The sequence below is a fragment of the Streptomyces sp. NPDC032472 genome, from assembly GCF_040636955.1.
Classification (GTDB): Bacteria; Actinomycetota; Actinomycetes; order Streptomycetales; family Streptomycetaceae; genus Streptomyces.
On record NZ_JBEZVK010000011.1, the window covers coordinates 1 to 57,671 of the forward strand.

Consider the following 57,671-nt stretch of genomic DNA (forward strand, 5'->3'; position numbering starts at 1 on the left):
ACGCCCGGTTACATTCCGAACCCGGAAGCTAAGCCTTTCAGCGCCGATGGTACTGCAGGGGGGACCCTGTGGGAGAGTAGGACGCCGCCGAACAACCCGCCCTTTTAGCTCAGTCGGTAGAGCGTCTCCATGGTAAGGAGAAGGTCAACGGTTCGATTCCGTTAAAGGGCTCCAAAGAAAAAGGCCCCCGCCACATGGCGGGGGCCTTTTTTGTTGCCCTTTTTGATTCCGGTTCCGTACCGGCTGGGGTGGGGGCCGCCGGGCGGCCCCCACGACGTCAGTGGCCTGTGCGCTGGTGCGGGACGCGGAAGGCCAGGATGGCCATGTCGTCCGAGGCCGGCTCGGCCGCGAAGCGTTCCACCGCGCGCAGGACCCGGGCGGCGACCGCGCCGGCCGTCAGGCCCGTACAGGTGGTGAGGACCTCCGTCAGGCCGTCGTCGCCCAGCATGCGGGTGCCCTCGCGGCGTTCCGTCACGCCGTCCGTGACGCACAGCAGGACGTCGCCCGGATCGAGGGTGAGGGTCTGCTCGTACAGCTCAAGGTCGTCCAGCACACCCAGCAGGGGTTGCGGATCCGCGGCCGGGACGACACGGCCGTCCGGACGCAGGCGCAGAGGCAGGGGGTGGCCGGCGCAGACGACCTTCATCAGGGCGCCGCCGTCCGGCTGGGGGTGCAGTTCGCCGTACAGGAGGGTCAGGAAGCGGCTGCGGGCGCCCTCGTCCAGGATCGCCGTGTTGAGCCGTTCGAGGACGGCGGGGCCGCCGAGGCCTTCTCGGGCGAGCAGTCGCAGGGCGTGCCGGGCCAGGCCCGTGACGGCGGCGGCCTCCGGGCCGGTACCGCACACGTCGCCGATGGCGAAGCCGTACGCGCCGTCGCGGATCGGGAAGACGTCGTAGAAGTCGCCGCCGACCTCGTTGCCCTCGCCGGCCGCCCGGTAGATGACCTCGACTTCCATGCCGGGGATCGCGGGGTAGCCGGGCGGGAGGAGGCTCCGCTGCAGGGAGCGGCTGATGGCGGTGCGCTCCGAGTACAGGCGGGCGTTGTCGAGGGCGAGTGCGGCGCGGCGGGAGAGGTCCTCGGCGAGTTCGAGGATCTCCTGGCGGAAGTGTTCCTCGGAGGGCTTGCCCAGGGTGAGCATGCCGATCACGCGGTTGCGGGCGAGCAGCGGCAGGACGACCGTCTCGCCGCCGACGGCCGTGGCCGCCGTGTGCCAGGGGCGGGCGCCGGCCTCACGCACCGGTTCGGGCGGGCTGACGCGGGACAGGAGGGCCTTCAGGCCGTCGATGCGTTCCTCGTCCTCGTGCAGGACGTAGGAGAGGTACGGGTCCGAGGACTGGTCGGCGATCGTGTATACGGCGCACCAAGTGGCCAGGGTGGGGACGGTCATCTGGGCCATGAGGGCCAGGGTCTGGTCCCGGTCGAGGGTGCCCGCCAGCAGGTCGGAGGCCTCGACGAGGAAGGACAGCGAGCCGCGGCGCAGGCGCTCGAGCTCGCCCAGGCGCGCGGACTCGACGGCCAGGGCGATGCGGTCGGCGGCGAACTGCAGGCGCAGGGCCTCGGCGTTGGAGTAGCGGCCGGGGTTCTCGGCGGCGACGCCCAGGGAGCCGGTGAGGCGGCCCTCGACCTTCAGCGGGACGGTGACGACGGAGCGCATCCCGGTGGCGTCCAGCAGCGGGACGGCTCCGGGGACGGCGGTGAGGTCCTCGTGCACGGCGGGCATGCGGGCCGAGCCGTAGCGGTTGGTGCCGGCCTCGACGGGGACGCGGGCGAAGCGCTGGCGGGTGGAGGGCAGGCCGGTCGTGGCGCGGACCTCCAGCTCCGTTTCGTCATCGGTGGCGAGGAGGAGGAAGGCGGCGTCGGCGTCGAGCATGTCGCGGGCGCGTTCGACGGTGCGCTGCAGGAGGCCGTCGAGGTCGTCGGGGGCGGGGGAGCCGATGAAGACCTCGAAGGGGTCGGCGGGGCGGGCCTCCGTGAGGGGCACGGTGTCGGAGGTGGGGACCCGGACCGGGGTCTGGAGCAGGGCGCGCTCGTCGTCGTGGACGAGGAGGCAGACGATGGACGGCTCGCCGTGGGCGTCGCGGACGCGCAGGTGGGAGGCGTACACGGGGATGACGCGGCCGTCGGAGCCGCGGATGCCGTAGCTGCCCTCCCAGCGGGACAGGCGCAGGGCCTCGGCGATGCCGGTGCCGGTGCCGGGGGTCTGCGGCCAGGCGGCCAGCTCGGCGAGGGGGCGGCCCAGGGCCTTGCCGGCGGGGTAGCCGAAGATGTGCTCGGCGTCCTCGTTCCAGGCGGAGATGCAGTCGGCGGCGTCGATCTGGATGACGGCGACGCGGACGCGGCTGTCGGCCAGGGGCAGCAGGCGGTCGGGTACGACGGGCCCGGCGGAGCGCGTACCGACCGGCCGGTCGGGGAGGTCGAGGCGGAACCAGACGTGCTTGTGGGTCGCGGTGTACTCGACGCCCCAGCGGGTGGCGAGGGCGGCGCAGAGCATCAGGCCGCGGCCGCTCTCGCGGTCGGGGTCGGCGTACGGGCGCTCGCCGGGGTGGCGCAGGGGGAGCTCGCGCTCGGGGTAGCGGTCGGCGATCTCGACCCGGACGCCGTCCTCGGTGCGCAGGCACAGGACCTCGGCGCGGGTTCCGGCGTGGACCACGGCGTTGGTGACGAGCTCGCTGGTGAGTACGACGGCGTCGTCGACGATGTCCGCGAAGCCCCAACCCTGGAGGGTGTCGCGGACGAAGACGCGGGCGGCGGCGACCGACCGCCCTTGGGGATCGAAGCTGGCAGCCGCCCGAGCCGTGATCACGAGTCTCCTTCGACGCGGTGGGACATCGGATGCCAGGTTACTTACCTTCGCGGGCGGCTTGGGGCCGTCGTGGGGGATTCCACCCGCAGGGTGCGGCCGGTGTGCGATGGTGCCGAAGTGTTATGGCCGGGTTCCGCAGGGGTGAAACACTGGGCAGGATCCGGTTGCCCGGCACGTGGACGTGCCGGGGTGCCGGTGGAACGGCGGTCGACCCTTTCGGGAGGGACACGGTGGAGTCTGGCGCAGCGGTGCGGCGTACGGGAACGCGCCCGAAAGGCGGGCGGCCCCGCCGGAACGGCACGACGGAGGTCGATACCGCCGCCCTGAACCGGCTGCTCACGGCCCTGGTGTCGATGCGGGACGGGAACTTCCGCAAGCGGCTGACGGTCTCCGGCGACGGGGTGATGGCGGAGATCGCCGCCGTCTACAACGAGGTCGCCGACCGCAACCTGCACCTGACGGGCGAGCTGTCCCGGGTGCGGCGGATGGTGGGCCGCGAGGGCAAGCTCAGCGAACGGCTGGAAACAGGTGCTTGTGAGGGCTCCTGGGCGGCCGCGATCGACGCCTCGAACCAGCTGGTGGACGATCTGGCCCGGCCGGTGTCCGAGGTGGGCCGGGTGCTGTCGGCGGTGGCCGAGGGCGATCTGGACCAGCGGATGGACCTGCGGACGCTGACGGACGACGGGGCCGGGCATCCGCTGCGCGGGGAGTTCCTGAAGGTCGGGCGTACGGTCAACAACCTGGTCGACCAACTGTCCGCGTTCACCGACGAGGTGACGCGGGTGGCGCTGGAGGTCGGCACCGAGGGCAAGCTCGGCGGCCAGGCGCAGGTGCGCGGTATGTCGGGTTCGTGGAAGGACCTGACCGACTCCGTCAACACGATGGCGTACCGGCTCACCGCTCAGGTGCGTGACATCGCGCTGGTGACGACGGCGGTGGCCAAGGGCGATCTGTCGCGCAAGGTCACGGTGCACGTGGCCGGCGAGATGCTCCAGCTGAAGAACACCGTGAACACGATGGTGGACCAGCTGTCCTCCTTCTCCTCCGAGGTGACGAGGGTCGCCCGCGAGGTGGGGACGGAGGGGGAGCTCGGCGGCCAGGCGCAGGTGCCCGGGGTCGCGGGTGTGTGGAAGGACCTGACCGACTCCGTCAACACCATGGCGGGGAACCTGACCGCGCAGGTGCGCGGGATCGCGCAGGTCACGACGGCCGTCGCGAACGGCGACCTGTCGCAGAAGGTACGGGTCAGCGCGCGCGGCGAGGTGGCGCAGCTGGCCGAGACGATCAACCAGATGACGGAGACGCTGCGGACCTTCGCGGACGAGGTCACGCGGGTGGCCAGCGAGGTCGGCGCCAAGGGTCTGCTGGGCGGTCAGGCGCAGGTGCCGGGTGCGGCGGGGACGTGGAAGGACCTCACCGATTCGGTGAACACGGTCTTCCGCAACCTGACCACGCAGGTGCGGGACATCGCGCAGGTGACGACGGCGGTGGCGAACGGCGACCTGTCGCAGAAGGTCACCGTCGATGTGGCCGGCGAGATGCTGGAGTTGAAGAACACCGTCAACACGATGGTGGACCAGCTCCAGTCCTTCGGTGCGGAAGTGACCCGTGTGGCCCGTGAGGTGGGCGTCGAGGGCGAGCTGGGCGGTCAGGCGCAGGTGCCGGGTGCGGCGGGGACGTGGAAGGACCTCACCGATTCGGTGAACACCGCCTTCCGCAACCTGACCGGCCAGGTCCGCAACATCGCGCAGGTGACGACGGCGGTGGCGAACGGCGACCTGTCGCAGAAGGTCACCGTGGACGTCTCCGGCGAGATGCTCCAGCTGAAGAACACCGTGAACACGATGGTGGACCAGCTGTCGTCGTTCGCCGACCAGGTGACGCGGATGGCCCGGGACGTGGGTACGGAGGGCCGCCTCGGCGGTCAGGCCCGCGTCGAGGGGGTCTCGGGCACCTGGAAGGAGCTCACCGACTCGGTCAACTTCATGGCCGGGAACCTGACCTCGCAGGTGCGCCAGATCGCCCAGGTGACGACGGCGGTGGCGCGCGGTGACCTGTCGCAGAAGATCGACGTGGATGCGCGCGGGGAGATCCTGGAGCTGAAGAACACCATCAACACGATGGTGGACCAGCTGTCGGCCTTCGCCGAGCAGGTGACGAGGGTGGCGCGTGACGTGGGCACCGAGGGCCGCCTCGGTGGCCAGGCCCAGGTGCCGGGCGTGGCCGGCGTGTGGCGGGACCTGACCGACTCGGTGAACGGCATGGCGGGGAACCTGACCTCGCAGGTGCGCAACATCGCGCAGGTGGCGACCGCCGTGGCGCGCGGTGACCTGTCGCAGAAGATCGACGTGGATGCGCGCGGGGAGATCCTGGAGCTGAAGAACACCATCAACACGATGGTGGACCAGCTCTCGAACTTCGCCGAGCAGGTGACCCGGGTGGCCCGCGAGGTGGGCACCGAGGGCATCCTCGGCGGCCAGGCGGAGGTGAAGGGTGTCTCCGGCACCTGGAAGGACCTCACGCAGTCCGTCAACTTCATGGCGAACAACCTGACCTCGCAGGTGCGCAACATCGCCGAGGTGACGACGGCGGTCGCGACGGGCGACCTGTCCAAGAAGATCACCGTCGATGCCAAGGGCGAGATCCTTGAGCTGGTCACGACCGTCAACACGATGGTGGACCAACTGTCGTCGTTCGCGGAGCAGGTGACGCGGGTGGCCCGCGAGGTGGGCTCCGAGGGCATCCTCGGCGGCCAGGCCCGGGTGCGCGGGGTGACGGGCATCTGGAAGGACCTCACCGACAACGTCAACCTGATGGCGAACAACCTGACGTCGCAGGTGCGCAACATCTCCCAGGTCTCGGCTGCGGTCGCCAACGGCGATCTGACCAAGAAGGTGACGGTGGAGGCGCGCGGCGAGGTCGCGCAGCTCGCGGACACGGTCAACACGATGGTCAAGACGCTGTCGTCGTTCGCGGACGAGGTCACGCGCGTGGCCCGCGAGGTGGGCACGGAGGGCCGCCTCGGCGGCCAGGCCCACGTTCCGGGCGTGTCGGGTACGTGGAAGGACCTCACGGACTCGGTGAACTTCATGGCCTCCAACCTCACCGGTCAGGTGCGGCAGATCGCCATGGTCACGACCGCCATCGCCAAGGGCGACATGACCAAGAAGATCGACATCGATGCGCGCGGCGAGATCCTGGAGCTGAAGACCACGATCAACACGATGGTGGACCAGCTGTCGTCGTTCGCCGACCAGGTGACGCGGGTGGCCCGCGAGGTGGGCACCGAGGGCATCCTCGGTGGCCAGGCCCGGGTGCGCGACGTCGACGGCACCTGGCGCGACCTCACGGAGTCGGTGAACGAGATGGCCGGGAACCTGACCCGGCAGGTCCGCGCGATCGCCGCGGTGGCCACGGCCGTGACCCGGGGCGATCTGAACCTGAAGATCGACGTGGACGCGGCGGGCGAGATCCAGGTCCTGCAGGACAACATCAACACGATGATCGCGAACCTGCGCGACACCACCCTGGCCAACAAGGAGCAGGACTGGCTCAAGGGCAACCTCGCCCGGATCTCGGCGCTGATGCAGGGCCGCCGGGACCTGGACGACGTGGCCTCCCTCATCATGAGCGAGCTGACGCCGGTGGTCTCGGCGCAGCACGGTGCGTTCTTCCTGGCGATGCCGTCCGGCGGGACCACGGAGATCGGGACCGAGGGCGGTCCGGACGGTGCGTACGAGCTGCGGATGCGCGGGAGTTACGCGTACGCGGGCGGCCAGGTGCCCACGGCCTTCCGGCCGGGGGAGGGGCTGATCGGGACGGTCGCGGAGGAGAAGCGGACGGTCCTGGTCGAGAACACCCCGCCGGGCTACCTGAAGATCTCCTCGGGGCTCGGCGAGGCGCCGCCGGCGCACGTGATCGTGCTGCCGGTGCTGTTCGAGGGCAAGGTGCTCGGTGTGATCGAGCTGGCGTCGTTCCAGCCGTTCACGCAGATCCAGAAGGACTTCCTCAGCCAGATCGCCGAGATGATCGGTACGAGCGTCAACACCATCAGCGTCAACTCCAAGACGGAGATGCTCCTCAAGCAGTCGCAGGAGATGACCGAGCAGCTGCGCGAGCGCTCCGACGAGCTGGAGAACCGGCAGAAGGCGCTCCAGGCGGCCAACGCGGAGCTGGAGGAGAAGGCGGAGCTGCTGGCCCAGCAGAACCGGGACATCGAGGTGAAGAACACCGAGATCGAGGAGGCCCGGCAGGTCCTGGAGGAGCGGGCCGAGCAGCTGGCGGTCTCGATGCGCTACAAGTCCGAGTTCCTGGCGAACATGTCGCACGAGCTGCGCACGCCCCTGAACTCGCTGCTGATCCTGGCGAAGCTGCTGGCGGACAACGCGGAGGGGAACCTCTCGCCGAAGCAGGTGGAGTTCGCCGAGACGATCCACGGGGCGGGCTCGGACCTGCTCCAGCTGATCAACGACATCCTCGACCTGTCGAAGGTGGAGGCGGGGAAGATGGACGTCTCCCCGACGCGGATCGCGCTCGTCCAGCTCGTGGACTACGTGGAGGCCACCTTCCGGCCGCTGACCGCGGAGAAGGGCCTGGACTTCTCGGTACGGGTCTCCCCGGAGCTGCCGGCGACGCTGCACACCGACGAGCAGCGGCTGCTGCAGGTGCTGCGGAACCTGCTCTCGAACGCGGTGAAGTTCACCGACACCGGTGCGGTGGAGCTGGTGATCCGGCCGGCGGGCGCCGATGTGCCGGCCGCGATCCGCGAGCAGCTGCTGGAGGCGGGCTCGCTGCGGGAGGCGGATGCGGACCTGATCGCCTTCTCGGTGACGGACACCGGGATCGGGATCGCGGCGAGCAAGATGCTGGTGATCTTCGAGGCGTTCAAGCAGGCGGACGGGACCACGAGCCGCAAGTACGGCGGCACGGGGTTGGGGCTGTCGATCAGCCGGGAGATCGCCCGGCTGCTGGGCGGGGAGATCCACGCCGCGAGCGAGCCCGGCCGCGGGTCCACCTTCACGCTGTATCTGCCGCTGCACCCCAGCGAGCTGCCGCCGCAGGGGTACGCGCCGCCCACGCCCGGCGGCGGCCGGGCCGAGGGGAACCGCCGGCAGGTCCGGCACGTGGACGGGTCGCGCCCGGCGCTCCCGTCGCTGCCGCCGGCGCCGGTGGGGCCGGTCTCCCTGGCTCCGGTGCAGCCGCAGCCGGTGCGCCAGCCCGTGCAGTCCTTGGACGGGCAGCCCGTGCAGGGGCAGGGCGGGGCGGCGCTGTTCCGGCGGCGCCGCAAGGCGCTGAGCGACCTGGAGCCGCGCACGGCGGTGCCGGGGCAGCCGAACGCGGTGGGCGCCGAGGACGGGTGGCTCGGCCCGGAGGAGGAGCTTCCGGCCGCGCCGCGGACGTACGACTTCCGCGGTGAGAAGGTGCTGATCGTCGACGACGACGTGCGCAACGTGTTCGCGCTGACGAGCGTGCTGGAGCAGCACGGGCTGGCGGTGCTGTATGCGGAGAACGGTCGGGAGGGCATCGAGGTCCTGGAGCAGCACGACGACGTCACGGTCGTGCTGATGGACATCATGATGCCGGAGATGGACGGCTACGCCACGACCGCGGCGATCCGGCGGATGCCGCAGTTCGCGGGGCTGCCGATCATCGCGCTGACGGCGAAGGCGATGAAGGGGGACAAGGAGAAGGCGATCGACTCCGGGGCTTCCGACTATGTGACCAAGCCGGTTGACCCGGACTACCTCCTGTCGGTGATGGAGCAGTGGATGCGCGAGAAGTGATCGACGCGTGAGCGCTGCGGTACCAATTGCTGACTGACTGTGGCGAAACGGGTGTGGGAGGGCACAGGACGGGGAACCTTCTGCTCCCCCACACCGTTTCTGCTTCGTGCACAGTGACATCTTGGTGACAGGGTGTGGCGATCTCGGGACTGGGGCTACGATGACCGGCACAAGGACGGACGGCGCAAGGATGCCGTCCCCTGGGGCGGGGCCCGGCCCACGGGCCGGCGCCAGGAGCCGGGGAGGCCCCATGCCGGGGCGAGGAGGACAGGGCATGGTGCAGAAGGCCAAGATCCTCCTGGTCGACGACCGGCCGGAGAATCTGCTGGCGCTGGAGGCCATCCTCTCCGCGCTCGATCAGACACTGGTCCGGGCGTCGTCGGGGGAGGAAGCGCTCAAGGCGCTGCTGACGGACGATTTCGCGGTCATCCTGCTGGACGTGCAGATGCCGGGCATGGACGGGTTCGAGACCGCCGCGCACATCAAGCGGCGCGAGCGGACCCGGGACATCCCGATCATCTTCCTCACCGCGATCAACCACGGTCCCCACCACACCTTCCGCGGGTACGCGGCGGGCGCGGTGGACTACATCTCCAAGCCCTTCGACCCGTGGGTGCTGCGGGCGAAGGTCTCGGTGTTCGTCGAGCTGTACACCAAGAACTGCCAACTGCGGGAGCAGGCCGCGCTGCTGCGGCTCCAGCTGGAGGGCAGCACGGCCGGCGCCGACGGGGCCAGGGAGACGGCCGGGCTGCTCGCCGAGCTCTCGGCACGGCTCGCGGCGGTCGAGGAGCAGGCCGAGGCGCTGACCAAGCAACTCGGCGAGGAGGCCGCCGATCCGGCGGTCGTGGCGACCGCGGCCCACCTGGAGCGCAAGCTGACCGGACTGCGCCGCGCCCTCGACGCCCTTGAGCCCGGGGCCGGCGGGCCGGCGCCGGTGCTGCCCGCGCAGAACTGACCGCGTCCGCGCGGGGGCTGGGCCCGGGCGGGCGGGCCTGCGTCCGGGACCCGGCCGGGCGATCGTGAGGTCCGGCCGGTCGGCCGTCGGGTCCGGCCCGGTACGCCGTCGGGTCTGGCGGTCCGTCAAAGCGCCGACACCGCGGGCGACACGAACGGGTGAAGGGGTGGGCACGCGTGTCCACCGCCGCGCACACCGGTAACCTCGGCCCCATGGCCTCACGTACGTCCGGCAAGGGTTCCCCGAACACCGCGGGCACCGCGAAGGGCCGCACCGGCCGTACGACGGCGCCCGCGAAGAAGGCGGCTCCAGCGCGCGGGCCCGCCGCCAAGAAGGCGGCGCCCGCCAAGCGCGCCCCCGTCAAGAAGGCGCCGCCCAAGCCCGCGCCCTCCCCGACCGGCGGCGTGCTGCGGCTGCTGCGCGCCCTGTGGCTCGGCTGCGCCCACGCGGTCGGCGCCGTCTTCCGCGGGATCGGCCAGGGCGCCAGGAACCTGGACCCGGCCCACCGCAAGGACGGCGTCGCACTGCTGCTGCTCGCCCTCGCGCTGATCGTGGCCGCGGGCACCTGGTCGAACCTGAGCGGGCCCGTCGGGGACCTGGTCACCATGCTGGTCACCGGTGCCTTCGGGCGGCTGGACCTGCTCGTCCCGATCATCCTCGGCGTGATGGCGGTGCGCTTCATCCGCCATCCCGACCAGCCCGACGCCAACGGGCGGATCGGCATCGGCCTGTCGGCGCTGGTCATCGGGGTGCTCGGCCTCGTGCACATCGCCTGCGGGGCGCCCGGCCGGGACGAGGGCACCACCGCGATGCAGAACGCGGGCGGGCTGGTCGGCTGGGCCGCCTCCAAGCCGCTGATCTTCACCATGGGTGCGCCGCTGGCCGTGCCGATGCTGGTGCTGCTGACGGTGTTCGGGCTGCTCGTGGTCACCGCGACGCCGGTCAACGCGATCCCGCAGCGGCTGCGGCGGCTCGGCATCCGGCTCGGGATCGTCGAACCGAACCAGTACGACGGGCAGCCCGCAGAAGACGAGGAGTACGGGGAGCACGGCGAGGGCCCCGTCGGCCGGCCCGGCCGGCACGACCCCGAGCAGTGGCGCGCCCGCGGTGCGGGCGCCCACGGGGCCGATCCCGCCGGCGCCGCCGAGGAGGAGGCCCTCGCCCGCCGGCGCCGGCCGCGGCGCTCCGCGGCCCGGCCGGCCGGCGAGCGGGAGATGGACGCCGTCGACGTGGCCGCGGCGGCCGCCGCGGCGCTGGACGGCGCCGTGCTGGGCGGGCTGCCGCCCTCGCCGCTGGTCGCCGACCTCACCCAGGGGATCTCCACCCGGAGCGAGGGCACCGAGACCACCGCCCCGGTGCCGCCCGCCCGCGCCGAGCAGCCCCGGACCACTGCCACCCCTGCCGCGCCCGCCGCCCCGGCTGCCGCGCCCGCCGCAGCCGCGGCCGAGGCGCCGCACGGAGCCACCGCCGCGGCCTCCGGCACGCCGGCCGTCCCGGACCTGACCAAGGCGCCGCCGGAGCCCCAGCCGCTGCCGCCCCGCGCCGAGCAGCTCCAGCTGCGCGGGGACATCACGTACGCGCTGCCCTCGCTCGACCTGCTCGAGCGCGGCGGTCCGGGCAAGACCCGAAGCGCCGCCAACGACTCCGTGGTCGCCTCGCTCACCAACGTCTTCGCCGAGTTCAAGGTGGACGCGGCCGTCACCGGCTTCACCCGGGGCCCGACGGTCACCCGGTACGAGGTGGAGCTCGGCCCGGCCGTGAAGGTCGAGAAGATCACGGCGCTGGCCAAGAACATCGCGTACGCGGTCGCCTCCCCGGACGTGCGGATCATCAGCCCGATCCCGGGCAAGTCGGCGGTCGGCATCGAGATCCCGAACACCGACCGCGAGATGGTCAACCTGGGTGACGTGCTGCGCCTGGCGGACGCGGCCGAGGACGACCACCCGATGCTGGTCGCGCTGGGCAAGGACGTCGAGGGCGGCTACGTCATGGCCAACCTCGCGAAGATGCCGCACGTGCTGGTCGCCGGCGCCACCGGCTCCGGCAAGTCCTCCTGCATCAACTGCCTGATCACCTCGATCATGGTGCGGGCCACCCCGGAGGACGTCCGGATGGTGCTCGTGGACCCCAAGCGCGTGGAGCTGACGGCGTACGAGGGCATTCCGCACCTGATCACGCCGATCATCACCAACCCCAAGCGGGCCGCCGAGGCCCTGCAGTGGGTCGTGCGCGAGATGGACCTGCGCTACGACGACCTGGCGGCCTTCGGCTACCGGCACATCGACGACTTCAACCAGGCGATCCGGGACGGCAAGATCAAGCTGCCGCCCGGCAGCGAGCGGGAGCTCAGCCCGTACCCGTACCTGCTGGTGATCGTCGACGAGCTCGCCGACCTGATGATGGTCGCCCCGCGCGACGTGGAGGACTCCATCGTCCGCATCACCCAGCTGGCCCGCGCGGCCGGCATCCACCTGGTGCTCGCCACGCAGCGGCCCTCGGTGGACGTGGTCACCGGCCTGATCAAGGCGAACGTGCCCTCCCGGCTCGCGTTCGCCACCTCCTCGCTCGCCGACAGCCGGGTCATCCTCGACCAGCCGGGCGCCGAGAAGCTCATCGGCAAGGGCGACGGCCTGTTCCTGCCGATGGGGGCCAACAAGCCGGTCCGCCTCCAGGGCGCCTTCGTCACCGAGGAGGAGGTCGCCAAGGTCGTCCAGCACTGCAAGGACCAGATGGCGCCCGTCTTCCGCGACGACGTCACGGTGGGGCAGAAGCAGAAGAAGGAGATCGACGAGGAGATCGGCGACGACCTGGACCTGCTGTGCCAGGCGGCCGAGCTCGTGGTCTCCACCCAGTTCGGGTCGACCTCGATGCTGCAGCGCAAGCTGCGGGTGGGCTTCGCCAAGGCCGGCCGGCTCATGGACCTCATGGAGTCGCGGGGGATCGTCGGACCGAGCGAGGGTTCGAAGGCGCGCGACGTCCTGGTCAAGGCCGACGAGCTGGACGGCGTCCTCGCCGTCATCCGGGGCGAGACCAACTCGTGAAGGAACGGCGGGCAACCGTTTCCCTGGGGTGTGCGTCCAGTTGAGGGAGGTGGTGGAACCCCCGTCCGGCGGCGCGCCGCAGGCGGAGCCGCCGCCGCACCTCCCGCGTCCGCACAGACCATTCGGATGGCGTACGGACGACACCCCTCCGGTTGCTCCACCCTTTCGTCACCGCCCTAGACTGGACGTCCAGCAGGTGGCTACACGCTCGAAAGGCGCCCTCGTGTCCATCGGCAACTCCAACTCCCCCGAAGATGAGCGTCCTTCGACCGACGACCGGTCCGAGGACCGCATCATCGAACGTTCTTCCGACGAGCCGTCCATCGGGGCGGCCCTGAGGAAGGCCCGGATCGCCGCCGGGCTCACCGTCGACGAGGTCAGTTCCACCACGCGCGTGCGCATCCCGATCGTGCACGCCATCGAAGCTGACGATTTCACGCGGTGCGGCGGCGACGTCTACGCCCGCGGGCACATCCGTACGCTGGCGCGTGCCGTCCGCCTCGACCCGGTACCCCTGGTCGAGGCCTACGACGCGGCCCACGGCGGGCGGCCGACCCCCACTCCCGCCGCTCCGATGTTCGACGCGGAACGGATCCGTCCCGAGCGGCAGCGGCCGAACTGGACCGCCGCCATGGTCGCCGCCATCGTCGCCGTGATCGGCTTCGTGGGCTTCACCGCCTTCAGCGGCGGCGACGGGAAGGCCAAGCGGCCGGTGGCGGAAGGTTCCGCCTCCCCGCAGGCCCCCAAGCAGTCCGCCGGCAAGCCGGCCGCGCAGCCCCAGCCCCGGCAGAGCCCGGCGGCGCCCAAGCCGGAGCCCTCCGACAGCGCCATCGCCGCCGCGCCCAAGGACATCGTCACGGTCGTCCTGACGGCCACCGACGGCGAGAGCTGGATCTCCGCGAAGGACCACAGCGGCCGGCTGCTCTACGACGGGACGCTGAACGCGGGCGAGTCCAAGACCTTCACGGACAAGGAATCGATCGACCTCGTCCTCGGCGACGCCGGAGTGGTCAAGCTTTTCGTGAACGGCAAGGAGATCAAGGACGAATTCGAGCCGGGCCAGGTGGAACGCCTCACATACACCAAGGACGACCCGCGTCCGGGGCAGGCCCAGGCAGGCTGAGCAGCGCAGAATCCCAAATTCCGGATCCTCGGGGTGCCGCATTGCACTCCGGGGATCTTGGTTTACCGGGACTTGGGGCGGGGGTCGGCGTTTGGACAAAGTAGTCTTGAGTCCATGCCCGAACGCCGTACCGTCGCCCTTGTCACTCTTGGCTGCGCCCGTAACGAGGTGGACTCGGAGGAGCTCGCAGGCCGCTTGGCGGCGGATGGCTGGGAGCTCGTCGAGGACGCCGCCGACGCGGACGTAGCCGTCGTCAACACCTGTGGCTTCGTCGAAGCCGCCAAGAAGGACTCCGTAGACGCCCTGCTGGAGGCCAACGATCTCAAGGATCACGGCCGCACCCAGGCCGTCGTCGCCGTCGGCTGCATGGCCGAGCGCTACGGCAAGGAGCTCGCCGAGGCCCTCCCCGAGGCCGACGGCGTGCTCGGCTTCGACGACTACGCCGACATCTCCAACCGCCTGCAGGTGATCCTCAGCGGCGGCAGCGTCGAGGCGCACACCCCGCGCGACCGCCGCAAGCTGCTCCCGATCAGCCCCGCCGCCCGCCAGGACGCCACCGAGGTGGCCCTCCCCGGCCACGCCCAGGAGCCCGCCCCGGCCCCCGCCGACCTGCCCGACGGCCTCGCGCCCGCCTCCGGGCCGCGGGCCCCGCTGCGCCGCCGCCTGGACACCAGCCCGGTCGCCTCGGTCAAGCTGGCCTCCGGCTGCGACCGCCGCTGCTCCTTCTGCGCCATCCCGTCCTTCCGCGGGTCCTTCATCTCCCGCCGTCCCTCCGACGTGCTGGGCGAGACGCGCTGGCTCGCCGAGCAGGGCGTCAAGGAGATCATGCTGGTCTCCGAGAACAACACCTCGTACGGCAAGGACCTCGGCGACATCCGCCTGCTGGAGACCCTGCTGCCCGAGCTGGCCGAGGTGGACGGCATCGAGCGCGTCCGCGTCAGCTACCTGCAGCCCGCCGAGATGCGCCCCGGCCTGATCGACGTCCTGACCTCGACCCCCAAGGTCGTTCCGTACTTCGACCTGTCCTTCCAGCACTCGGCCCCCGACGTGCTGCGCGCCATGCGCCGCTTCGGCGACACCGACCGCTTCCTGGAGCTGCTGGACACCATCCGCTCCAAGGCCCCGCAGGCCGGCGTCCGCTCCAACTTCATCGTCGGCTTCCCCGGCGAGACGGAAGCCGACTTCGCCGAGCTGGAGCGCTTCCTCACGCACGCCCGCCTCGACGCCATCGGCGTCTTCGGCTACTCCGACGAGGAGGGCACCGAGGCCGTCACGTACGACCACAAGCTCGACGAGGACACGATCGCCGAGCGGCTCGCCCACATGCAGCGCCTCGCCGAGGAGCTCACCTCGCAGCGCGCGGAGGAGCGGATCGGGGAGACCCTGGAGGTGCTCGTCGAGTCCGTGGAGACGATCGACGGGGCCGACGAGGACGAAGTCGGTGCCTACGGGCGCGCGGCGCACCAGGCCCCGGAGACCGACGGCCAGGTCGTCTTCACCGACAGCACCGGTCTGGTGCCCGGCCGCATGGTGACGGCGAAGGTCGTCGGCACCCTCGGCGTGGACCTGGTGGCCGAGCCCCTGGACCTCGAGGAGGCGGCCGGATGACAGGAGTCCCGGCATCCGCGGCGGGCGGGACCGGCCGCCGGCCCGTCCCCGGCGCGAAGCTGGGGGCCGCGGCGGTCGATCAGGCCAGCCTGTGGAACATCGCCAACATCCTGACGATGATCCGGCTCGTCCTGGTGCCGGGATTCGTCCTGCTGCTCCTCGCCGACGGCGGGTACGACCCGGTGTGGCGGGCGCTGGCCTGGGCCGCGTTCGCCGTCGCCATGATCACGGACATCTTCGACGGGCACCTGGCCCGTACGTACAACCTGGTCACGGACTTCGGGAAGATCGCCGACCCCATCGCCGACAAGGCGATCATGGGGTCGGCTTTGGTGTGTCTCTCCTGGCTGGGCGACCTGCCCTGGTGGGTGACCGGCGTGATCCTCGGGCGGGAGCTCGGGATCACGCTCATGCGGTTCTGGGTGATCCGCTACGGGGTGATCCCCGCCAGCCGCGGCGGCAAGATGAAGACCCTCGCCCAGGGCACGGCGGTCGGCATGTACGTGCTGGCGCTCACCGGGCCGCTCGCGACCCTGCGGTTCTGGGTGATGGCCGTCGCCGTCGTGCTGACCGTGGTCACCGGTTTGGACTACATCCGCCAGGCCGTGCTGCTGCGGCGCAGGGGCCTGGCCGCCGAGCTGGCCGAGAGGTGACATACGCGGTGGGGGAATCCGCAGGGGCCGAAGGGGCGGCCCGCGGAGCCGCGGAGCCGGCCGCGGGGAGCGGGCCGGCCGCCGCGATCGCGGCGCAGGCGCTGCACCTGCTCGCGGAGAGTGACCAGACGCTCGCTGTGGCGGAGTCGCTGACGGGTGGAATGGTCGCCGCCGAGCTGACGGCCGTACCCGGTGCGTCCCGGTCGTTCCGCGGATCGGTCACGGCGTACGCGACCGAGCTCAAGCACCGGCTCCTCGGAGTGGACGCAGGGCTGCTGGCCGCCGAAGGGGCGGTGAATCCGCAGGTCGCCGCCGAGATGGCGACCGGGGTGCGGCGGGCGCTGGGGGCCTCGTGGGGGATCGCGACGACCGGCGTGGCCGGTCCGGATCCGCAGGACGGGCGGCCGGTGGGCACCGTTTTCGTCGCCGTCGCGGGTCCGCAGGGCGAGAAAACCGTCAACCTGAGGTTGAACGGCTCCCGGGAGGAAATCCGTAGGGAGAGTGCACGGACAGTGCTCGAACTTCTCTTGAGCGAACTCCGCGAGAATGTGCGGGGGCAGGATACGGAACAGAACGGGGGGATTTGATGTTTGCAGCCCTGAGTGAACACGACATCGCTCCCCGCACGGCCGCGGCGCGAGGCGGTACGGTGGGGCGTGAAGGATGCGGCTACACGGTCAGAGGAGGGAGCCACCGATGATTCTGCTCCGTCGCCTGCTGGGTGACGTGCTGCGTCGGCAGCGCCAGCGCCAGGGCCGTACTCTGCGCGAAGTCTCCTCGTCCGCCCGAGTTTCTCTCGGCTATCTTTCCGAGGTGGAGCGGGGGCAGAAGGAGGCGTCCTCCGAGCTGCTCTCCGCTATCTGCGACGCGTTGGACGTACGGATGTCCGAGCTGATGCGCGAAGTCAGCGACGAACTGTCGCTGGCCGAGCTGGCACAGTCGGCCGCGGCAAGCGAACCGGTGACGGTGCCGGTACGCCCGATGCTCAATTCGGTCTCCGTGACCTCGGTCGCGGGTGGTCCGGAGCGGGTGACCATCAAGGCACCTGCGGAAGCGGTGAACGTCGTAGCCGCATGAGCGCGAGTGCGCGAGCCGTGAAGGCATGAGCGTGGCCGGAGCCCCGGTCGGTGTGCGAACCACCGGCCGGGGCTCCGCGCCGTTCTGGGTGCGGGCCGGCGGGCCGTACGGGAGGATGGAGCCGGTCCGGATCGCGGCCCTGGTCCCGGGAGGAAGCCGTGCGGCGATTACGAGGCACAGCTCCGCTGCGGGCCCTCGCGCTGGCGATGGGTGTGCTCTGGTGCTGGGCCGTGCTGCGGCTGGCGCTGCAGCCCTCCGGGGCCGGGCCCCTGGAGGGCGCGGTGGCCGTCGGCGGGTGGGGGCTCGGGCTGCTGCCGGTGCACTGCGCGCCGGGGCCGGGCACCGGCAGGGAGGCTACCAGGGCATCGCCACTCCGCCGTTCGGACGCAGGATCTGGCCCGTCATGAAGGACGAGGCGTCCGAGGCCAGGTAGAGCACGGCCCGGGCGATGTCCTCGGGCTCGCCGACGCGGCCCAGCGGGGACAGCCGGGCCATCAATGCCTCGGTCTGCTCCTGCGCCTCGGGGCTGTGGCGGGCGGTCATGGGGGTGCGGATCCACCCCGGGGCGACGGCGTTGACGCGGATGCCGTGCGGGCCGGCCTCCGTGGCGAGGGTCTTGGTGAGCTGGACCACGGCGGCCTTGGCGGCGCTGTAGCAGAGCAGGCCCGGCTGGGCGGCGTCCACGGCGCCGGAGGCCATGGTGACGATCGAGCCGGGACGGCCGGCCGCGATCATGGCGCGGGCGGCTTCCTGGCAGGTGCGCCAGACCCCCTTGAAATTGACGTCCAGGACCCGGTCGAGGTCCTCGTCCGCCGTCTCCAGAACGCTGGACGTGTGCATGATCCCGGCGACGGCCGCGGCGATGTCGAGCGGGCCCGCGGCGGCCACGGCGGCCCGCAGCCCGGCGCGGTCGGTGACGTCGAGGACGTGGACCGCGGCCCGTCCCCCCGCCTTCGTGATCAGCTCCGCCGTCCCGGCGAGGCCGGCCGCGTCGCGGTCCGCGCAGTGCACGGCCGCGCCCGCCTCGGCGAGCAGCACGGCGGTGGCGCGCCCGATGCCTGCGGCGGCGCCGGTGACCAGGGCGGTGCGCCCGGTGAGGTCGTACGCAGTGGGTGTGGGCATGCCCGGACCGTACGGCTGGATCTGACGGGCCGTCAACTAGGGGGTGGGGCCGGATTGGCAGCGCGGGCACCAGTAGGTCGGGCGGCCGTCCTGCTCGGCTTCGCGGATGGCTGCGCCGCAGCGCAGGCACGGGCGGTGGGCCTGCCCGTAGACGAAGAGCGCCCGGGTGGGGCGCAGGCTCCCGGTGGTCGTGCGGATCCGGTTCTCGCCGATGTTGGCGGCGAGCAGCCGCTGTGCGGCCGCGGCAAGGCGGACGGCCGTGACGGCGGGATCGGGCAGGGCGCCGACCGGGGTCCAGGGGGTGACCCGGGCGAGGAAGCAGAGCTCGCTCTTGTAGATGTTGCCGATGCCGGCGAGGTTGCGCTGGTCGAGCAGGGCCTCGCCGAGGGGCCGCTCGGGGGCGGCCAGGAGGTTGGCCGCGGCCCGGTCGGCGTCCCAGTCGGGGCCGAGGAGGTCGGGGCCCAGGTGGCCGACCACCCGGTCCTCGTCTGCGGTGCGCAGCAGCTCGACGACGGGCAGCCGGTAGCCGACGGCGGTGTGCTCCTCGGTGCCGAGGACGGCCCGGATCTCGTGGACCGGGCCGCCGTGCCACTTGCCGCCGGCGGGGAAGACGCGCCAGGCGCCGTCCATGCGCAGGTGGGTGTGGAGGGTGAGGCCGCCTTCGAAGCGGGCGAGGAGGTGCTTGCCGCGCGGCACGACCTCCAGGGTGGTGCGCCCGGTGAGGTCGGTGGTGGCCAGGCGCGGGACGCGCAGGTCCCAGCGGGTGAGCTCGCGGCCGGCCAGGGCGGCGTGCAGCCGGGCCGCCGCGCGCCAGACGCTGTCTCCTTCGGGCATGGCCCCATTGTGGACCGGGAGAACGGGACGAGCTCCTGCGGCGGGGTTCCGCCGCAGGAGCTCGGTGATCAGGAAGGGCGAGGGCCGGTGGGCCGCCTGCCTACTTCCAGACGAGGCCCTTGCCCTTGCTGAGGGAGTTGTACGGGTCGCCCCAGTACTCGGCCGACGCGACCTTGGTCTGGTCGGACGGGGCCAGCGCGATGGCGCAGCCGGTCGCCTGCTGGCCGTTGGTGAAGCCCTTCGGCAGGGACTCGTTCGGGCACTTCTCGAACTTGCCGATGACCGACACGCCCTGCGCCTCGGTGTTGTCCCCGAGCAGGCCCTTCATGTGGCCGACCGTGGTGAAGGACAGGTCGGTGGTGCCGACGTTCTTCACCGAGTAGCGGATGTAGTAGGGGATCTTCCCCTTCACCTGGTCGCCGAGCTTGAGCGCGTCCAGGTCGGCCGGGCTGCCCTTCTCGATCGCGGTGACAGTGAGGGCGATCGTGCCGCCCTTGGTCTTGCCGTAGTCGAACGGCACGGTCGCCGTCTCACCGATCTTGAAGACCTGGCCGGACTTGGCCGTGGCGCCCGCGGCACCGCCGGCGGCGGGGGCGTCGGTGCCGTAGCCGCCCGCCGGGGTGCTCGGGTTCGCCGGGGCGGCCGACTGGTCCGCGGCCGGCGCGGAGGAGGCCGGGGCGGCCGGGGCCGCGGGGGTCTCCTCGTTGCCGTTCTTGCAGCCGGTCAGGGTCAGGGTGCCGGCAACCGCCAGACCGATGACACCGGTTGCAGCTCGTCGCATGTTGCTCACTGTTTCTAGTCCCCCATGTAGGTGCACTTTTGACGTGGCATCGTCACGAGTGATGCCTGCGTTGATCTTGATAGTGCAGAAGCGGTCCGCGATGCCAGCCAGAACGGCCTCTGTGACATGCTCCGTACATAAGCGCGACGTAAGTGCAATGGTCGCAACGGCTTCGCAGCTTTCATGACCGAAGGCGCAGCCCCCGCGGAGTGGCATGGAAACCGGCCGCCTCAAGGGCCCCGCCCAGCGCGGACGTCAGCGCCGGAGCGGCGTTGATCCGCTCCACCGTGAGCGCCGGCAGGGTCCCGGCCCGGGAGGCCTCGGCCAGGGCCGCGGTCGCCGCCGCCAGCCGCGGGTCGTCCGCCCCGGGCCACGCCAGCAGGGTCTTGCCGCCCCGCTCCAGGTACAGGGCCAGCTCGCCGTCGACCAGGACCACCAGGGAGCCCGCCTTGCGGCCCGGCTTGTGCGACGCCCCCGCCGGCGGTTCCGGCCACGGCAGGGCAGCCCCGTACGCGTTGGCCGGGTCCGCCGCTGCCAGGACCACCGCCGCCAGCGGTGGGGGGTTGCGCTCCGCCGAGCGCAGCCGGTCCACCGCGCCGTCCATCGCGAACTGGGCCGCGCCCAGCCCCTCCACCACGTAGCCGCGGCGGGCCTGCCCGCTGTCCTCGAACGCCGACAGCACGCGGTACACCGCGCTGAAGCCGCCCTCCACGCCCTCGGCGGCCACCGCGCCCCGCGTCACCACCCCGTGCCGGTCCAGCAGCGTGCGGGCCAGCGCATGCGCCCGGTGGGTCGGGTCGGGGGCCTGCGCGGGCAGCAGCGACCAGCGGCCCGACACCGTCGGCGGGCCGGGACGCGAGACCTGCGCGCCGAGCGTGCCGTACCGCCCGCGCGGGACCGTGCGCCGGGCCCGGTGCGCCGTGGCCCCCGCGGTACGGCCCGAGCCCAGCAGGGAGCGCAGCGGGGCCAGCGTGTCGTTCGTCAGCCGGCCCGACCAGGCCAGGTCCCACAGCACCTCGGACAGTTCGAGGTCCGTCACCTCCGGCAGCCCGGCCCGCACCGACTGCGCCAACTGGCGGAAGAACAGCCCGTACCCGCCGGACAGGGCGTCCAACAGCGACTGGTGAAGGGGCGTCAGCTCCAGCGGGTGCGGCGCGGGCCGCAACAGCGGCGCCGCATCAGCCAGATACAGCGAGACCCAGCCGTCCTTCCCCGGCAGCGCCCCGGCCCCCGCCCACACCACCTCCCCGGTGGTGGTCAGCTCGTCCAGCAGCGTCGGGGAGTACCCCGCGACCCGCGACGGCAGGATCAGCCGCTCCAGCGCCGAGGCCGGGACCGGGGCGCCCTGGAGCTGCTCGACCGCCCGGGCCAGGCCGTCGATGCCGCGCAGGCCCCCGCCCAGGTGCTGCCACTGCGGCAGGAACGTCGCCAGCGAGGACGGCGGCACCGGCTCCAGCTCCTGGCGCAGCGCGGCCAGCGAACGGCGCCGCAGCCTGCGCAGCACCGCCGCATCGCACCACTCCTGGCCGATGCCCGCCGGATGGAACTCGCCCTGGACCACCCGGCCGGCCGCCGCCAGCCGGTGCAGCGCGCCCTCGGTGACCGCCGCGCCCAGCCCGAAGCGGGCCGCCACCGCGGCCGTCGTGAACGGGCCGTGCGTGCGGGCGTACCGGGCGAGGAGGTCGCCGAGCGGGTCCTTGACCGGCTCGGTGAACGCCTCCGGCACCCCGACCGGCAGGGCCGTGCCCAGCGCATCGCGCAGCCGCCCCGCGTCCTCGATCGCCGCCCAGTGCTCCGCGCCCGCGATCCGCACCCGGATGGCCCGCCGCGCCCCGGCCAGCGCCTCCGGCCAGGCCGGGTCGGCGCCCCGCTCGGCCAGCTCCTGCGCCGTCAGCGGGCCCAGCAGCCGCAGCAGGTCGGCGACCGACTCGGCGTCCTTGGCCCGCCGGTCCTCCGTCAGCCACTGCAGCTCCCGCTCCAGCTCCTCCAGGACCTCCGCATCCAGCAGCTCGCGCAGCTCCGCCTGGCCGAGCAGCTCCGCCAGCAGCCGGGAGTCCAGCGACAGCGCGGCCGCCCGGCGCTCCGCGAGGGGCGAGTCCCCCTCGTACAGGAACTGGGCCACGTACCCGAAGAGCAGCGAGCGGGCGAACGGCGACGGCTCGGGCGTCGTCACCTCCACCAGCCGCACCCGCCGCGCCTCGATGTCCCCCATCAGCTCCGTCAGGCCCGGCACGTCGAACACGTCCTGCAGGCACTCCCGTACGGCCTCCAGCACGATCGGGAACGACCCGAACTCCGAGGCCACCTGGAGCAGCTGCGAGGCGCGCTGCCGCTGCTGCCACAGCGGGGTGCGCTTGCCCGGGTTGCGGCGCGGCAGCAGCAGGGCGCGCGCCGCGCACTCGCGGAACCGGGAGGCGAACAGGGCGGAGCCGCCCACCTGGTCGGTGACGATGCCGCCGATCTCGCCGTGGTCGAAGGCGACGTCCGCCGCGCCCAGCGGTGCCTGCTCGTCGTCGAACTCGAAGGAGCGGGCGGCCGCCGGATCGTGGTCGAGCAGGTCCATGGAGAGCAGGTCGGCATCGGGCAGCCGCAGCACGATCCCGTCGTCCGCATGCATGACCTGCGCGTCCATCCCGTACCGCTCGGCGAGGCGCGCCCCGAGCGCCAGCGCCCACGGTGCGTGCACCTGTGCGCCGAACGGGGAGTGGACGACGACCCGCCAGTCGCCGAGCTCGTCGCGGAACCGCTCGACCACGATGGTCCGGTCGTCCGGCACGTGCCCGCAGGCCTCGCGCTGCTCCGCCAGGTACGACAGCACGTTCTCCGCGGCCCAGCCGTCCAGGCCGGCCGCCAGCAGCCGCAGCCGCGCGTCCTCGTCGGACAGCGCGCCCAGCTCGCGGAGGAACGCGCCGACGGCCCGGCCCAGTTCGAGGGGGCGGCCCAGCTGGTCGCCCTTCCAGAACGGCAGCCGGCCCGGCACCCCGGGGGCGGGGGAGACCAGGACCCGGTCGCGGGTGATGTCCTCGATCCGCCACGAGGTGGTGCCGAGGGTGAACACGTCCCCCACCCGGGACTCGTAGACCATCTCCTCGTCGAGCTCGCCGACCCGGCCGCCGCCCTTCTTCGGATCGGCCCCGGCCAGGAAGACGCCGAACAGCCCGCGGTCGGGGATGGTGCCGCCGGAGGTCACCGCCAGGCGCTGGGCCCCCGGCCGCCCCGTGACCGTCCCCGCGACCCGGTCCCACACCACCCGCGGTCTGAGCTCCGCGAACGCGTCGGACGGATAGCGGCCCGCCAGCATGTCCAGCACCCCGGTGAACGCCGACTCCGGGAGCGCGGCGAACGGCGCCGCCCGCCGCACCAGCGCCAGCAGCTCGTCCAGCTGCCAGGTGTCCATCGCGGTCATCGCGACCAGCTGCTGCGCCAGTACGTCCAGCGGGTTCGACGGGATGCGCAGCGACTCGATCGACCCGCTGCGCATCCGCTCGGTGACCACCGCCGCCTGCACCAGGTCCCCCCGGTACTTGGGGAACACCACCCCCGTGGAGACCGCGCCGACCTGGTGCCCGGCCCGGCCCACGCGCTGCAGCCCGGAGGCCACCGACGGCGGCGACTCCACCTGCACCACCAGGTCCACGGCGCCCATGTCGATGCCCAGTTCCAGACTGGAGGTGGCGACCACGGCCGGCAGCCGGCCCGCCTTCAGGTCCTCCTCCACCAGCGCCCGCTGCTCCTTGGACACCGAGCCGTGGTGCGCCCGCGCCAGCAGCGGCGGCGCCCCCTGCGCGGCGCCCGACTGGGCCATGATCTGGGCCGGCGGCGGTCCTTCGGGCAGCTGCTCGCCCATGGCGCGCTCGTACGCGATCTCGTTCAGCCGGTTGCACAGCCGCTCGGCGAGGCGGCGCGAGTTGGCGAACACGATCGTGGAGCGGTGCGCCTGGACCAGATCGGCGATCCGCTCCTCCACATGCGGCCAGATCGACGGCTTGTCCCCGCCCTCGTTCCCCTCCGTGGCCGGCGAGCCGCCCAGCTCGCCCATGTCCTCGACCGGGACGACCACCGACAGGTCGAACTCCTTCGCCGAGGGCGGCTGGACGATCTCCACCTTCCCGCGCGGCGCGAGATAGCGGGCCACCTCCTCCACCGGCCGGACCGTCGCCGACAGCCCGATCCTGCGGGCCGGGCGCGGCAGCAGCTCGTCCAGCCGCTCCAGCGACAGCGCCAGGTGCGCGCCCCGCTTGGTCCCCGCGACCGCGTGCACCTCGTCCAGGATCACCGTCTCGATCCCGGCGAGCGCCTCGCGCGTCGCCGACGTCAGCATCAGGAACAGCGACTCCGGCGTGGTGATCAGGATGTCCGGCGGCCTGCTCGCCAGCGCTCGCCGCTCGGCCGCCGGAGTGTCCCCCGAGCGGATCCCCACCCGGATGTCCGGCTCGGGCAGGCCCAGGCGGACCGACTCCTGCCGGATCCCGGTCAGCGGGCTGCGCAGGTTCCGCTCGACGTCGACCGCGAGGGCCTTCAGCGGCGACACGTACAGCACCCGGCAGCGCTTCTTCGGCTCCGCCGGCGGCGGGGCGGACGCCAGCGCGTCGAGCGCGGCCAGGAACGCGGCGAGGGTCTTGCCGGAGCCGGTGGGCGCCACGACCAGGACGTCGGAGCCCTCCCCGATGGCCCGCCAGGCGCCCTCCTGGGCGGAGGTGGGCGTACGGAAGGCCCCCGTGAACCAGGAGCGGGTCGCGGGGGAGAACGCATCGAGCGCGGAGCCGGCCATGCCCCCATCCTGCACCCACCCACCGACAGCGCCCCGGACCTGGGCAAACCCCGTGGGAAGGGCCGGCGGCGGGGGCGCAGAATGGGGGAGTGGCGCACGACGACAGGGAACGGGCAGGGGCCGAAGGCGCCCGGGCCGAGGGCAGCCGGGCCGGCGGCACCCGGGCCGGCGGCATCCAGGCCGGCGGCGCACCGGCCGGCGGCGCACCGGCAGACCGGGCCGGGGCCGACCGCGAATGGGCGCGGCACTGGCAGTACCCGGAACTGCCGGGCCTGGACCTGCTGCGCGCCCACTACATCCGCCACGCCTTCCCGCGCCACGCCCACGACGGCTACGTCATCGCGGCCGTCACCCGCGGCATCGAGGAGGTCGGCCTGCCCGGCGGCCTCGTGCGCGCCGGCCCGGGCAGCGTCGTCCTGATCAACCCGGAGGTGCCGCACACCGCCCGCGCCGGCGCCCCCGAGGGTTGGGACTACTCCACCCTCTACCCCTCCCGCGCACTGATCGCCGAGGTCGCCGCCGAGATCAGCGGCCTGCGCGGCACCCCCGGCTTCACCGTCGACGAGGTCGCCGACCCGCAGACCTCGCAGACCATCGCCGAGGTGCACCGCGCCGCCGAGGCGGGCAACGCGCTCGCCGCCGACACCCTGCTGCGCACCGCCGTGGCCCGCATGCTCGCCCGGCACGCCGGACCGCTGCCCGCCCGCACCGCACGCAGCGCCGGCGCCGCCGGGGCCGCGCGGGCCCGCGCCGCGCTCCGGGAGCGGATGGCCGACCCGCCGTCGCTGGAGCAGCTCGCGGCCGAGCTCGGGACCAGCCCGTTCGCCCTGCTGCGGGCCTTCAAGGAGCGGTACGGGATGCCGCCTCACACCTGGCTGACCGACGCCCGGGTCCGGCGGGCCCGGTCCCTGCTGGACGCGGGCACCACGCCCGCCGAGGCGGCCCTCGCCGTCGGCTTCACCGACCAGCCGCACCTGAACCGGCACTTCACCCGCATCGTCGGCGTCCCGCCCGGCGCCTACCGGCGCGAGCGGGCCTGATAGGCGGCCGCGCGCCCGCCAGGCTGCCCGCCCCGCCCGGTGCTCGCCAGGCCGCGCGGCTGCAAGAACGTACAAGACCCGGCCGGCCCGCCGCGCGTACGTTCGCGGGGTGGGAGATCGTCAGATGGTGGTGCAAGAGACCCCCGAGGGGGTCGCCGGCCGGCCGCGGTCCGCCGTCGTGCGGGACGCCCTCGGCGTCGGGGTGGCGGTGGGACTGTCCGGATTCGCGTTCGGGGTGACCGCCGCCGGCTCCGGGATCAGCGCGCTGCAGGCCTGCGTGCTGAGCCTGCTCGTGTTCACCGGTGCCTCGCAGTTCGCGCTGGTCGGGGCTCTGGCCGCGGGCGGCAACCCGTTCACGGCCGCCGCCGGGGCCTTCTTCCTCGGGACCCGGAACGCCTTCTACGGGCTGCGGCTGTCGCAGCTGCTCGCGCTGCCCCGGGCCGTGCGGCCGTTCGCCGCGCACTGGGTGATCGACGAGACCACCGCCGTGTCGCTGGCCCAGCCCGACCGCAGGTCGGCGCGGCTCGGGTTCACCGTGACCGGGCTCAGCCTGTACGTGCTGTGGAACCTCACCACCCTGCTGGGCGTGCTCGGCGCCGAGGCCATCGGGGACACCGCCGCGTGGGGGCTGGACGCCGCCGGTCCGGCTGTGTTCCTGGCGCTGCTCGCGCCGATGCTGAAGACCGCCACGGAGCGGGCCGCCGCCGCGCTCGCGCTCGTCCTCGGCCTGGGCCTGCTGCCCGTCCTGCCCGCCGGGCTGCCCGTGCTCGTCGCCGCACTGGCCGCTCCCGTGATCCTCTGGCTGAAGGGACGCCGACCGTGAACGTCTGGCTCGCCATCGCGCTGACCGCCGCCGGCTGCTACGCCGTCAAGCTCGCCGGACTGCTGGTGCCCGCCGGGGCCCTGGAGCGCCCGGCCGTGCGCCGGCTCGCCGCCCTGCTGCCGGTCGCGCTGCTCGCCGCGCTCACCGCCCAGCAGACCTTCGGCAGCGGGCACGAGGTCGTCCTCGACGCCCGGGCCGCCGGCCTGGCCGCCGCGGGGCTGGCGCTGCTGCTGAGGGCCCCGTTCCTCGTCGTGGTCGGCGCCGCCGTCGTGGTGACCGCGGGCGTGCGGGCGCTGGCCGGCTAGTGGTCCCGGCCTTCCGCGCCGGAGCGGGATACTGGTGTGCATGCGGTTGACGATTTTCTGGGAGCGGATGGCCGAGTACTTCGGTGCCGGCTACGCGGACTCCTTCGCGCGGGACCACGTCATGTCGGAGCTCGGCGGGCGTACCGTCCACCAGGCGCTGGAGGCGGGCTGGGAGGCCAAGGACGTGTGGCGCGCGGTGTGTTCCGCCATGGACGTGCCGGCCTCGCAGCGCTGACGGCGTCGCCCGTTTCCCCGTATGCGCGACGGATCGGACAGACTGGGCGGCGTGGCAGCCACCGATGACACCGACCACCGGACGATGACGACCGGGCACGACGGCAGTGACGGCAGCGCGGGCGGCGCAGGCCGCGCCGGCACCGCGGATACCGCGGATACCGCGGACGCCGCTGATGCCGCTGATGCCGGGCTCGCCCCGGCGGCGGGCCCGGCGCGCCCACCGTGGGCCGGGGAGCGCATGCCGCGCTGGCTGCCGCGCGCGGTGGTGCTCGTCCTGGCGTTGTACGCCTGCTTCCAGCTGGCCGGCTGGGCCTTCCACCAGCTGATCGGCCTGCTGATCAACATCCTGATCGCGTTCTTCCTCGCGCTCGCGATCGAACCCGCCGTGGCGCGGATGGCGGCCCGCGGCATGCGCAGGGGGCTCGCCACCTTCCTGGTGTTCCTCGGGGTGGTCGTCGCGGCCGCCGGCTTCCTCGTCCTGCTGGGCTCGATGCTGGCCGGGCAGATCGTCGCCATGGTGGAGGGCTTCCCGCGCTACCTCGACTCGGTCATCAACGCGATCAACGCCACCTTCCACACCGAGCTGTCCCGGCTGGAGATCCAGGACAGCCTGCTGCACTCGGCCTGGCTCCAGAAGTACGTGCAGAACAGCGCGAGCGGCGTGCTCGACGTCTCCGCCACCGTGCTCGGCGGGCTCTTCCGGCTGCTGACCGTCGGCCTGTTCTCCTTCTACTTCGCCGCCGACGGGCCGCGGCTGCGGCGCGCGCTGTGCTCCGTCCTGCCGCCGGCCAAGCAGTCGGAGGTGCTGCGCGCCTGGGAGATCGCCGTCGCCAAGACCGGCGGCTACCTTTACTCGCGCGGGCTGATGGCCCTGGTCTCCGGGATCGCGCACTACGTCGTCTTCGCGGTCCTGGACGTGCCGTACGCGCCCGCGCTCGCCGTGTGGGTCGGGCTGGTCTCCCAGTTCATCCCGACCATCGGCACCTACCTGGCGGGAGCGCTGCCCACGCTGATCGCCTTCACGGTCGACCCCTGGTACGCGCTGTACGTCCTCGGGTTCGTGGTGGTCTACCAGCAGTTCGAGAACTACGTCCTGCAGCCGAAGCTCACCTCGCGGACCGTGGACATCCACCCCGCCGTGGCCTTCGGATCGGTCATCGCGGGCACCGCCCTGCTGGGCGCGGTCGGGGCGCTCATCGCGATCCCGGCCGTCGCGACGCTGCAGGCGTTCCTCGGTGCGTACGTGAAGCGGTACGAGCTGACGGAGGGCGCGGACGACACCGCGCCCCCACCCTCCGCTCCTGCTCCTGCTTCTTCTTCTCCTACTCCTCCGGCGCCGCGGTCGCCTTCCCGTCCCCGCCGCCGTGGAAGGCTGCCAGGGCTTCGGTGACGGTGGCCTCGGCGGCCTCCTTGCGGGCGCCGGCGCCGCTCAGGACGCCCTCGCCGTTCTCCAGTTCGAGGAGGGCGAGCAGGATGTGCTCGGTGCCGATGTAGTCGTGGCCCAGGCGCAGGCCCTCGCGGAAGGTCAGTTCCAGGGCCTTCTTGGCCGACGCGTCGAACGGGATCAGCGCGGGCAGCTCCTCGGCGGGGGCCGGCAGGGCCGCCGTCGCCGCGGCGCGGACGTCCTCCGTTGAGACCTGCTGCGCCCGCAGGGCGAGCGCGGCCAGGCCCTGGTCCTCGGCGAGCAGGCCGAGGACGAGGTGCTCGGTGCGGATCTCGGTGTTGCCCGCGGCGCGGGCCTCGTTCTGTGCGGACACCACGACGTTGCGGGCCCGCGGGGTGAAGCGGCCGAAGCCCTGGCTGGCCTGGAGGTCCCCGGCCTCGCCCTCCTTGTCGGCCTTGGGGACGAAGCGCTTCTGCGCGGCCTGACGGGTGACGCCCATGCTGCGGCCGATGTCGGTCCAGGAGGCGCCGGAGCGGCGGGCCTGGTCCACGAAGTGGCCGATGAGGTGGTCCGCGACGTCCCCGAGGTGCTCGGCGGCGACGACCGCACCGCTGAGCTGTTCGAGGGCGTCGGTGTGGACCTTCTTGATGGCCTCGATCAGGTCGTCGAGGCGTACCGGATTGGTCATGCGAACGGGTTCCTCTGAAGGGTTCGTCATGGTGCAACCGTAGGTTGACAGTCCCGAGGTGTCAACCTCCGGTTGTCACTACCCCTGCTGGCGGGGGTGGCCCTGCCGCTGGTCCCCGCCGGCGCCGCGGAAACCGCGACGGCTCCCGCCACCGCCTCGGGCGGGTGCGTGGTCAGCGCGGACCGTCGGGCCTGCTCGGCGGCGGCCGCCGGGACGGTCCGGTCCGCGCCTGCGCCCGCGGCGTTCCGGCGCGGGGTGGCCGGGCGGGCGGGTGGTTCGCGGGGGTCGGGGGTGGCGCGCTTGACAGGGAAATCGAACATCCATTCTGATGGGTTATCCACAGCCGAACCGGGCGTGGCAGCGCATTGTCAGTGGCAGGCGTTAGCGTCAATGGCGTGAAGCGATCGACTCAAGCAAACCGGGTGGAACCCATGGCAGGCACCGACCGCGAGAAGGCTCTCGACGCCGCGCTCGCACAGATTGAACGGCAATTCGGCAAGGGTGCCGTGATGCGCCTCGGCGACAAGCCGAACGAGCCCATCGACGTCATCCCCACCGGGTCGACCGCACTGGACATCGCCCTGGGCGTCGGCGGACTGCCCCGCGGCCGTGTCGTCGAGGTGTACGGGCCGGAGTCCTCCGGTAAGACGACCCTGACCCTCCACGCCGTGGCCAACGCGCAGAAGGCCGGCGGCACCGTCGCCTTCGTCGACGCCGAGCACGCGCTCGACCCCGAGTACGCGCGGGCCCTGGGCGTCGACACCGACAACCTCATCCTGTCCCAGCCGGACACCGGCGAGCAGGCGCTGGAGATCACGGACATGCTGGTCCGCTCCGGCGCGCTCGACCTGATCGTCATCGACTCCGTCGCCGCGCTCGTGCCGCGGGCCGAGATCGAGGGCGAGATGGGCGACTCGCACGTGGGTCTCCAGGCCCGACTGATGAGCCAGGCCCTCCGCAAGATCACCGGTGCGCTGAACCAGTCCAAGACCACCGCGATCTTCATCAACCAGCTCCGCGAGAAGATCGGTGTGATGTTCGGCTCGCCGGAGACCACCACCGGTGGCCGCGCGCTGAAGTTCTACGCCTCGGTGCGCATCGACATCCGCCGCATCGAGACCCTGAAGGACGGCACGGAAGCGGTCGGCAACCGCACCCGCTGCAAGATCGTCAAGAACAAGGTCGCGCCGCCCTTCAAGCAGGCCGAGTTCGACATCCTCTACGGCCAGGGCATCAGCCGCGAGGGCGGCCTGATCGACATGGGCGTCGAGCACGGCTTCATCCGCAAGGCCGGCGCCTGGTACACGTACGAGGGCGACCAGCTCGGCCAGGGCAAGGAGAACGCCCGCAACTTCCTCAAGGACAACCCCGACCTCGCCAACGAGATCGAGCGGAAGATCAAGGAGAAGCTGGGCGTGGGCGTCGTCCGCAAGGACGCCGACGCCGCGGCCGCCGCCGCGACGGACGCCCCTGCCGACGGTGCAGCCGTGCCCGCCCCCGCCTCGAAGGCCAAGACGACGGCCAAGGCCGCCGCGGCCAAGAGCTGATCCGTGCGCGAGCAGGAACGGGGCGGCGGGGACGACGGCCGGCCGGGCCGTCAGGAACTGCCGCCCCAGACTCCCGAGGAGCAGGCGCGGGCCATCTGCCTGCGCCTGCTCACCGGGATGCCGCGCACCCGGCGCCAGCTCGCGGACGCCCTCGACAAACGTGGCATCCCCGAGGAGGTGTCGCAGGAGGTCCTCTCCCGGTTCGAGGAGGTGGGCCTGATCGACGACGCCGCGTTCGCCGGCGCCTGGGTCGAGTCCCGCCACCGAGGCCGCGGCCTCGCCCGCCGGGCCCTCGCCCAGGAGCTGCGCACCAAGGGGGTCAACGCCTCCCTCGTACAGGAGGCCCTGGAACAGCTCGACTCCGAACAGGAGGAGCAGACCGCACGGGAGCTCGTGGAGCGCAAGCTCCGCTCCACCCGCGGCCTGGAGCGGGACAAGCGGATCCGGCGCCTCGCCGGGATGCTCGCCCGCAAGGGGTACCCGGAGGGCATGGCCCTGCGGGTGGTCCGCCGCGCGCTGGAGGCCGAGGGCGAGGAAGCCGACCTCGACGACCTGGGGTACCCGGAGATCTGACCGCGCCCACCACGCGGCCGCCCGCTCCCGGGGGGGTAGGGGTAGCCCCCGGGCGCAGACGCCGGGGTGCTCCACTGTCAGGAACCCGTCCCGGCAGCAGAGTTGACCGCATGATGCTGCGTTTCGCCCTCCAGACCATCAGGGGCCGCAAAGCCGGCTTCCTCGGTGCATTCGTCGCCCTCCTGTGTGCGGCGGCCCTCATCACCGCCTGCGGCACCCTCCTGGAAACCGGACTCCGCGGAAAGATCGCCACCGAGCGCTACGCGGCCGCCCCGGTCGTCGTCTCCGCCGACCAGAACGTGCACCGCACGACGGTCAAGGAGAAGAAGGGCAAGACCAAGACCAAGCACAAGGCCAAGCCCGTCGCCGAACGCGCCTGGCTCCCCGCCTCCGCCGTGGACACCGTCCGCGCCGTGCCCGGGGTCGAGCGGGCCGTGCCCGAACTCACCTTCCAGGCCCTCCCCGTGGTCAAGGCCGCGGACGGGGCGGCGGGCGGAACAGCGGGCGGAACAGCGGGCGGGGCGAAGCCCTCGTACGGGCACGCCTGGAGCTCCGCGCCGCTCACGCCGTTCACGCTCGCCGAGGGCCGCGCCCCCCAGGGCGGCGGCGAAGTCGTCGTCGACCGTGAACTGGCCGCCCGCGCAGGGATCCGCCCCGGCGGCCGGCTCACCGTCCAGGCCACCGGCGAACCCAAGGCCTACACGGTCAGCGGGATCGCCGCACCCGCCCGAGGCCGCCTCGACCGGCAGAGCGCCCTGTTCTTCAGCGACACCGAGGCACAGCGGCTCGCCGCCCGCGACGGGCAGGTTACCGCGATCGGCGTCCTGCCGGCCCCCGGCGTCGACCCGGGCGCGCTCGCCGGACGCGTGCGGCAGGCGCTCCAGGGAAGCGGTGCCCAGGTCAGCCGGGGTGACGAGCGCGGACCCGTCGAGTTCCTCGACGCCGCCGGCGCCCGGATCAAGCTCGTCTCCATGGGCGGCGCCATGGGCGGCACCGCCCTGCTCGTCGCGATCCTCGTGGTCGTCGGCACCTTTGCCCTCTCCGTACAGCAGCGCCACCGCGAACTCGCCCTGCTGCGCGCCATCGCGGCCACCCCCCGCCAGCTGCGCCGCATGATCGGCCGCGAGGCACTCGTCGTGGGCCTCGCCGCCGGTGTCGCCGGTGCCTTCGCCGGGCTGCCGCTCGCCGCCTGGCTGCACGGCCGGTTCGTCGACCACGGCATCGTCCCCACGACCCTGGAGCGCACCGCCGGGATCTTCCCGATGTTCGCCGCCGTCGGCGCCACCCTCCTCGGCGCCTGGGCCGCCGCCCGGATCACCGGCCGGCGCATCGCCCGCATCCGCCCGGCCGAGGCCCTCGCCGAAGCCGCCGTCGAGCGGGCCAGGCCCGCTTGGATGCGGATCGCGATCGGCGTGCTGACCCTGGCCGGCGGCGTCGTCCTCGTCGCGGTGCTGAGCTCGCTGCGCACCGAGCCGGCGTCGACCCCGGTGGCCTTCCTCGCCGTCATCGTCCTCGCCGGAGCCGTCTCCCTGCTCGGCCCGCTCCTCGTGCGCGGTGCGGCCGCGCTGCTCGCCGGGCCGCTGCGGCTCGCCGGCCCGAGCGGGCACCTGGCCACCGCAAACCTGCGCGGCAACGCCACCCGGATGGCCTCCGCCGTCACACCGCTCGCCCTGCTGATCGGCATGACCTGCACCGTCCTGTTCATCGCCCCGACGCTGGGCCACGCCGCAGGGCAGCAGGCCCGCGACGGGGTCAGGGCCGACTGGGTGCTGGCCGCCCAGGGGCCGGGCGTCTCCGCCGAGGCCGCGGACCGGGTCCGCCGGACCCCCGGGGTCACGGCCGCCACCGAGATCGTGCACACGTCGGTACGGGTGGGGCTGACCAAGTACGCCGCCCAGGGGGTCACCCCCGCCGGGCTGACCCGGACCTGGGACCCGAGCGTCACCGCCGGCAGCCTGGACGGGTTCGGAGACGGCAGCGCCGCGGTCAGCGAGCTGGCGGCCGACCAACTGGGCCTGAAGCCGGGCAGCCGGCTGGACCTGACCCTGGGCGACGGCACCCCGGTCACCCTCACCGTCTCCGCCGTCTATGCGCGCGGCCTCGGCTTCGGTGACCTGACGCTGCCGCACCGGCTGGTCGCGGCCCACGTGGACAACCCGCTGGCCTCGGCCGTGCTCGTGGCCGCCGAGCCGGGCGTCGGGCGCGAGCAGCTCGCCGCCGCGGTCGCCGCGTCCCCCGGGGTGGGCGTGCTGACGGCCCGCGACGCCGACGAGGCCCGGGCGAAGCGGCAGCAGGACGGCGCCGGGATCAACCTGCTGGCGATGGGGCTGGTGCTCGCCTTCACCGCGATCGCCGTCGTCAACACCCTTGCGATGTCCACCGCGGAGCGGTTCCGGGAGTTCGCGATGCTGAGGCTGGCCGGCGCCAAGCGGAGGCAGGTGCTGCGCATGCTGCGGACGGAGGCGGTGGCCGTGCTGCTGATCGGGGCGGTGCTGGGGTCGGGGATCGCGCTGGCCGTGCTCACCGCGTTCAGCGTCGGGATGACCGGGGTTGCCGCCCCTGCCCTGCGGCCGGTGGCGTACCTGGCCGTGCTGGCCGCGGCGGCCCTCCTGGCCCTGACGGCCACGTCCCTCCCGGGCCGCTCGGCCCTCCGCCTCCGCCCGGTGGGGGTAGCCACGTCAAGGTAGCCCCCCACCCGGCCCGGGGGACCCCCATCGCCTCAAACGCCGGCGGGGCTGGATAAATCCAGCCCGCGCGGCGTTTGAGCGCACCGGGCGCGAAGCGCCCGGGTTTTTCAGCCCCGCCGGCGTTTGAGGCGAACGGGGTCCGGGGCAGCCCCGGTTTCGGGAAGGGGCGGGGTGGGGGAAGGCTCCGCGCAGCGGTAGCCCGCCCCCGGCGGGATTATGGATGGGCCGGCGCAGCCGCGGCGGTGAGCGGCAGCCCCGCCGCCTTCCACGCCTGGAAGCCGCCCTCCAGATCCGTGGCCCGGCGGAGCCCCAGCGTGTGCAGCGACACCGCGGCCAGCGAAGAGGCGTAGCCCTCGTTGCAGATCACGATGATCCGGAGGTCGTGGGACCCGGCCTCCGGGACCCGGTGCGAGCCCTGCGGGTCGAGCCGCCACTCCAGTTCGTTCCGCTCGATCACCAGCGCCCCGGGGATCAAGCCGTCCCGCTCCCGCAGGGCCTGGTAGCGGATGTCCACCAGGAGGGTGCCCTCGCCGAGGGACGCCTCGTACGCCTCCCGGGCACCCACGCGGGTGTACGTGGAGCGGACCTGCTCCAGGTGTGCGTCGATGCCCAGCGGCGGCGTCGGGGGCAGGGTCGCGCTCACTGCCAGTCCTCCGCCCGCTCGACGTGCTCCAGGGTGAGCACCTGTCCGACACGGCTGTAGCGCCGGATCAGCGGCAGCGGCGGATAGTACGCGTGCACCGAGACCGCGTGCTCGTCCGCAGATGCGTTGAGCACCTCGTGCACATGGTGCTCCCCGAAGGCCCGCCCGGTGCCCGCGCCCAGACTGCGCGTCCGGTCCACGTCCGGCGCGAGCTCCAGGCTGCGCCACCCCTCCGAGGGAATTCGGACGGCGAGCGAGTACTCGGTGAGGCGCCCGCGGGCCGTGGCGAACGCCCCGCGCGACTCGGCGTGGTCGTGCCAGCCCGTGCCGGTGCCCGGGGGCCAGCCGATCACCCATGCCTCGCTGCCGCCGGGGCCGTCCAGCCGGATCCAGGTGCGGCCCTGGGGGTCGAGGGGGAGGGAGTCGATGACGGCCGGATCGGCGGCCGTGCGGAGGGCGAAGTCGAGGAGTTCGGCGGCCGTGACGCCGCCGGCCGTCCGGGCGGGGGCGTCGTCGGCAGTGTTCCGGGCAGGGGCGTGCGCGGGTGCGGGCATGGAGGTGACCGTCCTGAAGGTTCGCGAAAGGGCGCGCGGAGCGCGGGGGAAGGGCGAATTCAGCAGGAAGGGCGACACACGCAGCCCGCATAGCGGACCAGGTCCATGTGGACCCTCCGCCACAGGCGTACGTCGTTGCCGGTCATGTCCGCGAGTGAAGCACGCGGACCTCCGGACGGTCAATCGATCACGGCGGAAGGTGACGTGGTCGACCGGTCGAGCGGCGCCGGCGCACCCATGCGGACGGAGTCCGCCGCCTCGTAGAGTTCCGCGGGCCGCACCCCTGCGAAGGTGGCCGCCAGGTGCCCGTCCGGCCGGACCAGCAGCACGGTGTGGGCCTCGGCTCCCGGGTACCCGTCGGCCACCAGCAGTTCCGCCCGCACCGGCAGGGCGCTCACGGCCGCCGCGAGCCGCGGCATCAGCCCGGCGCTCATCCAGTGCCGCCGGTCCCACACCCCGGTGCCCGGCGCGACCAGCACGACGAGCAGTCGGCCGCGGCCCAGCAGGTCGCGCAGCGGGACGGTGGACCCGTCGGGGGCCGACACCGGCACGTTCGCCACGGCGCCCCCCGGCTCGGTGGCCGTCGGCACCTCCCGTACGGCCACGGGCGGGGCGTACGCGGGCGGCGCGCCCAGCGGCCCGCGCCCCAAGTGCCCGTCGGTGAGCAGGGCCTCGCCCGCCCGGGCCGAACCGGGCAGCAGGGTCCGCAGCCCGCCCCCGCCGCGCAGCACCGGCACGGCCTGGTCGGCTGCGCGCAGCCGGGCCGCGACCGCGGTGCGCCGCTCGTCCTCGTAGCTGTCGAGCAGGGCTTCGGAAGCCCCCTGGTGCCAGGCGAGGGCCAGCTTCCAGGCGAGGTTCTCGGCGTCCCGGAGCCCCTCCCCGACGCCCTGGGTGCCGGCGGCGCCGAGCAGGTGGGCGGCGTCCCCGGCGAGGAAGGCGCGGCGGTCGCGCCAGCGGCGGGCGAGGCGGTGGTGCAGCGTGTGGACCCCGGTGTCGAGGAGGTCGTACGGGGGTGTGGTGCCCCCGCACCACCCGGCGAGGGTGTCGCGGATCAGCGTCACCAGCGCATCGGGGGTGACGAGTTCCCCGCGGCCGGGAAGCAGCCAGTCCAGCCGCCACACCCCGTCGGGCAGCGGCCGGGCGGTGGTCTCCTGTGGCGGGTCGCGGTGCAGCAGGGCCTCGCCGGGCCAGGGGAGTTCGGTGCGCAGCGCGGCCACGGCGTGCCGCTCGACGGCGGTCCGGCCGGGGAAGCGGATCCCGAGCAGCTTGCGCACGGTGGAGCGGGCCCCGTCGCAGCCGACCAGGAAACTCCCGCGCCACCAGGTGGTCTCCGCACCCCGGGTGTGGGCGGTGACCCCGCGGTCGTCCTGCTCCAGGGAGTCCACCTTGCTGTCGGTGACCAGCTGGACCAGCGGATGCGCGGCAGCGGCGGCCCGCAGCCCGCGCGCCAGGGCGTGCTGGGGCAGGTGCAGCGGGGCCGGGCCCTCGTCGAAGGTGATCCGGCCGGTGTCGCGGCCGCGCCGCATGGTGCGCCAGGCCGCGTAGGGGGCGCCCTCGTCGCGCAGGGTCGCACAGCCCAGGCGCTCGGCCATCGCGGCGGTGTCGGCGTGCAGCACGACGGTGCGGGCGGGCCGGGGCAGGTCCTTGCCGGGGCCCTCGTCGAGCACGACGGAGGGCACGCCCTGCCCGGCCAGGGCCAGGGCCAGCGACAGCCCGACCGGCCCCGAACCGACGACGATCACCGGGTCCATGATGCGGCTCCCGATGTCCGGTATGTGATCACAGAACGTATGCAACCCACTGGAGGTGCCTGCGTCAAGTGACCCCCGGTCCCGGGTGTGCGTGTGGTGCGGCGGATGAGATCCGCCGCACCACATGTGCCACGCCAGTGTACTGACCGGGTGTCAGGGAGCCTTGCCCACGCCGGCCGCGCCGCCGGCGTCGACCTCGGCGACATCGGCCTCGACCACGGCGCCGGTGCCCTTCTTCGAGGTCCGCAGGCGCTTCTCCAGCCAGGAGGCCAGGGCGGTCAGGGTGAAGTTCACCGCGATGTAGATCAGGGCGATAACGACCATGGTCGCGATGGTGTTGCTGTAGTTGGCGGAGATCTGCCGGTTCATCGACATCAGGTCGGCGAAGCCGAGGACCGCGCCGCCGAGCGCGGTGTCCTTGAGGATCACCACGAGCTGGCTGACCAGCGCGGGCAGCATCGCCGTGACGGCCTGCGGGACCAGGACGTACGTCATGATCTGGCCCTTGCGCATGCCGATCGCCTTGGCCGCGTCGGTCTGGCCGCGTGGCAGCGACAGGATGCCGGCCCGGACGATCTCGGCAATGACCGAGGCGTTGTACAGGACCAGGCCGGTGACGACTGCGTACAGGGGGCGCAGGTCGGAGCTGACGGTTCCGAGCATCACGTACAGCGCGGAGCTGAAGATCATCAGCATCAGGACCGGGATGGCGCGGAAGAACTCCACGACCGCGCCGACCGGGATGCGCACCCACGCGTGATCGGAGAGCCGGGCGATGCCGAGGAGCGCGCCCAGCGGCAGCGCGATCACCATGGCGATCAGGCCTGCCTTGAGGGTTTCACCGAGGCCGGGCAGCAGGAACGTCGTCCAGATCTGGCTGTCCGTGACGAACGGGGTCCACTTGTCGGCGTCGAGCTGGTGCTGCTCGGCCATCAGGGACAGCACCCACCACAGGACCAGCGCGAGGACCACCACGAAGCCGGCGGTGTAGAGCCAGTTGCGGACCTTGGCCTTGGGGCCGGGGGTGTCGTACAGAACGGAGCTCATCGCTTCACCGCCACTCGCTTGGCCACCCAGCCCAGCAGCAGGCCGGTGGGCAGGGTCAGCAGGACGAAGCCGAGAGCGAAGACCGCGAAGACCGCGAAGAGCGCGTCCGCTTCGTTCTCCAGCATTTCCTTCATCAGCAGGGCCGCCTCGGCCACGCCGATGGTCGCCGCCACCGTGGTGTTCTTGGTGAGGGCGATGAGTACGTTGGTGAGCGGCGCGATGACCGCCCGGAAGGCCTGGGGGAGCACGATGAGCGTGAGCACCTGGAAGAAGCTCAGCCCCAGCGCGCGGGCGGCCTCGGCCTGCCCCACGGGCACGGTGTTGATGCCCGAGCGCAGCGCCTCGCAGACGAACGTGCCGGTGTAGGCGATCAGGCCCAGGACCGCGAGGCGGAAGCCGATCTCCTTGAAGTTCTCGCCGCCGAGCGTGATCTTCAGCGTCTGGTTGAGTCCCAGCGAGCAGCCGATGATCAGCAGGGTCAGCGGCGTGTTGCGCACGACGTTGACGTACGCGGTGCCGAAGGACCGCATGATCGGGACGGGGCTGACCCGCATCCCGGCCAGGATCGTGCCCCAGATCAGGGACCCGACCGCTGAGTAGAGGGTGAGCTGCACCGTCACCCAGAAGGCCCCGAGCACGTCGTACTGCCCGGAAGTAAGAAAGTCGAACACGTTGCCCTGCGCTCTCCCCAGGATGGCCGGTGAGGTGCGCCGCCGCCCGCGGCAGGCGGGGCGGCGGCGCACCTCACCGATGAATCAGCTGCCTTCGGTGATCTGCGGGGCCGGCTCGGCCTTGTAGCCGGCGGGGCCGAGGTTGGCGTCCACCGCCTTCTGCCAGGAGCCGTCCTCGACCATCTTCTTGAGCGCGGCGTTGACCTTGGTCTGGAGGTCCTTGTCGCCCTTCTTCAGACCGATGCCGTAGGGCTCGTCGCTGAGCTTCAGACCGACCAGCTTGAACTTGCCCTTGTTCTTCTCCTGCGCGGCGTAGCCGGCCAGGATCGAGTTGTCCGTGGTCAGGGCGTCGACGGAACCGTTCTCCAGGCCCGTGAGGCACTCGGAGTAGCCGCCCAGCTGCTGCAGGTCGGCCTCGGGGGCCAGCTTGGTCTTGACGTTCTGCGCGGAGGTCGAGCCGGTGACCGAGCAGAGCTTCTTCTTGTTGAGGTCCTCGGCCTTGGTGATCGAGTTGTCGTCGGCGCGGACCAGCAGGTCCTGGTGGGCCAGGAAGTACGGGCCGGCGAAGTCGACGCGCGCCTTGCGCTTGTCGTTGATCGTGTAGGTCCCGACGACGAGCTTCACGTCGCCGTTGGCGATCAGGTTCTCGCGCTCGGCGCTGACGGCCTGCTTGAAGTCGATCTGCTCGGGCTTGTAGCCGAGCTCCTTGGCCACGTAGGTCGCCACGTCGACGTCGAAGCCGGTGAACTTGCCGTCCGGGGTCTTCAGACCCATGCCCGGCTGGTCGTACTTGATGCCGATGACGATCTTGTCCTTGCCGCCCTCGGCGGCCTTGTCACCGCCACCGCCGCCGCACGCGGTCGCGGTCAGCGAGAGGACGACGGCCACGGCAGCGGCCGCGCCGGCCTTGAAAACCTTCATGGTGAACTTCCCTCGGATGAGACGTTGTTGGACGACGAGCGACGACACACGTGCTCTGAGCCGCCACGGGATCACTACCAGACGAAGCCGTCAGTGGTGCAGGATCTTCGAAAGGAAGTCCTTGGCGCGGTCACTGCGCGGGTTGCTGAAGAACTGCTCGGGCTCGGCCTCTTCGACGATCTTTCCGTCGGCCATGAAGACGACCCGATTGGCCGCGGACCGGGCGAAGCCCATCTCGTGCGTGACGACGACCATCGTCATGCCCTCGGCGGCGAGCTGCTGCATGGTCTCCAGCACCTCGTTGATCATCTCCGGGTCGAGGGCCGAGGTCGGCTCGTCGAAGAGCATCACCTTCGGGTCCATCGCCAGCGCGCGGGCGATCGCCACGCGCTGCTGCTGGCCGCCGGAGAGCTGCGCCGGGTACTTGTCGGCCTGTGTTCCGACACCCACCCGGTCCAGCAGGGCCTGCGCCTTCTTCGCGGCCGTGGCCTGGTCCGTCTTGCGGACCTTCATCTGGCCCAGCATCACGTTCTGCAGGACCGTCTTGTGCGCGAAGAGGTTGAAGGACTGGAAGACCATGCCGACGTCGGCGCGCAGCCGGGCCAGCTCCCGCCCCTCCGAGGGCAGTTCCTTGCCGTCGATCGTGATCGTGCCCGAGTCGATCGTCTCCAGGCGGTTGATCGTCCGGCACAGCGTGGACTTGCCGGACCCCGAGGGACCGATCACCACGACGACCTCACCACGGGCAATGCTCAGATCGATGTCCTGAAGCACGTGCAGCGCGCCGAAGTGCTTGTTGACGTTGCTCAGTACGACCAGGTCGTCGGCGGCGGGCGCCGCGTCCTTCACGTCCTCGGTCACTGAATCTCCGCTCATCGGCCTCTTGCTCCGTCCTCCTCGGTTGGCAGGACAGTAGTGACGAGTCGCTCACACCGTCATCACATCTGAGGGAGAATTGAGCATAACGAAACGGCCTCGCCCCGATACGCTGCGTGCGCGGCGCGGGAGCCTGGGCCACACCGCTCGTACCGGGTACATAACGGAAGACGCGCCGGACCCGAACGGCCTTGACGTGGGACGCTGCATCGGCGTGGATGCATGGTGGCCCTCGACCGGGGCCGCGATCGACCTCCGGCAAGGACCGGATCAAGGAAGGGGGACGCAATGAGACTGCTGCTCGTCGAGGACGATGACCACGTCGCCGCCGCCCTGTCCGCGATCCTCGCCCGGCACGGCTTCCAGGTGACGCACGCCCGCAGCGGCGAGGAGGCGCTGCAGGCCCTGCTGCCCGCCGGAGCCCCGCCCTTCGGCGTGGTCCTGCTCGACCTCGGCCTGCCCGACCAGGACGGCTACGAGGTGTGCGGCAGGATCCGCAAGCGCACCTCGACCCCCGTCATCATGGTCACCGCCCGCTCCGACGTGCGCTCGCGCATCCACGGACTGAACATGGGCGCCGACGACTACGTGGTCAAGCCGTACGACACCGGCGAGCTCCTCGCCCGCATCCACGCCGTCGCCCGGCGCACCGGCGCCTCCGAGGAGGCGGCCGCCGCCGCGTCCGGCGTCCCGGCCGTGGTCCGGCTCGGCCCGGTCAGCATCGAGCTGCCCACCCGCCGGGTCAGCGTCGACGGCACCGACGTCCCGCTCACCCGCAAGGAGTTCGACCTGCTGGCCCTGCTCGCGCAGCGCCCCGGCGTCGTCTTCCGCCGCGAGCAGATCATCAGCGAGGTGTGGCGCACCAGCTGGGAGGGGACCGGGCGGACCTTGGAGGTGCACGTGGCGTCGCTGCGGTCCAAGCTGCGCATGCCCGCCCTCATCGAGACCGTCCGCGGGGTGGGCTACCGGCTCGTCACCCCCGCCGCTCCCTAGCGGGCCCCGGCCGTGCGCGCCCGGCTGCTCCCGCTGCTCGTCGTCCTGATGGCGGGCGTGCTCCTCGCCCTCGGCTTCCCCCTCGCCGTCAGCCTGGCCGCCGGCCAGCAGCAGGCGGTGGTGGTCGACCGGATCGACGACAGCGCCCGCTTCGCCGCCCTGGCCCAGTTCGTCATCGACGCGGAGGGCTCGGGCAGCAGCGGAGCGGCCGACCGCCGCGACACCCTCCAGCTCGAACTCGCCCGCTACCAGGAGCTGTACGGCATCCGCGTGGGCATCTTCTACCGCGACGACAACGCCATGGTCCGGGCCCCCGGCTGGTGGCAGCTGCCCGAGGAGGGCGAGGGCCGCCGGGCCTTCGAGGAGGCCCTCGCCGGGCGGCGCAGCCACGACCCGGCGCAGGTCTGGCCCTGGCAGACGCACGGCAAACTCCTCGTCGCCTCCCCGGTCGTCCTCGACGGCGACGTCGTCGCCGTCGTCGTCACCGAATCGCCGACCGACCAGATGCGCGCCCGGATCCTGAAAGGCTGGCTCATCATCATCGCCGGGCTGGCCGCCGCCATGCTGCTGGCCTTCGGCGCCGCCCTCCAGCTCACCCGCTGGGTCCTCAAGCCCGTCCGGACCCTGGACGCCGCCGCCCACGGCATCGCCACCGGCCGGATGAACTCGCGCGTCGCGGCCGCGAGCGGGCCGCCGGAACTCAGACGGCTCGCCCGCTCGTTCAACGAGATGGCCGACAACGTGGAAGAGGTCCTGGAGCAGCAGCGGGCCTTCGTCGCCGACGCCTCCCACCAGCTGCGCAACCCGCTCGCCGCGCTGCTCCTGCGGATCGAGCTGCTCGCCCTCGAGCTGCCCGAGGGAAACGAGGAGATCGCCTCGGTGCGCACCGAGGGCAAGCGGCTGGCCCAGGTCCTCGACGACCTGCTGGACCTGGCGCTGGCCGAGCACGCCTCCGCCGAGCTCACCCTCACCGACATCGGGGCGCTGACCGCCGAGCGGGTCGCCGCCTGGCGGCCCTACGCCGAGGAGAAGGGCGTACGGCTCACCGGGACGGGCCGCACCGCCGTCACCGGATGGGCCGACCCCGTCGCCCTGTCCAGCGCCCTCGACGCCGTGATCGACAACGCCCTGAAGTTCACCCCGGCCGGCGAGGAGGTCGAGGTGTCCGTCGCCGCGGCCGGATCCTCCGTCCACGTCGTCGTCGCCGACCGGGGCCCCGGCTTGACCGAGGAGGAGCTGCTCCGCGTCGGCGACCGGTTCTGGCGCAGCGGCCGCCACCAGAACATCAAGGGCTCCGGCCTCGGCCTGTCGATCTCCCGGGCACTGCTCGCCGCGGGCGGCGGCTCCCTCGCGTACGAGACGAACCCGCCGCACGGGCTGAAGGTGACGGTGGCCGTGCCGCGCAGCGCCCCGCACGGCGGATGAGGCAGGAGAGGCAGGAGGCGGCGCTCAGCCCGCCGTCCAGCTGAGCGTGGTGCGGGCCGGCGCGGAGGCCGCGTACAGCTCGTCGACGGCCCGCACCTCGAAGACCGCCGCCCGCTCCCGGCCGGCGCGCACGACCGAGGGCAGGTACAGGGCGGTGCCGCAGGTGCCGCCGAGGAAGCGGCGGGTGCCGTCCGGGAGCAGCCGGTGCAGCTCGTGGTGGCGGACCGGGCCGGCCCCCCGCCGCCACGACAGCCGGAGCGCGGCCGCGCCGTCCGCCCGGGCCGCGGCGTCCACCGTCAGGGCATCCGGAGCCGACGGGCGCCGACCGGCGGCGGTGTCGCGCACCGACACGGCGCCGACCCGCCAGGACACCGCTCTCGTCCCGCGCGCCGTGATCCGTACGGCAAGCCCGTACGCGGTCCGGCCCGCCAGCGGCGCGAGGCTCACCCGCGCCGTGCGCCAGCCGTCGCCCGGACCGGCGGTGTCCGCCGCGAACCAGGTGTACGGGACCGGCTGCCCCGCAGCGGCCGGCTCGCGCACGGCCACCCCGACCTCGACCCGCACCGGCGCGGAGCCCGGCTCGGCGGTGTGCACCAGCTCCAGCACGGCGTGGCGGGGCAGCGCCAGGCGGGTGCAGTGCAGGCCCACCGCGGCCGGCGCGGTGAGCGGGCCCGCCACGAGCAGGCTGGAGCCGCCGCGCCACGCCCGGGCGAAGTCGAGGGTGACCTCGGGGCGCCGTCCGGCGGTCTCCACGACCCAGCGGCGGCCGGGGAGGCGGTCCTGCAGGCCGAGGTGGCTCCAGGGGGTGTCGGAGGTGACGCGGCCGTCCTCGTACCAGCGCTCGCCGTGGCCGGTGTTGAAGGCGCAGGCGAAGGGGAGGGCGCAGACGGTGGACCGGTCGGCGACGACGGTGGCGGGGGCGCGCCAGCCCCCCGTGGGTGAGGGCGAGGGCCGGGCCGGATCGAGGGACTCACCCGTCCAGAACCGGTCGTCTGCCCGGTGGAAGGCGCCGGGGGAGCGGTCGGCGAGGTGGTCGCGGGTCCATTCGGGGCGGTAGAAGCCGTAGCTGACGACGTGGTCGCGGCCGCGCGGGACGATCGCCTCCCAGTCCACCGCGCAGTCCCAGCCGCGGGACTCGGTGTCGACCGCGGCCCACAGCTCGTGGCGGCTGCGGCCCAGCCGGTCGGCGAGCGCCCCGGAGGCGGCCAGGCTCGCGGCGCTCCAGCGGAAGTCCACGAACACGGTGTCCGCGACCGGGCCCGACCGGTCCTCGTAGAAGTCCTGGTTGAGCTGGTTCAGGGCGCCCTGCCAGCCGACGCGGCCCGTGCTGTTCATCGCGTCGTACCAGGTGATCCGCAGGTCCCGGGGCGCGCCGGCCGCCCGCAGGGCGCGCAGGAACTCCCGCATCCGGGTCGCGAGCGCGCTGTCCCCGCCGTCGGTCTCGGCGTTCACGAACCAGCCGTCGAAGCCGTACGCGGCCGCCACCTCGGCGAGCTTCTCGGCGACCGGGAACCGGCCGAGGGCGTCGCGCTGCACCAGCTCGCGGGTCCACTGCAGGTCGCCGCCGTACGCGACGGGCGGCAGGAAGACGGTGCCGAGGACGCGGACGCCGTTGCGGTGGGCGGCGTCGACGACCGGCGCGTTCGGCGCGAGGACGATCCCCTCGCCGGCGGAGCCGCCCCAGAAGACCAGTTCATCGAGGTACGCCCAGTGCGTGAGCGCGTACGTGTCGGCGGTCGCGGAGCCCTGCGAGGGGTTCTGGGAGGTCGGCCCGAACGAGACGAGCGAGGCGATCCGGGCCTGCCCCGCCCGGACCTGGGGGTGCGGGGGCACCGGCGTGAACCGCTCGGCGAGCGGCACGGTGGCGGTGTTGTGGGCGAGGTCGGGATCCGACGCGGGGCTCCACTGCCGGAGCGAGCGCCACACGATGCCGGGGCCCGGGGTGCCGTGGGGGAGCGAGTCGGGGAACCAGTAGGAGGCGTACGGGGCCGGGCCGGCCGGGGGCGCGGCAGCGGGACCCGGGGCGGCCTGCGCGGCCTGTGCCGCATGGGCTGCGTGGGCCGGCGCGCCCAGCAGGGCCGCGGCCCCGGCACCGGCCCCTGCGGCGAGCAGGCCGCGCCGGGTCGGGCGTAAGGAGGGCGCTGGGGAGGGGGCGGGGGCGGCGGTACGAGCGTCGGCGCCGCTGCCGGTCTCGGACATGGGGCTCCTCGGGGGAGGGGTCGGGGTGTGGGGCGTGCGTGCTCCGGGGTCGTGAGCTCGGGGCCGCCGGGTCGCGGGGGCCGTCCGGGCTGCGGGGTGTCGGGGCCGCGGGGTGTCGGGGCCGCGGGGTCAGGTGACGTCGCGGACGCGGAGGACCTCCGTGATGCCGCGGGACGACAGGTGGGCCGGGTCCTCCGCCTGTTCCGCCAGCACCACCGCCGGGCGGACCCCGGCGGCGGCCAGCGCCGCCCACGCCTCGAAGAACGCGCCGCCCGGCGCGCACACCGAGCGCCGCGGCGCCGCCTCCGCCCCGCCGACGTCCACGGCCAGCGCGGTGGACCGTACCGGCGGCCGGTGCTCCCGCCCGCGCCACTCGGCGGCGATCCGGGCGACGGCCGCGCCGGCCGGCTTGGTCCGGCGGTCGTTGGTGAGCAGGCCGAGCCCGTACTCCAGCTCCGGGAAATCGGCGAGCTCCCGCGACACGTCGTGCGAGCACCACCAGGTCACCCCCCACAGGCCCGGGCAGTCCAGCGCCCCCGCGAGGGTGGCGCCGGTGAACGCGGCCGCGTGCTCGGGCGGGATCAGCGGCGCGGGCGCGCCCACCTCCTGGAGCCACACCGGCCGGTGCGGGTCCGCCGCCCAGGCCTTGGACAGCTCGATCAGGTACGCGGCGTACTGCTCGGTCGCCGTGCCGGTGCGCCCGTACCGCTGGGCGGTGCCGTTGAACACCCACGCGTGCACGGCGGTCGCCGCGCCGAGCCGGGCCGCCTGGGCCGCCGTGAAGGGGTGCCCGTCCCGGTACCAGGCGGCGTCGTACGCGGCGTGCAGGTGGAACCGGCCCGGCGCCCCGCGCTCGCAGGCGGCCAGCATCCGCTGCAGCCAGCGCCCCGCCTGCTCGCGGGTGATCCGGTCCGGGTCGGGGTGCGGGGAGTCGGAGAACTGGTTGACCTCGTTGCCGACGGTGAGCCCCAGGAAGTTGGGCCGGTCGGCGAGGGCGGCGGCCAGGGTGCGCAGGTACTCCTCCTGCCCGGCCACCACCTCCGGGTCGGTGAAGATGCTGCGCCGGTGCCAGGTCCCGGTCCACGCGGGCAGGAAGTCGAAGCTCGACAGGTGGCCCTGGAGCCCGTCCACGGCGACGTCGAGGCCGCGCTCGGCCGCCGCGTCGGCGAGCGCGACCAACTGCTCGACGGCGCGCGGCCGGATCAGCGTCCGGTTCGGTTGGAACAGAGGCCACAGCGGGAAGACCCGGACGTGGTCCAGGCCCAGCGCGGCGATCGAGTCGAGGTCGGCCCCCACCTCGGCGAGGTCGAAGTCGAGCCAGTGGTGGAACCAGCCGCGCGAGGGGGTGTAGTTGGCGCCGAAACGGAGGGTTCGGGCGGGCGGGGGAACGACGGTGCCGTCGTACATGGAAGGTCCCGAGAGTTCAGGGGAATTCGCCGGACGCCCCAACGTTCCGGGCCGTGCGCGGACACGTCAACAGCGCCATTGCCGCCAAGGTCCGGCCGCCGCGGAGGGAATGTCAGAAGGCAGCGCCCGCTTGCCACTTATGCGCTTCAGCCCCGTTGACACAAGGGCCGTACCCGCCCGAAGCTAAGGCGACTAATGCGGTTTAGCTCCACCCGAGCCATGGCGCGGCACAAGGAAGCGCGCCGAAATGGACGGCGGCCATTGCGGCGTACCCGAGGGACGAGGCAGGCAGGCAGCCAGGACATGGCCCGCAGACCCACCATCAAGGACATCGCCCGCCGGGCCGGAGTCTCCGAGAGCGCCGTCTCCTTCGCGCTCAACGACCGGCCGGGCGTCTCGCGGGAGACCCGCGCCCGGATCCGCGCCGTCGCCGAGGAGCTCGGCTGGCAGCCCAACAGCGCCGCCCGCGCCCTGTCCGGCGAGCGCTCCGGCACCGTCGGGCTGGTCCTCGCCCGCCCCGCGCACACCCTCGGGGCCGAGTCCTTCTTCCTCCGACTGGTCTCCGGCATCCAGGAGGTGCTCTCCGCCGCCCGGACCGCCCTGCTCTTCCAGGTCGTCGACGGCATCGAGGCCGAGTGCGCCGTCCACCGCCGCTGGTGGGCCGAACGCCGCGTCGACGGGGTCCTCGTCGTCGACCCGCGCACCGACGACCCGCGCCCGGAGCTCCTCGACCGCCTCGGCCTGCCCGCCGTCCTGGTCGGCGGTACGGGCGCCCTGGGCCCCCTGTCGTCGGTGTGGGCCGACGACGCCCGGGCCATGGCGCGGGTCCTCGACCACCTGTACGGGCTGGGCCACCGCCGGATCGTGCACGTCGCGGGCCTGCCCGGCCTCGCCCACACCGCCCGCCGCATCGCCTCGCTGCGCGCCGAGGCCGCGGCGCGCGGGCTGGGCCCGCGGGAGGTCCGCTCCGTGGTCACCGACTACTCCGACACCGAGGGCGCGGCCGCCACCCGCAGGGTCCTCGCCGAATCCGCGCCGCCCACCGCGCTCGTCTACGACAACGACGTGATGGCGGTCGCCGGCACCGCCGTCGCCGCCGAGCTCGGCATCCCCGTCCCCGGCCGGCTCTCGATCGTCGCCTGGGACGACTCCGCGCTGTGCCGCGTCACCCACCCGCGGCTGACCGCGCTCGTCCGGGACACCGCCGGATTCGGCCGGCTCGCCGCCGAGGAGCTGCTCGCCGTACTGGCCGGAGGCCCGCCGCGGGCCCGGGAGGGCGAGCAGCCGCGGCTGGAGCCCCGGGAGAGTACGGCCCCGCCCCCGGCCGCATACTGAAGTCGACCCCGTCCTGGAGCGCCGCCGTGACCACTCCCCGCCCCGCCGCCTCGCCCTCCCGCGCCGTCGGAGCCGCCGCGGCCACCGGCCCCACGGTGGCGATCGACATCGGGGGCACGAAGATCGCCGGCGCACTGGTCCGGCCCGACGGCACGATGACCGCCGCCACCCGCCGCCCCACCCCCCGGGACGCGGACGCCGAGGGGGTCTTCGCCGCCGTCGCCGAAGTCGTCGCCGAGCTGGCCGGATCTCCGCTGTGGGCCTCGGCGGCCCGCTGCGGCATCGGCAGCGCGGGCCCCGTCGACGCCTCCCGAGGCACCGTCAGCCCGGTCAACATCGGCGCCTGGCGCGACTACCCGGTCCGCGAGCGCATCGCGGCCGAACTCGCCCGCCATGGCGCCCCCGTCCCCACCGTGCTCGTCGGCGACGGCGTGGCCATGACCGCCGCGGAGCACTGGCTGGGCGCGGCCCGGGGCCGGGCCAACGCCCTGTGCATGGTGGTCTCCACCGGCGTCGGCGGCGGGCTCGTGCTGAACAACCGGCTCCACCCCGGCCCCACCGGCAACGCGGGCCACATCGGGCACATCAGCGTCGCCTTCGACGGCGAGCGGTGCGTGTGCGGCGGGTACGGCTGCGTGGAATCCCTCGCCTCGGGCACTGCCATCGCCCGGTGGGCCCTGGCCCAGGGCTGGACCCCCGACGGCGACGCCACCGCGGCGGGAGTCGCCGCGGCCGCCGGGGCCGGGGACCCCGTCGCCCTTGCCGCCTTCGACCGCGCCGGGCGCGCCCTGGCCGCCGCCATCGCGGCCACCGCCACCCTCGTCGAGACGGACATCGCGGTCATCGGCGGCGGCGTCGCCACCTCCGGCGACACCCTCCTCGCACCGATCCGACGCCACCTCGCCGACTACGCCGCGCTGTCCTTCACCCGCGGTCTGGAGGTGGTCCCGGCCACCCTGGGCACCCACGCGGGTCTGATCGGCGCGGCCGCAGCGGCGATCATGCTGCTGGCGGCGGGGTGACGGGCACCCCCGCGCCCGGTCGGTCCGGGCCGGGCCGGGTCAGGGCTTGACCGAGCGGTAGTACCGCCGGGCGCCCTCGTGCAGGTCCAGCGGGTCCGTGTAGATCGCCGTGCGCAGGTCCACCAGCTGCGCCGCGTGCACCTGGTGTCCGATCTTGTCGCGCCTGTTGATCACCGTGCGCGTGAACTGCTCCGTCAGCTCCGGATCGGTGTCCTCGGTCGTCACCAGCAGGTTCGGCACCGCCAGCGTCGCCACCGACGAGGTGTTGCGCGCCCGTGTGTACGCGTCCTGCGGCATCACCGCCGCCCGGTAGTACCGCGCCGGGCTCCCGCTGCCCTGCAGCGCCTCCACCAGGTCACCGAGCTGCACGAGCCGGATGTCGAACCGCTCCGACAGCTCCCGCACCGCGTTCGTCGGCAGGCCCCCGGACCAGAAGAACGCGTCGATCCGCCCCGCCTCCAGCTCCGCCGGCATGGTGTCGATGCCGATGGACACCGGGGTGATGTCCCGCGCCGGGTCCAGCTTGGCCGCCGTCAGCAGCCGCTCCGAGATCAGGCGCACGCCCGAGCCGGGCTGGCCGATCGCGACCCGCTTGTTCCGCAGGTCGCGGGCCGACTGCACCGGAGAGCCCGCCGGCACGACCAGCTGCACGTAGTCGTCGTACAGCCGCGCGCAGCCGCGCAATTGCTCCGCGCCCGGCTTGCCGTCGGCCCGGTACTTGGACACCGCGTCCGCTGTCGCGATCGTGAAATCGGCCTGCCCCGACGCCACCCGCTGCAGGTTCTCCTGCGAGCCCTGGCTCGTCTCCAGCCGGACCCGGACCCCCGGCATGTCCCGCGCGAGCGCCTGCTCCAGCAGCTGGCCGTAGAGGTGGTAGACGCCCGTGCGCACCCCCGTGCTGAACGTCAGGTCGCCCTTCAGCTCCGGTTCCCCGAAGGGCCGCAGCCACCACACGAGCAGCCCGAGCACGGCGAGCACGGCCACCAGCCCCCACAGGGCGGTGCGCCTGCCGAAACGGGGCGGAACGTGAGCCATGGGCGCGATCCTGCCACCGTCGCGCCGACCTGTCACGGGCCGCCCGGCAGCAGGGGCCTGCGGCGGGCGTCCGGAGGGCCTCCGGCAACCGCCTACCCTTGTTCCATGACCAGCAGCAGCGACCGGAGCACGGCAGTGGACGTCAAGGGAACATACGAGGTGCGCACCTACGGGTGCCAGATGAACGTGCACGACTCCGAGCGACTCTCCGGACTGCTGGAAGACGCCGGCTACACCCGGGCCCCCGAAGGCTCCGACGGCGACGCCGACGTCGTGGTGTTCAACACGTGCGCCGTCCGCGAGAACGCCGACAACAAGCTGTACGGCAACCTCGGCCGGCTCGCCCCGATGAAGACCAAGCGCCCCGGCATGCAGATCGCCGTCGGCGGCTGCCTCGCGCAGAAGGACCGCGACACGATCGTCAAGAAGGCCCCGTGGGTCGACGTCGTCTTCGGTACGCACAACATCGGCAAGCTGCCGGTCCTGCTGGAGCGCGCCCGCGTGCAGCAGGAGGCGCAGATCGAGATCGCCGAGTCGCTGGAGGCCTTCCCCTCCACGCTGCCGACCCGGCGCGAGTCCGCGTATGCCGCCTGGGTCTCGATCTCCGTCGGCTGCAACAACACCTGCACCTTCTGCATCGTCCCGGCGCTGCGCGGCAAGGAGGAGGACCGCCGGCCCGGCGACATCCTCGCCGAGGTCGAGGCCCTGGTCGCCGAGGGCGTCGCCGAGATCACCCTGCTCGGCCAGAACGTGAACGCGTACGGCTCCGACCTGGGCGACCGCGAGGCCTTCAGCAAGCTGCTGCGGGCCTGCGGGCAGATCGAGGGGCTGGAGCGGGTCCGCTTCACCTCCCCGCACCCGCGCGACTTCACGGACGACGTGATCGCCGCCATGGCCGAGACGCCGAACGTCATGCCGCAGCTGCACATGCCGCTGCAGTCGGGCTCGGACCCGATCCTGAAGGCGATGCGGCGCTCGTACCGGCAGGAGCGCTTCCTCGGCATCATCGAGAAGGTGCGGGCCGCGATCCCGCACGCGGCGATCTCCACCGACATCATCGTGGGCTTCCCCGGCGAGACCGAGGAGGACTTCCAGCAGACGATGCACGTGGTCCGCGAGGCCCGCTTCGCGAGTGCGTTCACCTTCCAGTACTCCAAGCGCCCGGGTACCCCTGCCGCCGACATGGACGGCCAGATCCCGAAGGAGGTCGTCCAGGACCGCTACATGCGGCTGGTCGCCCTCCAGGAGGAGATCTCCTGGGAGGAGAACAAGAAGCAGGTCGGGCGGACCCTCGAGGTCATGGTCGCGGAGGGCGAGGGCCGCAAGGACGGCGCCACGCACCGCCTCTCCGGCCGCGCCCCCGACAACCGCCTGGTCCACTTCACGAAGCCGGAGCAGGAGGTCCGGCCCGGCGACGTGGTCACGGTCTCCATCACGTACGCGGCCCCGCACCACCTGCTGGCCGAGGGCCCGACGGAGTCGGTGCGCCGCACCCGGGCCGGCGACGCCTGGGAGAAGCGCAACGCGGCCCCGCAGCCGAAGGGCGTCATGCTGGGCCTCCCGACGGTAGGCGCCCCGGCCCCACTCCCGACGACCACCCCGTCCTGCGGCATCACGTCCTGACCCGCCGCCGTCCGAGGCGCCGGCTCCCGCCGACACGTGGGACGGGAGCCCGGCAACTCAGCCCCGCCGGCGTTTGAGGCGCAGGTCCCGGGGCAGCGCCCCGGAAGCCCAGGCGGCTCCGCCGCCGCCTCAGCCGGGGGCCGTTCCAGCCCGCCCACCCCTTGGGCGGGGGTCCGGCACATCCAGCCCCGCCGACGATTGAGGCGCGGGGTCCGGGCGGGGCTCGGGGTGGGGGCGGCGGATAGGGTCGGGGCATGCTCGTAGCCGCTGCCGTCTGCCCCGCCCCGCCACTGCTCGTGCCCGCGGTCGCCGCAGGGGCCGCCGCCGAACTCGGCGACGCCCGCACCGCCTGCTCCGACGCCCTCGCGGTGCTCGCCGCGTCCCGCCCCGACCTGCTGGTCGTCATCGGCTCCGCCGACACCCCGGACGCCGCCGGCCCCTACCCCCAGGGCAGTCCCGGCAGCTTCCGCGGCTTCGGCGTCGCGGCCGACGTACGACTGGGGGAAGGGGACGGGGACGGGGACGGGGGCACCCCCCGCCCGCTGCCCGCACCGCTCGCCGTCGGCGCCTGGCTGCTCGAACACGCCCGCTGGGGCGCCGCCCCGCTCGAAGGCCTGGCGGTGGCCGCGGACCTCGCCCCCGCGCAGTGCCTGGAGGCCGGCCGCCGCCTCGCCGCGCGCGAGGAGCGCGTCGCCCTCCTCGTCCTGGGCGACGGCAGCGCCTGCCGCACCCTCAAGGCCCCCGGCTACCTCGACGAGCGCGCCGCCGCCTTCGACGCCGCCGCCGGACGCGCCCTCGCGGCCGCCGACACCGCCGCGCTCGCCGCGCTCGACCCCGGTCTCGCCCGCGAGCTCCAAGCCGCCGGCCGGGCCCCGTGGCAGGTGCTGGCCGGCGCCGCCGAGGGCGCGGGCCTGGACGGGCGGCTGCTGTACGAGGACGCCCCGTACGGGGTCGGGTACTTCGTCGCCGCCTGGTCCTGAGCCTCCGGAACACGGGGAAACACAGGAAGGGGGCGCGGGCCCGCTCGGCCCGCGCCCCCTTCCGGCAACCGCGTCAGGAAGCCGGCGGCGGCGTCGACCCGCCGGGGGCGTCCTTGTGCGCGATCTTGCCCAGGGCGTCCTTCGCCTTGCCCGTGCCGCTCGAGATCCGGTCGCTGTACTTGCCGTGCGTCTTGGAGTCCACGGCCTTGGCGACCTTGTCCAGCCGCTCGCCGATGCTGCCCTCGTGCTGCTGCGCGAGGTGGCCGACCTTCTCCTTCGCCGGCTCGAGCTTGGCCTTCAGAGTGTGCAGCAGGCCCATGGGTCACCTTCCCGTGGCGGTGGCTACGTACGGGCGCTCTCCCCGGCCTCGCTGTCCGCGGCGGCCTCCGCCGACTGCTGCTTCGGGATCTCGACGGCCTCCGCCGCCGGAGCCCCGGCCTCCGCCGGCTCGGCCCCGGTCCCGGCCGCCTCGTCGGCGGCCGCCCCGGACTCCACGGACTGCGTCTCCGCCGTCACGCCCTCCGCCGCGACCTCGTCTGTCGCACCAGCGGCCTTGCGACGAAAAAGCCGATCAAAAACGCCCATGTCTACTCCCATAACGTTACTCGTGCGGGTGAAGTTCCGCCCGGTCCGGCCCTGCCTGCGCCGGGCGTACGCCGGGCGGCACCCCGCCAGGGCAACGACGCCGCCACCGCCCCGTCACGTAACTCGATCGGGTACATGCCGGAGTGTTTGCGAGACTGGGGCAGTGAGGAACGCACCCCCCGCCCCGCGGGTCATCGCCGTCGTCGGCCCCACCGCGGCCGGAAAGTCAGATCTGGGCGTAGCCCTGGCCCGCCATTTCGACGGCGAGGTCGTCAACGCCGACTCCATGCAGCTGTACCGGGGGATGGACATCGGCACCGCCAAGCTGACGACCGAGGAGCGGGGCGGGATCCCGCACCACCTCCTCGACATCTGGGACGTGACCGAGACCGCCAGCGTCGCCGAGTACCAGCGCCTGGCCCGCGCCGAGATCGACAAGCTGCTCGCCCAGGGCCGTACGCCCGTCCTCGTCGGCGGATCCGGCCTGTACGTCCGCGGCGCCCTCGACGCCATGGAGTTCCCCGGCACCGACCCCGAGGTCCGGGCCCGGCTGGAGGAGGAGCTCGCCGAGCGCGGCCCCGTTGCCCTGCACCAGCGCCTCGCTGCCGCGGACCCGGCCGCCGCCGAGGCGATCCTGCCCAGCAACGGTCGCCGCATCGTCCGCGCCCTGGAGGTCATCGAGATCACCGGGAAGCCCTTCACCGCCAACCTGCCCGGCCACGAGTCGGTGTACGACACCGTCCAGATCGGCGTCGACGTCGCCCGGCCCGAGCTCGACGAGCGGATCACGCTGCGCGTCGACCGCATGTGGGAGGCCGGCCTGGTCGAGGAGGTCCGCTCGCTGGAGGCCCGCGGCCTGCGCGACGGGATCACCGCGTCCAGGGCGCTCGGCTACCAGCAGGTGCTGGCCGCCCTCGCCGGGGAGTGCACCGAGGACGAGGCCCGGGCCGAGACCGTCCGCGCCACCAAGCGCTTCGCCCGCCGCCAGGACTCCTGGTTCCGCCGCGACCCCCGCGTGCACTGGCTCAGCGGGGCGGCCGCGGACCGGGGGGAACTCCCCGGGCTTGCGCAGTCGTTGGTCGAACGAGCGGTTACAGCCTGATCACGTGATGGCATCGGGACGCCCCGCGCGCCCGTTCGGGGCCCCGAGCCGTGCCATCATCAAATTCCGCAGGTGTGGTCACCAGCGGTGAACGGCGGCAACGGAGTCCGAGTGGGGAGGGCGCGTGGCGATGGAGGCCGGCCCTCGTGACACCGGCCGGGACGGGACGAAGCGGGAAGCGGACCCGACGCTTCTCGGCGAGACGCCCGTGCCCGACGAGCTCGGCCTGCCCGCGGACCCGGCCCGGCTGACCTCCGACGGTCCAGACGCGCCCGACCCCGCCGACGGCGAGGTCCCCGCCGGCCCCGAGTTCGAGGTCGAGCTGCGCCCACAGCGCCGGCTGCGGATCTGGCAGATCGCCCCGATCGTGATGCTGGCCGCCGCGGGCTCCCTGATGTTCGCCTTCCCGCTCGCCTTCGAGTTCGGTGACGGCGGAGCCGTGGTCGCCATGCTCGGCTTCCTGATCTGCGCCTGCGCCGGCGGCTGGGGGATGATGGCCGCGCGGCGCGTCGGCTACACCTGGCCCGGGCTCCCGCCCCGCGGCAGCGGCCGCCGCCCCGACTGGCGCATGGCCGCTCTGTACGCCCTGGTCGCGCTGGTCGTCGTAGGCCTGGCCGTGTACCGGGTGGCCCGGCTCCGCTAGTGCTGTGGCCGGAAAGGTTTGCCGGGTCGCGGGGTCCGGTGCGGTGCATCGCAAGGCGGAGGGCCTCGGCTCGTACTGGACGTACTTGCGAGGGCCGACAACGCGGCGAGGTGCCGTGCCGGGCGTCGCGACCCGGTGAACCTTTCCGGAGCACTACCGCCGTCGGGCGCTGCCGGGGCGCACCGCCCCGGGGTCGCGGCGGCCCCTGCGCCGCCCGGGCGACCCCGGCGTCCACGCCCCGGACACCGCCGACCTGCGCGAAGGCCTGCTCGGTACCATGGGGCGCGTGACGCAGACGAGCCTCTCCTTCCTCAAGGGCCACGGCACCGAGAACGACTTCGTGATCGTCCCGGACCCGGACAACACCGTCGAACTGCCCGCGGCGGCCGTCGCCCGGCTGTGCGACCGGCGCGCCGGCATCGGCGCGGACGGAGTGCTGCACGTCGTCCGCTCCGCCGCCCACCCCGAGGCGGCGCACCTGGCCGACGAGGCCGAGTGGTTCATGGACTACCGCAACAGCGACGGCTCCGTCGCCGAGATGTGCGGCAACGGCGTCCGCGTCTTCGCCCGCTACCTCCAGTACGCCGGCCACGTCGAGCCCGGCGACCTCGCCGTCGCCACCCGCGGCGGCATCAAGCGGGTCCACCTCGACAAGAGCGGCGACGTCACCGTCTCCATGGGCCGCGCCGTCCTGCCCGAGGACCAGGTCACCGTGGTCGTCGGCGACCGGGCCTGGCCCGCCCGCAACGTGAACATGGGCAACCCGCACGCCGTCGCGTTCGTCGAGAGCCTCGACCACGCGGGCAACCTGTTCGAACCGCCGCCGTACCACCCCGCCGAGGTCTACCCGACCGGCGTGAACGTGGAGTTCGTCGTCGACCGCGGCCCCCGCCACGTCGCCATGCGCGTCCACGAGCGCGGCTCCGGCGAGACCCGCTCCTGCGGCACCGGCGCCTGCGCCGTCGCCGTGGCCGCCATCCGCCGCGACGGCGCCGACCCCTCCGTCACCGGAGAGCCCGTCACGTACACCGTGGACCTCCCCGGCGGTACCCTCGTCATCACCGAACACCCCGACGGCCGGATCGACATGACCGGGCCGGCCGTGATCGTCGCGGCGGGCGAGTTCGACCCCTCCTGGCTCACCGAAACGGCTTTCGCCTGAAGGTTCCCTCTCATGGGTGATCCGTTTCACGCTCAGCGAGAGGTGGACTGCGCCACGTGGTGGGGTCGGTAGCATCAGACACCGGCCCTGAGGGCTTCACCCCATGCCCACCGCAGCCGGTAGAAGCCGCCGGAGGTGCCCATGAGTGCAGAGGCCACGAACCCCGAAGCACGACCCGAAGCGCGCCCCGAACTCCGCAGACGGGGCCGGACCCGCATTGACCTGCGCCGACTCGGGCGCGCGGCCCTCCTCGGGCCCACGCCCCGGGACCGGCTCCCCGACGCCATCGGCCACGTCGCCGAGGCGCACCGCGCCCACCACCCGGACGCCGACCTGTCCGTCCTGCGCCGCGCGTACCTGCTCGCGGAGACCTCGCACCGCGGCCAGATGCGCAAGAGCGGTGAGCCGTACATCACACACCCGCTCGCCGTCACCCTGATCCTCGCCGAACTCGGCGCGGAGACCACCACCTTGACGGCCTCTCTGCTCCACGACACCGTCGAGGACACCGAGGTGACCCTCGATCAGGTCCGGGCCGAGTTCGGCGACGAGGTCGCCTTCATCGTCGACGGCGTCACCAAGGTCGAGAAGATCGACTACGGGGCCGCCGCCGAACCCGAGACCTTCCGCAAGATGCTCGTCGCCACCGGCAACGACGTCCGTGTGATGTCGATCAAACTCGCCGACCGGCTGCACAACATGCGCACCCTCGGCGTGATGCGCCCGGAGAAACAGGCGCGGATCGCCAAGGTCACCCGCGACGTCCTCATCCCGCTCGCCGAACGCCTCGGCGTCCAGGCCCTGAAGACCGAGCTGGAAGACCTCGTCTTCGCGATCCTGCACCCCGAGGAGTACGAGCACACCCGCGCCCTCATCGCCGCCCACGCCGGGGAGGGCGACCCGCTGCCCGGCATCGCCGACTCCGTGCGCGCCGTCCTGCGCGACGCCGGGATCGCCGCCGAGGTGCAGGTACGGCCGCGGCACTTCGTCTCCGTGCACCGCGTCGCCCTCAAACGCGGCGAGCTCCGCGGCTCCGACTTCGGCCGCATCCTCGTCCTCGTCGGCGAGAACGCCGACTGCTACGGGGTACTGGGGGAGCTGCACACCTGCTTCACCCCGGTCGTCTCGGAGTTCAAGGACTTCATCGCCGCCCCCAAGTTCAACCTCTACCAGTCGCTGCACACGGCCGTCGCCACGCCCGAGGGGTACGTCGCCGAGGTCATCGTGCGGACCCGGCAGATGCACCGGGTCGCCGAGGCCGGCGTGGTCGCGCTCGGCAACCCGTACGCGACCGCGGCCGCCGCCACTGGCACGGCCCCCGCCACGGCCCCCGCCACCGCCGAGGCCGCCGACGGCGACGAGGAACGGGTCGACCCCACCCGGCCCGGCTGGCTCGCCCGGCTGCTCGACTGGCAGCGCTCCGCACCCGACCCCGACACCTTCTGGAGCGGCCTGCGCGCCGAACTGGCCCAGGACCGGGAGATCACCGTCTTCCGCGCCGACGGCGGCACCCTGGGCCTGCCCGCCGGCGCCAGCTGCATCGACGCCGCCTACGCCCAGTACGGCGAAGCCGCCCACGGCTGTATCGGCGCCCGGGTCAACGGGCGCCTCACCTCCCTGGGCGCACGGCTGTCCGACGGCGACACCGTGCAGCTGCTCCTCGCCCAGGACTCCTCCTCCGGCCCCGCCGCCGACTGGCTCGACCACGCCAGGACCCAGGCCGCGCGGATCGCCATCAGCAGCTGGCTCGAACGCCATCCCGACGGCCCCAAGCCCACCACCACCCCCGCCCGGGCCCCGCTGTCCGTAGTCGGGGCCAGGGGCGGGGGCGCCAATGCCGTCGCCGACCTGCCCGACGCCCC

The 57,671-nt window shown here is 73.2% G+C and carries 46 protein-coding genes, 1 tRNA gene and 1 rRNA gene (1 of these 48 running past the window's edge); 29 read left to right on the forward strand and 19 right to left on the reverse strand.

Features of this window, described 5'->3' with window-relative positions; translation table 11 throughout:
- Both rrf and AB0F11_RS09175 read left to right on the forward strand, forming a co-directional pair.
- A 5S ribosomal RNA gene (rrf, locus tag AB0F11_RS09170) occupies positions 1–93 on the forward strand; the annotation flags it as partial.
- Positions 94–98: 5 nt separating this feature from the next.
- A tRNA-Thr gene (locus AB0F11_RS09175) sits at positions 99–174 on the forward strand.
- 103 nt (positions 175–277) lie between these two features.
- Here the strand turns inward: AB0F11_RS09175 and AB0F11_RS09180 are convergent.
- Entirely contained in the window at positions 278–2,803 is a 2,526-nt protein-coding gene (locus AB0F11_RS09180; RefSeq protein WP_362169989.1) for a SpoIIE family protein phosphatase, read from the reverse strand.
- A gap of 230 nt (positions 2,804–3,033) precedes the next feature.
- Here AB0F11_RS09180 and AB0F11_RS09185 point away from each other — a divergent pair, with 230 nt between their 5' ends.
- The 9 genes from AB0F11_RS09185 to AB0F11_RS09225 all read left to right on the forward strand — a co-directional run bounded on the left by AB0F11_RS09185 (position 3,034) and on the right by AB0F11_RS09225 (position 17,450).
- Entirely contained in the window at positions 3,034–8,586 is a 5,553-nt protein-coding gene (locus AB0F11_RS09185) for a HAMP domain-containing protein (RefSeq protein WP_362169991.1), read from the forward strand.
- A gap of 274 nt (positions 8,587–8,860) precedes the next feature.
- Positions 8,861–9,541 carry a response regulator gene (locus tag AB0F11_RS09190; protein ID WP_362169993.1) on the forward strand — a complete coding sequence of 227 codons (681 nt, stop codon included), beginning with the start codon at positions 8,861–8,863 and terminating at the stop codon, positions 9,539–9,541.
- Between the two features lie 212 nt (positions 9,542–9,753).
- Complete coding sequence (locus tag AB0F11_RS09195) at positions 9,754–12,582, forward strand: DNA translocase FtsK (RefSeq protein ID WP_362169995.1); 2,829 nt, start codon at positions 9,754–9,756, stop codon at positions 12,580–12,582.
- A 223-nt stretch (positions 12,583–12,805) separates the two neighbouring features.
- Positions 12,806–13,705: a RodZ domain-containing protein gene (locus AB0F11_RS09200; protein WP_362169997.1), complete on the forward strand. Its 900-nt coding sequence runs from the start codon at positions 12,806–12,808 to the stop codon at positions 13,703–13,705.
- 114 nt (positions 13,706–13,819) lie between these two features.
- On the forward strand, positions 13,820–15,313 hold the full coding sequence (gene rimO, locus AB0F11_RS09205; protein WP_362169999.1) for a 30S ribosomal protein S12 methylthiotransferase RimO: 1,494 nt from the start codon (positions 13,820–13,822) through the stop codon (positions 15,311–15,313).
- Positions 15,310–15,966, forward strand: coding sequence for a CDP-diacylglycerol--glycerol-3-phosphate 3-phosphatidyltransferase (pgsA, locus tag AB0F11_RS09210; RefSeq protein WP_362170001.1), 657 nt, complete (start codon positions 15,310–15,312; stop codon positions 15,964–15,966). Before rimO ends, pgsA begins: the two co-directional genes overlap by 4 nt.
- Before the next feature lie 86 nt (positions 15,967–16,052).
- Positions 16,053–16,553 carry a CinA family protein gene (locus tag AB0F11_RS09215; protein ID WP_362170194.1) on the forward strand — a complete coding sequence of 167 codons (501 nt, stop codon included), beginning with the start codon at positions 16,053–16,055 and terminating at the stop codon, positions 16,551–16,553.
- Positions 16,554–16,662: 109 nt separating this feature from the next.
- Positions 16,663–17,043, forward strand: coding sequence for a helix-turn-helix transcriptional regulator (locus AB0F11_RS09220; protein WP_030301503.1), 381 nt, complete (start codon positions 16,663–16,665; stop codon positions 17,041–17,043).
- A gap of 206 nt (positions 17,044–17,249) precedes the next feature.
- Positions 17,250–17,450: a hypothetical protein gene (locus AB0F11_RS09225; protein ID WP_362170196.1), complete on the forward strand. Its 201-nt coding sequence runs from the start codon at positions 17,250–17,252 to the stop codon at positions 17,448–17,450.
- Here the strand turns inward: AB0F11_RS09225 and AB0F11_RS09230 are convergent.
- The 4 genes from AB0F11_RS09230 to AB0F11_RS09245 all read right to left on the reverse strand — a co-directional run bounded on the left by AB0F11_RS09230 (position 17,398) and on the right by AB0F11_RS09245 (position 24,551).
- A complete protein-coding gene (locus tag AB0F11_RS09230; RefSeq protein WP_362170003.1) occupies positions 17,398–18,165 on the reverse strand; it encodes an SDR family NAD(P)-dependent oxidoreductase in 768 nt (255 codons plus the stop codon). The two genes, AB0F11_RS09225 and AB0F11_RS09230, sit on opposite strands and share 53 nt — an antisense overlap.
- A 36-nt stretch (positions 18,166–18,201) precedes the next feature.
- Entirely contained in the window at positions 18,202–18,999 is a 798-nt protein-coding gene (locus tag AB0F11_RS09235; protein ID WP_362170005.1) for a DNA-formamidopyrimidine glycosylase family protein, read from the reverse strand.
- 100 nt (positions 19,000–19,099) lie between these two features.
- Positions 19,100–19,780 (reverse strand): hypothetical protein, encoded by a 681-nt coding sequence (locus tag AB0F11_RS09240; RefSeq protein ID WP_362170007.1) that lies wholly within the window; start codon positions 19,778–19,780, stop codon positions 19,100–19,102.
- A 181-nt stretch (positions 19,781–19,961) separates the two neighbouring features.
- Positions 19,962–24,551 carry an ATP-dependent helicase gene (locus tag AB0F11_RS09245; protein ID WP_362170009.1) on the reverse strand — a complete coding sequence of 1,530 codons (4,590 nt, stop codon included), beginning with the start codon at positions 24,549–24,551 and terminating at the stop codon, positions 19,962–19,964.
- Positions 24,552–24,724: 173 nt separating this feature from the next.
- Here AB0F11_RS09245 and AB0F11_RS09250 point away from each other — a divergent pair, with 173 nt between their 5' ends.
- The 5 genes from AB0F11_RS09250 (at position 24,725) to AB0F11_RS09270 (ending at position 28,346) form a co-directional block, all read left to right on the forward strand.
- The gene (locus AB0F11_RS09250) at positions 24,725–25,591 is read left to right on the forward strand and encodes an AraC family transcriptional regulator (protein ID WP_362170198.1); all 867 of its coding nucleotides are present in this window, start codon (positions 24,725–24,727) and stop codon (positions 25,589–25,591) included.
- Positions 25,592–25,715: 124 nt separating this feature from the next.
- The gene (locus AB0F11_RS09255; RefSeq protein ID WP_362170011.1) at positions 25,716–26,414 is read left to right on the forward strand and encodes an AzlC family ABC transporter permease; all 699 of its coding nucleotides are present in this window, start codon (positions 25,716–25,718) and stop codon (positions 26,412–26,414) included.
- Positions 26,411–26,719 (forward strand): AzlD domain-containing protein, encoded by a 309-nt coding sequence (locus AB0F11_RS09260; RefSeq protein ID WP_361915211.1) that lies wholly within the window; start codon positions 26,411–26,413, stop codon positions 26,717–26,719. The genes AB0F11_RS09255 and AB0F11_RS09260 overlap by 4 nt, the downstream gene beginning before the upstream one ends.
- Before the next feature lie 40 nt (positions 26,720–26,759).
- Positions 26,760–26,954 carry a DUF3046 domain-containing protein gene (locus tag AB0F11_RS09265; RefSeq protein ID WP_361915214.1) on the forward strand — a complete coding sequence of 65 codons (195 nt, stop codon included), beginning with the start codon at positions 26,760–26,762 and terminating at the stop codon, positions 26,952–26,954.
- Between the two features lie 240 nt (positions 26,955–27,194).
- Complete coding sequence (locus AB0F11_RS09270; protein ID WP_362170199.1) at positions 27,195–28,346, forward strand: AI-2E family transporter; 1,152 nt, start codon at positions 27,195–27,197, stop codon at positions 28,344–28,346.
- Here the strand turns inward: AB0F11_RS09270 and AB0F11_RS09275 are convergent.
- A complete protein-coding gene (locus AB0F11_RS09275) occupies positions 28,279–29,058 on the reverse strand; it encodes a Clp protease N-terminal domain-containing protein (RefSeq protein WP_362170014.1) in 780 nt (259 codons plus the stop codon). The genes AB0F11_RS09270 and AB0F11_RS09275 overlap by 68 nt on opposite strands.
- A 401-nt stretch (positions 29,059–29,459) precedes the next feature.
- On the opposite strand from AB0F11_RS09275, the gene recA reads away from it, so the two are divergent.
- The 3 genes from recA (at position 29,460) to AB0F11_RS09290 (ending at position 33,835) form a co-directional block, all read left to right on the forward strand.
- Positions 29,460–30,575, forward strand: coding sequence for a recombinase RecA (recA, locus tag AB0F11_RS09280; protein ID WP_362170016.1), 1,116 nt, complete (start codon positions 29,460–29,462; stop codon positions 30,573–30,575).
- 3 nt (positions 30,576–30,578) lie between these two features.
- Positions 30,579–31,148 carry a recombination regulator RecX gene (gene recX, locus AB0F11_RS09285; protein WP_362170018.1) on the forward strand — a complete coding sequence of 190 codons (570 nt, stop codon included), beginning with the start codon at positions 30,579–30,581 and terminating at the stop codon, positions 31,146–31,148.
- A gap of 110 nt (positions 31,149–31,258) precedes the next feature.
- Positions 31,259–33,835, forward strand: a complete 2,577-nt coding sequence (locus AB0F11_RS09290) for an FtsX-like permease family protein (protein WP_362170020.1) — start codon at positions 31,259–31,261, stop codon at positions 33,833–33,835.
- A 214-nt stretch (positions 33,836–34,049) separates the two neighbouring features.
- Here AB0F11_RS09290 and AB0F11_RS09295 read toward each other — a convergent pair whose 3' ends face one another.
- From AB0F11_RS09295 to AB0F11_RS09330, 8 genes are all read right to left on the reverse strand, one after another.
- Entirely contained in the window at positions 34,050–34,478 is a 429-nt protein-coding gene (locus AB0F11_RS09295; protein WP_362170022.1) for a rhodanese-like domain-containing protein, read from the reverse strand.
- Positions 34,475–35,032, reverse strand: coding sequence for a cysteine dioxygenase (locus AB0F11_RS09300; RefSeq protein WP_362170024.1), 558 nt, complete (start codon positions 35,030–35,032; stop codon positions 34,475–34,477). The genes AB0F11_RS09295 and AB0F11_RS09300 overlap by 4 nt, the downstream gene beginning before the upstream one ends.
- 59 nt (positions 35,033–35,091) lie before the next feature.
- Positions 35,092–35,178 (reverse strand): putative leader peptide, encoded by an 87-nt coding sequence (locus AB0F11_RS09305; protein ID WP_361915248.1) that lies wholly within the window; start codon positions 35,176–35,178, stop codon positions 35,092–35,094.
- Between the two features lie 33 nt (positions 35,179–35,211).
- Positions 35,212–36,783, reverse strand: coding sequence for an FAD-dependent monooxygenase (locus AB0F11_RS09310; RefSeq protein WP_362170026.1), 1,572 nt, complete (start codon positions 36,781–36,783; stop codon positions 35,212–35,214).
- Between the two features lie 153 nt (positions 36,784–36,936).
- Positions 36,937–37,830, reverse strand: a complete 894-nt coding sequence (locus tag AB0F11_RS09315; RefSeq protein ID WP_362170028.1) for an amino acid ABC transporter permease — start codon at positions 37,828–37,830, stop codon at positions 36,937–36,939.
- Entirely contained in the window at positions 37,827–38,501 is a 675-nt protein-coding gene (locus AB0F11_RS09320) for an amino acid ABC transporter permease (protein ID WP_362170030.1), read from the reverse strand. The genes AB0F11_RS09315 and AB0F11_RS09320 overlap by 4 nt, the downstream gene beginning before the upstream one ends.
- An 84-nt stretch (positions 38,502–38,585) precedes the next feature.
- Complete coding sequence (locus AB0F11_RS09325) at positions 38,586–39,422, reverse strand: glutamate ABC transporter substrate-binding protein (RefSeq protein ID WP_362170032.1); 837 nt, start codon at positions 39,420–39,422, stop codon at positions 38,586–38,588.
- Between the two features lie 90 nt (positions 39,423–39,512).
- A complete protein-coding gene (locus AB0F11_RS09330; protein WP_361919277.1) occupies positions 39,513–40,298 on the reverse strand; it encodes an amino acid ABC transporter ATP-binding protein in 786 nt (261 codons plus the stop codon).
- 288 nt (positions 40,299–40,586) lie between these two features.
- On the opposite strand from AB0F11_RS09330, the gene AB0F11_RS09335 reads away from it, so the two are divergent.
- Positions 40,587–41,291: a response regulator transcription factor gene (locus AB0F11_RS09335; RefSeq protein WP_362170034.1), complete on the forward strand. Its 705-nt coding sequence runs from the start codon at positions 40,587–40,589 to the stop codon at positions 41,289–41,291.
- A 12-nt stretch (positions 41,292–41,303) separates the two neighbouring features.
- Positions 41,304–42,716, forward strand: coding sequence for a HAMP domain-containing sensor histidine kinase (locus AB0F11_RS09340; RefSeq protein WP_362170036.1), 1,413 nt, complete (start codon positions 41,304–41,306; stop codon positions 42,714–42,716).
- Positions 42,717–42,740: 24 nt separating this feature from the next.
- Here AB0F11_RS09340 and AB0F11_RS09345 read toward each other — a convergent pair whose 3' ends face one another.
- Together AB0F11_RS09345 and AB0F11_RS09350 are read right to left on the reverse strand one after the other, a co-directional pair.
- Positions 42,741–44,915, reverse strand: coding sequence for an endo-beta-N-acetylglucosaminidase (locus AB0F11_RS09345; protein ID WP_362170038.1), 2,175 nt, complete (start codon positions 44,913–44,915; stop codon positions 42,741–42,743).
- Positions 44,916–45,044: 129 nt separating this feature from the next.
- Complete coding sequence (locus tag AB0F11_RS09350) at positions 45,045–46,322, reverse strand: glycosyl hydrolase (RefSeq protein ID WP_362170040.1); 1,278 nt, start codon at positions 46,320–46,322, stop codon at positions 45,045–45,047.
- Positions 46,323–46,625: 303 nt separating this feature from the next.
- Between AB0F11_RS09350 and AB0F11_RS09355 the strand changes: the two genes are divergently transcribed.
- Positions 46,626–47,657 (forward strand): LacI family DNA-binding transcriptional regulator, encoded by a 1,032-nt coding sequence (locus tag AB0F11_RS09355; protein WP_362170042.1) that lies wholly within the window; start codon positions 46,626–46,628, stop codon positions 47,655–47,657.
- A 95-nt stretch (positions 47,658–47,752) separates the two neighbouring features.
- Positions 47,753–48,679, forward strand: coding sequence for an ROK family protein (locus AB0F11_RS09360; protein WP_362170202.1), 927 nt, complete (start codon positions 47,753–47,755; stop codon positions 48,677–48,679).
- A 39-nt stretch (positions 48,680–48,718) separates the two neighbouring features.
- Here the strand turns inward: AB0F11_RS09360 and AB0F11_RS09365 are convergent, their stop codons facing one another.
- Positions 48,719–49,714, reverse strand: coding sequence for a TAXI family TRAP transporter solute-binding subunit (locus tag AB0F11_RS09365; RefSeq protein ID WP_362170044.1), 996 nt, complete (start codon positions 49,712–49,714; stop codon positions 48,719–48,721).
- A gap of 105 nt (positions 49,715–49,819) precedes the next feature.
- On the opposite strand from AB0F11_RS09365, the gene miaB reads away from it, so the two are divergent.
- Positions 49,820–51,337: a tRNA (N6-isopentenyl adenosine(37)-C2)-methylthiotransferase MiaB gene (gene miaB / locus AB0F11_RS09370; RefSeq protein ID WP_362170045.1), complete on the forward strand. Its 1,518-nt coding sequence runs from the start codon at positions 49,820–49,822 to the stop codon at positions 51,335–51,337.
- Positions 51,338–51,591: 254 nt separating this feature from the next.
- The gene (locus AB0F11_RS09375) at positions 51,592–52,317 is read left to right on the forward strand and encodes a hypothetical protein (RefSeq protein WP_362170047.1); all 726 of its coding nucleotides are present in this window, start codon (positions 51,592–51,594) and stop codon (positions 52,315–52,317) included.
- 73 nt (positions 52,318–52,390) lie between these two features.
- Here the strand turns inward: AB0F11_RS09375 and AB0F11_RS09380 are convergent, their stop codons facing one another.
- A complete protein-coding gene (locus AB0F11_RS09380; RefSeq protein WP_362170049.1) occupies positions 52,391–52,636 on the reverse strand; it encodes an antitoxin in 246 nt (81 codons plus the stop codon).
- A 23-nt stretch (positions 52,637–52,659) separates the two neighbouring features.
- Positions 52,660–52,833, reverse strand: a complete 174-nt coding sequence (locus tag AB0F11_RS09385; protein WP_362170051.1) for a gliding motility protein — start codon at positions 52,831–52,833, stop codon at positions 52,660–52,662.
- 232 nt (positions 52,834–53,065) lie between these two features.
- Between AB0F11_RS09385 and miaA the strand changes: the two genes are divergently transcribed.
- The 4 genes from miaA to AB0F11_RS09405 form a co-directional block, all read left to right on the forward strand.
- A complete protein-coding gene (gene miaA / locus AB0F11_RS09390) occupies positions 53,066–54,004 on the forward strand; it encodes a tRNA (adenosine(37)-N6)-dimethylallyltransferase MiaA (protein ID WP_362170053.1) in 939 nt (312 codons plus the stop codon).
- A gap of 130 nt (positions 54,005–54,134) precedes the next feature.
- Positions 54,135–54,647 carry a hypothetical protein gene (locus AB0F11_RS09395; RefSeq protein ID WP_362170204.1) on the forward strand — a complete coding sequence of 171 codons (513 nt, stop codon included), beginning with the start codon at positions 54,135–54,137 and terminating at the stop codon, positions 54,645–54,647.
- A 277-nt stretch (positions 54,648–54,924) separates the two neighbouring features.
- Complete coding sequence (gene dapF / locus AB0F11_RS09400) at positions 54,925–55,809, forward strand: diaminopimelate epimerase (RefSeq protein ID WP_362170054.1); 885 nt, start codon at positions 54,925–54,927, stop codon at positions 55,807–55,809.
- 141 nt (positions 55,810–55,950) lie between these two features.
- Positions 55,951–57,671, forward strand: partial view of an HD domain-containing protein gene (locus AB0F11_RS09405; RefSeq protein ID WP_362170055.1) — the 5' portion only. Its footprint extends 397 nt past the window's final position; 1,721 of the gene's 2,118 nt are visible here — the first part of the coding sequence; it begins with the start codon at positions 55,951–55,953; its stop codon lies beyond the right edge, outside the window.

Coding starts and splice junctions, on each gene's coding strand:
- AB0F11_RS09245 (WP_362170009.1), bottom strand. CDS start 24,551: ATGGCCGGCTCCGCGCTCGATGCGTTCTCCCCCGCGACCCGCTCCTGG.
- AB0F11_RS09240 (WP_362170007.1), bottom strand. CDS start 19,780: ATGCGACGAGCTGCAACCGGTGTCATCGGTCTGGCGGTTGCCGGCACC.
- AB0F11_RS09230 (WP_362170003.1), bottom strand. CDS start 18,165: ATGCCCACACCCACTGCGTACGACCTCACCGGGCGCACCGCCCTGGTC.
- AB0F11_RS09255 (WP_362170011.1), top strand. CDS start 25,716: ATGGTGGTGCAAGAGACCCCCGAGGGGGTCGCCGGCCGGCCGCGGTCC.
- AB0F11_RS09395 (WP_362170204.1), top strand. CDS start 54,135: ATGGAGGCCGGCCCTCGTGACACCGGCCGGGACGGGACGAAGCGGGAA.
- AB0F11_RS09315 (WP_362170028.1), bottom strand. CDS start 37,830: ATGAGCTCCGTTCTGTACGACACCCCCGGCCCCAAGGCCAAGGTCCGC.
- miaB (WP_362170045.1), top strand. CDS start 49,820: ATGACCAGCAGCAGCGACCGGAGCACGGCAGTGGACGTCAAGGGAACA.
- AB0F11_RS09195 (WP_362169995.1), top strand. CDS start 9,754: ATGGCCTCACGTACGTCCGGCAAGGGTTCCCCGAACACCGCGGGCACC.
- AB0F11_RS09380 (WP_362170049.1), bottom strand. CDS start 52,636: ATGGGCCTGCTGCACACTCTGAAGGCCAAGCTCGAGCCGGCGAAGGAG.
- AB0F11_RS09275 (WP_362170014.1), bottom strand. CDS start 29,058: ATGACGAACCCTTCAGAGGAACCCGTTCGCATGACCAATCCGGTACGC.
- AB0F11_RS09350 (WP_362170040.1), bottom strand. CDS start 46,322: ATGTACGACGGCACCGTCGTTCCCCCGCCCGCCCGAACCCTCCGTTTC.
- AB0F11_RS09305 (WP_361915248.1), bottom strand. CDS start 35,178: ATGACCGGCAACGACGTACGCCTGTGGCGGAGGGTCCACATGGACCTG.
- recA (WP_362170016.1), top strand. CDS start 29,460: ATGGCAGGCACCGACCGCGAGAAGGCTCTCGACGCCGCGCTCGCACAG.
- AB0F11_RS09310 (WP_362170026.1), bottom strand. CDS start 36,783: ATGGACCCGGTGATCGTCGTCGGTTCGGGGCCGGTCGGGCTGTCGCTG.
- AB0F11_RS09300 (WP_362170024.1), bottom strand. CDS start 35,032: ATGCCCGCACCCGCGCACGCCCCTGCCCGGAACACTGCCGACGACGCC.
- AB0F11_RS09355 (WP_362170042.1), top strand. CDS start 46,626: ATGGCCCGCAGACCCACCATCAAGGACATCGCCCGCCGGGCCGGAGTC.
- AB0F11_RS09235 (WP_362170005.1), bottom strand. CDS start 18,999: ATGCCCGAAGGAGACAGCGTCTGGCGCGCGGCGGCCCGGCTGCACGCC.
- AB0F11_RS09365 (WP_362170044.1), bottom strand. CDS start 49,714: ATGGCTCACGTTCCGCCCCGTTTCGGCAGGCGCACCGCCCTGTGGGGG.
- AB0F11_RS09270 (WP_362170199.1), top strand. CDS start 27,195: ATGCCGCGCTGGCTGCCGCGCGCGGTGGTGCTCGTCCTGGCGTTGTAC.
- AB0F11_RS09335 (WP_362170034.1), top strand. CDS start 40,587: ATGAGACTGCTGCTCGTCGAGGACGATGACCACGTCGCCGCCGCCCTG.
- AB0F11_RS09375 (WP_362170047.1), top strand. CDS start 51,592: ATGCTCGTAGCCGCTGCCGTCTGCCCCGCCCCGCCACTGCTCGTGCCC.
- AB0F11_RS09220 (WP_030301503.1), top strand. CDS start 16,663: ATGATTCTGCTCCGTCGCCTGCTGGGTGACGTGCTGCGTCGGCAGCGC.
- AB0F11_RS09345 (WP_362170038.1), bottom strand. CDS start 44,915: ATGTCCGAGACCGGCAGCGGCGCCGACGCTCGTACCGCCGCCCCCGCC.
- AB0F11_RS09190 (WP_362169993.1), top strand. CDS start 8,861: ATGGTGCAGAAGGCCAAGATCCTCCTGGTCGACGACCGGCCGGAGAAT.
- pgsA (WP_362170001.1), top strand. CDS start 15,310: ATGACAGGAGTCCCGGCATCCGCGGCGGGCGGGACCGGCCGCCGGCCC.
- dapF (WP_362170054.1), top strand. CDS start 54,925: ATGGGGCGCGTGACGCAGACGAGCCTCTCCTTCCTCAAGGGCCACGGC.
- AB0F11_RS09290 (WP_362170020.1), top strand. CDS start 31,259: ATGATGCTGCGTTTCGCCCTCCAGACCATCAGGGGCCGCAAAGCCGGC.
- AB0F11_RS09265 (WP_361915214.1), top strand. CDS start 26,760: ATGCGGTTGACGATTTTCTGGGAGCGGATGGCCGAGTACTTCGGTGCC.
- rimO (WP_362169999.1), top strand. CDS start 13,820: ATGCCCGAACGCCGTACCGTCGCCCTTGTCACTCTTGGCTGCGCCCGT.
- AB0F11_RS09325 (WP_362170032.1), bottom strand. CDS start 39,422: ATGAAGGTTTTCAAGGCCGGCGCGGCCGCTGCCGTGGCCGTCGTCCTC.
- AB0F11_RS09330 (WP_361919277.1), bottom strand. CDS start 40,298: ATGAGCGGAGATTCAGTGACCGAGGACGTGAAGGACGCGGCGCCCGCC.
- AB0F11_RS09225 (WP_362170196.1), top strand. CDS start 17,250: ATGGGTGTGCTCTGGTGCTGGGCCGTGCTGCGGCTGGCGCTGCAGCCC.